The following is a 41,990-nucleotide window of genomic DNA, read 5'->3' as shown; positions in this document are numbered from 1 at the left end:
AACAGTTATACGATCTAACGAGATAACTGTTATACGATCTAACGAGATAACAGTTATACGATCTAACGAGATAACTGTTATCCCGTATAACAAGATAAATATCTAGAATTCTCTATCTGTGCCTGTGTTCAAAATACGATAGCAAATAAATATATCGGTACAGGAAAATGCTCTCCCGCACCGATATGTATATCCCCATCGTTAAAAGATAAGGTAGTTACTTTCCCGATCTCACCATTTGACCACAGAAAATATGACCAAAGCTGTGACCCAGTTGGAATGAACCAATAGGTTACCGTTAGCTTGAACGAATTCATTTCGAGGTTCTAGAAATCGATATCATCAATTTGTACCTTGTGAATTCTCATTAATGCGAGAAGTTGTTGTGAAACTTCATCTTGCATTGGGGATTCTTTATCATATTCTTGAAGCGTCTTATGTCTAACCTTTTCCGTGAAACAACTCATTCCAAGTATGAGAAAGGCACGTTGGATAGAGGAAGAATCATCTTTGATTTTAAGACCATATTCTTTTCTGGCTAAGTACGCAAAATCCTTAGCCATTTCATCAAGTGCATCTTTCATTTCATTTGATACTCGACATCCAATATAAACTTTTGGCCCCTTGAATATAGATGCTTCAACATCCTTTTCTTTTTTAATTACGTCATTCTTTGGTTTAGCTTTGCCTTTGGCCTTGGGCTTAGTCACATTTTCAATAGCAAGTGGATTATCCAAATCGGGTATTGTTTGAATGATATTCTGTTCTTCAGCTTTAAACATATCATCCGTTTTCTCATCAATTAGATCGATGGGAATCGCATGGGCTTTTATTTCATCTTCCATTGGAGGAGCCTCTGACTGTGCTGCTACTGGATCGCCGGAAGAAGAATTTGCTGACTTAGGAGCCGCGAACATATTCTTTAACCGTTTGCTTCTATCAATTGGCACCTTCTCAACACCTCCTCCGTAAGAGCCCGATACGCCTTAGCACTTCTGGAATTCGGCGCATAAAGGGGTACTGGTATTCCAAATCCAAGAGACTCTTTAATTTTTGTGTCCGTGGGTATTTCAGATCCAAATAAGATTCCTGGAGTATTAGTGTTAAAGTTCTGTTTAAAATCTTTATAGATATTTGTTTGAGGATTCGATTTAGTTAAAAATGTACCGAGATGCTTTAGCTTAGGATTAACTTCTTTAATCTGTACTAGTGTTTCCATAAAGTCATTATAGCTTCGCATCTCTCCGTGGCCAGGTTCCAAAGGCACGATTATGTAGTCAAGGGCGAATATTGCGGACCAGTTCCAGAAATCCAGTCCAGGGGGAGAGTCTATGATTATAAAGTCAAACTTATCTTTAATTTTGTTCAATTCTTCACTAAGAAGTAACTTTTTATTTGGCTTATTATAGTGTGCTGCGCTAAACTCTTCACATGTAATATTAGCCCCAATAAGCCAAAGGCTACCTCCTGCCTTAGAATCGAATATAGTTTTGACGAGTGCTTTTCCAATAGGTATTGGATCAAAGTCCTCGACGACTTTTTCGTAATCAAGGACATTAGCCATTGTAAATTCCAATTCTAGATTGTCCCCACCTAGACCCATAGTAGAATGACCTTGTTGATCTAAATCAATTACTAACACTCTATAGCCCATCTCACATAAAACGGAAGCTATATTGACACAACTAGTAGATTTGGTGGCACCACCTTTTTGTGAAAGAGGAGCAATGACTCGGCATTTTGGTTTTAGTTTAAAAGAATTACGTTCTTTCTTATTTCTAAATATGTTTAACCCGGCCATCCTTTTGCCTCCTTCTTTTCCTTTTCAGTAATGTGAAGGATATAATTTTCAACATCAGTCCGAGGAATGCGCCATGAACTACCCACCCTAAAAGCATTGGGGAAATAACCTTTATTACACCAACGAGTGACAGTATTGCTATTTACCTTAACCTTTTTAGCAATCTCGCTAATTTTCATAACATCTTCAAGATCTAAAGGACTCATCTTCTTCTCCAATTTCTACACCTCCTCAAAATAGATTATATATCTCATTTACTACATATACAATATATTGTACAATGAATGTATGGAATTATAGCAGTGTGTTATATTGTTATACGGTCTAACCATATAACGGTCTAACAATTATTTGACGAAGGAAATAGAACAATGGTAGTCTATAGGAGCAATATCCATTAACATAGTAAAAATGGATATTGCTAATTAATATTACATTATTTTCATCTATTATTTATAATTAAAAAAAGGCCTCGGCTACTCTGTAAGCATGCTGGGCTCTGCATCTAATGCAAGGTTTCTTCCTGAAAAAACTCTATGATTAGATATCATGGAGTGGATTGAGGCATAAACAAAGCTTGGCATTAGCCAAGCTTTTGATTTAAAAATTTTATTATAAAATTAAATAAAAAAAGAAAAAAGCCCTTCGCCAAAAGGACCTTTTTCAAAAAACATCCGCAAAAGCTTTGAACGGACTTGCGGAGAAAATTAGCTGAGTAATCTCTCAGGTATGTCCTGATTATACCATCAGGTATATATTTTTGACAAGTCTAAGAGGACTTACTTTCCTGTTATTAAGCTATTTTTTTCTGGAGGTTTAAGGGTTTAAACGTGTTCTGCGTTTAAATCCTTAATTTTTCTTGGAAGGGGATAGTGTTTTGTTAGCTGAAGTTTTTGGTGCTGTTTTACCAGAATCGAGTACATGTGAAATTAGGAATTTACATAAAGATCTTGGTATTGTTTTTACTGCTGATGAAAAGAGCAACGCTATAATTTCCTGGACTCTTTCGGATCTGCTGAGTAAAGATAATACTTACATAACATTGGCCACCTTCTTTGGCCGTCGGAGAAAGAGAAGATATATCCGTCATGTCTTGGGTTTCGTGGTCGACTTTGATACTCCTGAAGATACAACCGTTGAGGATATTTTGGATCTTTATCACAAGGCTAATTTACCGTTACCTGAACTTATTATTGCTACTGCAACGAAAGGTCATTATCAGGCGTTTAATCTGTTTCCAGAACCTTTGCGTTGTAAGAATGAGATTTTACAAGATAGAATTTATCGTATTCATAAATTGATGGCCAATGTGCTTGGGGCCGATCCTCATGCCGTTGGTGCTGAACGTTGGGTGCGGCGGCCTAACATTAATAATATAGTTTATCAAGATTTTTCCAGTTCTACGTCTTGGGCGGAACTTGAAACGTGGTATGAGGCAAATAAACCTCTTAAGAAGCCTGAAGATTATCTTCGTAAGGTTATTTATATTGGCACGATTTTAAGCACTCCTGGCGGGCAACGTATTCAGGAGTCGTTAGCCGTTGGTCCAAATAGATCAAACGATTTTAAAGGAAATCGTGATGAGTGGTGTTATGGACTTGGTTTGTGCTTATGGGATGCAGGTATTCCCACTAGTGAAATCAAAACAAAACTATTTAATTGGAACCAAGCCCTTGAAGTTCCATTACCGGATTTTCAAGTTGAAAAGATATACCGTTCTGTTTTAAAGGGAGAACATCATGCTTCACCTTATGCTATAGAAGCCCTTACGGGACTTTCTGCACGTATTAAGGGCTATTATCACTTACCGAAAAGACGTGATCGTAGAATCCGGGATCATTTGTCGGAGGTTCGCGAAGATATTATTACTGATCTTCTATCTTGCGGGGTTGTTACAGGGTCTCAGAAGGCCTGGGCTGCACGTCTAGGCTTGGCTTATCGTACACTTAAGCTTCTTTTAACTAAGTTAAAGGAAGAGGGTATTTTAGATGCCAATACTGGTCGTGGTCGCTATGCTCAATCATCCTATAGTCTTTCTCTCGCATATTTAGAATCAATCAATACGAAATCTTATTTAGAGGCTGCTGCCGGTGCAGAGGGTATATCTTTTACGGGTCTTCTAAAGGGGCATACCGCCATATCACCCTTACAGGGTGTGGCGGCTCTCTTGGCGGAACGCCCGTTCTTTATTGTGGTGGACAGGCTTTTCCCGAATGATTCTTGATACTGCTTTCTTCTTTGTCTGATAGTTGGGGTCTGGCGGAGTTTTGCGTAGCAACATGACGGCAGACCCGTAGGTAACTGCGTTATAAGCTTGCTTAGCTTTATTAAAAAAACTTTTCAAGAGTCTACACACAAGTTCTTTTACAGTAAATCGAGTTAAGTGATTAATCTATGCGCGATAATTCCATGTTTGTGATGATTAAGGTGTTAGACTTTACCCCTATGATGGACATGAGCCTAACTAGCCTCAGACTATGGCTTCTGATTAGCAGAGAGAATGCAATGCGTATCGTTCAGACCCTTGCTGATCGATACGGAAAACGGGGTTCGATGTGTTGAAAATGAAGTTCGAACGTCGAAAACCGAGGACAATACCAGAGACTGCGTCAGAGATTGATAATTTATAAATACGCGGAAAAAAGCTTTGGAGATTATTCTTGAAAGTGTAAATGACCAAATTTACAACGCCTGTACCTATAGAGTCTAAGATATATTTCAAGAGATAGGCAGGAAGGGGTATTTCAGGCGTTAGAATTAACAATTAGGTGTCACTCTACCAACAAGTAGACAAGCCTTGTTATAATGCATTTCTAGCTCTTGTAGGAAAGTGTTATAACATCTCGAACTTCAGATCGTCGAGAGTGACAGGCTGTTAAGAACCTAAATTTGATTTAATCCATGCATTTTTCGGATGTGTAGCTTTTGTGTATTGGCCAAAAGGGATTAATTTATTTGTGATTTTTTCGAAAGTAATATTATCGAGCGATCCTTCTTTAGTCTCGAACTTCCTAAAAAATCTCTCAATGGCAAACTGAGAGACTATAGAAGGAAAATATCCTACTATTTTTTGTCTTTCTGCTTTGGGATTAAGAGCATAAAAGAATTTTAAAGTCCTAGACAAAGGAATTGGAAATTTTAAATCTGGAACATAACCCCGATTAAGAAAGTATTGATTAGCTGTGATTATGCGTTTTTTCTCTTCATATGCAGAAAGATATGGAATTTTTATATAAGGTAGAGCTGCGCGATCCAAGACATGGTAAGCACTAGTTTTTAGTGCATAAAAATAAACATCCTGTTCACTAGATTGACCCAAATCATATTTATATTCAATAACCAATTTTTCACGAACAGCTTTTTTCAAAAAGGACAGACCTAGTTTTTCTTTATAGTCTTGTATATATAGCTCGAACAACATTTCTGTACTAAGGAGCATATAACGGCCAATAATTTCCAGTATTCTTCCGATGTGTTTAACTTGGAGCTGGTTGAGTTCTTCAAGGACTAGTGTGTCTACCTCGTACCAGGGTATTGTTTGTTCGTTTTTCATTGCTTCACATCCTCAATAGTTTATCTCAAATAAACGTTTGTAATTGAATCACGGTAATGGCCTAGTTCATGGGAAACCTCTTTTCTAGCCTGATACGCTGCATTTTCGTGACTTAGGCCTTTGCTTAAACATTCAGCGCATAGTTCTTCGTATCGTTCCTGAGCATATGCGTGTCTGAGGCCATGCCAACTGATGTTTTCACAGTTTAGCTTGAAACCTTGGCTTTCACAGTATGCTTTTTGACTCTCATAGTTTGCAGAATACTTCTGTCGAAAGTCCTCTTCAAACTTTTTTCGATGATTAGAAATCCAGTTCTGAAGGCTTTCTTTCTTGTGGCGAACTCCACCTTTTTCAGAGCTCGCTAGTACTCTGTCACTATATCTATCCCGTCCGGATCCTATGGCATAATTTATTGCAGCATTGAGGCTTTTAACTTGGTGAGCAGTTCGAACTAAAATAATACGCACAACGCCGCCTTTTCCTTTGACAATGAGCTCATCACTAATGAGGGCATTTTTTAATTGTGAAACTCTTAGAGAAGATAATTCATTGATTCTAAGTCCAAAATTACGTGACAAATCGATACCGGCCGTTACATCTAGTCGACCCATTGCGGATGAAATAGCTTTAGCTTTTTCGATTTCTATATCTGTCCAGGCGCGATCCACTATGCCAACTTCTACCGGAGGGATATTAACTCCTGATTTCTTCAGTTCGGAATTTGTAGGAAGTATAAAGCGTGATTCACTCAATTCATGGAAAAATCGAATCCCAGATAAATCTGTGGTAATTGTTTTTCCTGAATAGCCATCTGTAACCATTTTTGCTACGTATGACTCAAAGTGTTTTGGTTTAACATTTTTGAACTTTTGGAGACGAAATTCTTCAGCAATGAAACCACAAAAACGTTCTGTTGCATCTTCGTATCGATGTCGTGTTTCTATTGAGTGGGAATTAGTGCGGTTCATTAGCTTGTTGACCTGACATATAAGATTTAATTTAAGGTTCATAGTTTTATCACTCATTTTTTTATCAACTCCATTTTAAAAAATTGTAAGGCAAAGCTAGGGCCGTTACCTTCTTTACGTGCGTTTCTTGGATTTTCTAATTATGCACGTGCTGCAGGTGTTCCCTTAAAGTCGCTTCTGGCAAAGCGTAGAGGTTTTTTTGTATTAACTTCCGTCGTCCCCGTCTCTATTTTGGTTAATACGAAAGAAAGAAGAAAAGTATCCTGAAATCGGTGAGCACCATTCCGTATTCCTTCCAAAAAGAAGGTGTGGATTTCTCCACAACGGACTGCCTATGCCCTTTGAAAAGGGTGCCGAAAGCCATCAGCAATGGCGATTGGCGAGACAGCGAGTTTCACTTTTAGCGACATAACGCCAGGCAGAAACTTGTAAAAACGGATGCCTTGAGATAAAAAAATAAATGTTTTTGTTCCCGTTCAAAGGCGAGATCGCCAGGGAGGAATCAAACGGATCGTTCGAATCAGATGGAAAATTATATTGACCCCAATTAGAGCAGATAGCTCAGGGGAGGATATTGTGAGCAGATCGCTCACTTAAGGAAGAAGAAAGTACGAACTTCACTTGTTCGCCAAACCTTTGAGTAAGCAAAAGTGCTTATTTAAGACGTTTATCTTCTGTTAAGAAAAGAACGTAAACCTAAAAAAGAGCACAAAAAAACTGCGTTTAGCTAAAAACACAGAGTTTGCACTCTTCCTTTTTTACTCAGTCTTTACCAAATTTAAAATATAACCCTTTCGGGCATGCTTCTCCTAGGTAATCTAATCTACCCAAGATTCCTAATAAAAGTAACCTTTCCCTCTATCAGCAGAGCGAAAGAAATTAATTCACCAATCCTTATCATAAAGAATCAGTGATGGCAAAGCCAAAAAAAAACGAGGTAATTATATAATTAATATTAACCTATAGAAGTACCGAAAGCAATATAAAAAAGAAACTTAGAAGCTGATGAAATTGCGTTAGTGCCACATTCCACTTTTGTTTAAGTGTGCGTCCATATTCTCTTGTTAGGGGTTCCCCTAGAATTGCAGTAGAAAAGTTAAACTTCACCTAAGGAATCTAATTTCAAATTGATTTAGAAATGTACGAAAAGGGACTGGGTTATAGCTCAGTCCCTTTTAAGTTTAGGAAACTGTCTTTTAAATATGCTTTGCATACCTTTATACTCCTGAATGCGCGCAAGAATATTTAAAGTCTCGTTTGGCCATATCATGTTGTTGATTTGTAGTTTATAACTTTCAAGGGACATCATAATCATATTAATCCGCCTTTTTAATAACATATTGGCATAGGTAGTTCTATAAAAAGAGTGCCTTATTGACGTTTGTTTTGATTTCCAGAGCATTCACTCTTACTAGAGAAAGTACCATCGTACTAAAGATCGGAGACAGTTACAACTAAGGTTGGGTTAAAGTCAAATATAACGGAAAAGTTTTAGGTTGTAGCTTGATTAATCCGATAGAGTTGATAGTTTTTATACCTCGAATAAGTTTTAAAGGCCTTAGAAGCTAATTCTAAGGCCTAACCTCTTTTCCTTGGGTCCTATAACTCACACTATGACAAGTTGAAGTCGGGATGGTTTCGATGAGTTAACCTATTAACTAGTCGATAAGTCTACCGATCTACCCGTCAATTAGTTAACTAATCTACTAGTTGATAAGTCTACTGAAATAGATACCTTCCTCTACCTGCACATAATTGCGTCTAAAGCGGGATTGTTGAACATAAACAAAATGTAATTACCGTAAGTGATGAGGTGCAAAAGAGTTTGGATATTTCAGTAATACCTATTTTTGAAAATTTATCAAAAGAACAGGTCGTTAAAATTCAGGAGAAAGCAATTCAGCGTACTTACCCTAAAAAAAGTTTCTTGTTTGAAGAAGGTCAACCAACCGATGGTGTTTATTTCATTTTATCCGGCCATATCAAAATAGTTAAACTCCATAAGGATGGACGAGAAAAAACACTTGCCATACTTAAGACTGGTAATATTTTAGGAGAAATGACTTTATTTCAAAATGAGTTTAGGACAGCAACTGCTGTAGCTTTGGAGAAAAGTACTGTTATTGCAATTAAAAAGAGTGATTTTCTGATACTACTGTATGATATTCCTCAGTTGAGTATTGAATTGATATCGATTCTTTCCCAAAGGTTGGCTGATACTAATAGGCAAATACAGGATTTAATGTTTCTAAATGCACGTAGTAAGGTAATAAATAACCTTATACAAATGACAAAAATCTATGGCAAAAAACAAAAGGATGCTACTGAGATATCCTTGAAACTTACTCACGAAGAGCTTAGTAATTTAGTTGGGATCACAAGAGAAAATGTTACAAAGACCTTAAATGAACTACAGGACTTAAAGATAATAGAGATTGTTCAAAAGCAGATCCGAATACTAGATCTAAACAAACTAAAAAAAGAGATTCTATGAGGGTGGTTCTCAAAGATATTGAGGATCTCTTTTTTTGTGTTGCTCAATACAGAATTGGGAGGTTCTAACATGGTATAACTTAATCAAGATAAAACAATTTGAGGGGGAAAATTAAAATGATCAAAATGTTAACAAAGAAAGTATTGAGTGTTATACTGATCAGCTGTTTCAGCATAGGCCTCCTAATGAATCCCATTGTAGCTCAGGCTGCTACTTCGAAAGCAACTAAGGCAACTACTCTAAAAGCAACAGCAAGAGGGCGAAGCGATGGTCCTTATGCTTATAAAAATATGTATGGATTCAAAGCGGGCACCTACACTTATTATAATTCAGAGCAATGTTTAAATTTAGCTAAATATTTTGGCTTGCAAGCAACAATAACAAGTGGACTTGGAACAAAAATGGCAGCTTCAAATCTTAATTGGCAAGGGGAAGGAGTAAGCGCTATTTTAATAGCAAGAGGGTCTTTTACTGGATTATATGTAGCCAAATTTTATGAGGCAGCATCTAAAAATGGCGCAATTGTTTATACTACGGCGGGTAATGCTTTAGTTAAAATAGATTTGCAATAGAAAGTCACCCAAGGGATCTAACTTCAAGAACGTTGTCCAGGGGTAAGCCGCCAACCATTCCTTATGCCTTATATGCTGTCAATGTGACAAAGACCCCCTGTGTCACATTCGGTAAATCTAAGAAACCCGCAAGGTCTTATCCCATGCGGGTTTCTTAGATTGTTATAGTAATTTAAGTCTTGTTTCAATGTGTCATAACATTTATCTCATTTAGTTTATGACATATTATCGATCTGGGTCATAACCACATTATCATTACCTGTTTCGCAGCGACTTCTTTATAATCATAAGCCCCAATATCAATAAAAAACCAGTATCATTACTAACGAATAGATTAAGGACATTATTACCCATAAAGCAATTAAATCGTTCCCAGTTAAATAAGTATCTCGGATCTACCCAGCCATTTGTTGTTTATTTCGTGAGGGTGCTTTACGTAATCAAGAAGTAAAATAAAGGTAGTTTATTTCTAGTTGAAGAATATATTCTATATGTACGGGAATAGCTGGGGTATATGCTAGCATGTCGAAAGAATAAGTCCGTTAATTATACCGAGAACTATTTCTCTTGCTATTTTACTCACCTCACTGCGGCATTCTCAATTAACTAAGAATCATACTTTTTAATCAAAAAGGGTTATTTTTCAGAGACCAATTTTTTCGAGAACGTTAGAAAGCACATGATGTAAAAATATTTATGTGGCGCTTTCAAAATTACAATATTAGGTGCTTCGTTTCAGGATTACATTTTTGTTCAGTTGTATTCCATAACATTTATATGAGAGATTGTTTAATGAGGAATAATCGCTACGATTCCCATTATGAGAGGGTTTTTTATAAACCATGATATGATAAAACAGTAACACCATATCATGATATTATACTAGTAAATATGTGATAGCTTTGATACCAAAAAAGAAGTTTACATCCGAATTCAAAGAACACAAGATTAGGGCTTAATATCGTTTTATTATTCACAGGGGGTCAAGATTTGACCTTAGCTTTGTCCATTTATTGTTATCCGGACAAAAAGAAAACGTCTAAACCAAGGAAACAAGAAACAACGGCTATCATACTTAGAAAAGTATTGCGTCTCTTTCAGCCTTATGTCATAGTGTCCATTATCGGCCCTCAATGATCTTAGTGTAGTTTTACACTTGTATATATTTCAGGGGGTTAAATTTCGACCCCCTGTGGATTAACCTCTTAATCCGTCCATCTGGGATTCTAGAGATTTTTTTTGCTACCTATCGTTAAATTTATTCTATTATCGTAGAATGGAGTAACAACGATTTATTCGCTGGGGGTGGTTATACTGACAATTCACTTCAATAAAACCGGATTCAGATCCGACAGTAGTTCAATTGGACGACAAAGCATTTTTACAGAAAGATTTCAGTCTATTATTAGGCAAGAGGTTGAAAGGGCTCGATATAATCCAGAGGAAGATCCATTTTTGCAAGAACACAAGCGCAAGGTTCGAAATATTCTCGGAAAGCATTTTTGGCAATAACAGGGTTAGTGCATGTTTTGGATAGTCAGATCTAATATAAGATAAATATAGATTCTAAGCCTATTATTCAGGTCGTAGCTCGTCTAATCCGATAGAGTGGGTATCTCAATATCTCGATATCTCGAACAAGCTTTAAAAGCTTAGAAGCGCCTTCTAAGTCTTAACTTTTTTCATTTTCTTTCATTCTTAAAATTGCCCAAGAAAAAGGTTTAACCATAGACCTAGAATTATTATTATGCGTAGCATGTCTCTTGCAAAAGAGGCAACGGGACACAGTCCTTGGCGGTCTTTAATGGTGAATTCCCTTTGAGTCCTATAAAGAACGTTATGACAATAGCACCAGCATCAAAGGACGCTGGTGCTATTGTTTGTTGAACTCGTAAAATCTCCGTGTTACTGACGTGTTTAGTACACTTTAATTTGGTGCTTTTTTAATGCATGATATAACAATCCGGTAAAGCTTTCTGTAACGAAGATAAATCTTCAGAACTTATTTTAGTATTCTTTAGATCCAGTAGTCTTAAATTTGTCAGTTCTTCTAAAGATTTTAGATCATTTAATGAGCCTCCATACTCCAGGTCCATTAACTTTGGTATTTTCTTTAAGGATGATAGGTCTTTTATTCGATCAGAATTAATTTCAAGTGAAACAAGGCCTGTTAAATTCTCGATTCCAGACAAATCTGTACAACCTTTATCAATGGAAAAATCTAGAATTTTACTCACCTCGCTTTTATAAATATCTGCTGTTGGCTTATAGATAAGCGTTCGGATTGCTTTTTCTAAAACCGGATCTTTAAACGTTACAATTGTGTTATCGGAAGTATTTGAATCTGTTTCTGCAACTAATTCAGGATCTGGGGGCATATTTCCTATATTTACTGCTGCCTTAACTCCAGTTGCTTTATCCTCTAAAGAAACAACAATAGTTTTATCTGCGGCATATACATTATAGAACAGGCTAAGCGCTCGATCGGCCGGTTTTAAAGTGACCATTGAATTAACGGATGAGCTTGCGAATAATTCAGAAGCTGGGATCTTCCTTGTAATATCTTTACCTTCTTTATTTAATATTTGATATTGCAGTTGTACATTGTTATTAAACCCTATTTTATCGGTGGGCAAAAAGGATATTTGCGCGATCGTCAGATCTTCTTTGTCGCTGTCAGCAATAGTGCTTGACTCAGGACTTACTAGGTTTAAGGACGCTGAGATCCCGATTCCTTTTTTGTGCATCAAGCTGACGAGGATTTGTTGATTACTATCTAAAAAGTCATTAGTGATAGTACCAGTGCCAGTTGCCGGGTCTAAACTTATGTCAGCCTTGACGGAACCAATAGAGGCCGTTGCCTCTAGGTCTGTGGCGGGGATTGCATTAGTAATATCAGAATAAAAGTGATCCAATATTTTGTAATGGAAAGTTGCTGTGTTTTCTCCTGTTTTCACTAAGTCAGATGAAGCAAAATTAATACTGGATATTGCTGAAGGTGTCGTGCTTTCAAGTGGCTCAGAAACTGGGTCTAATCCCAAGGTGCTCAACACGGCAGTAACCCCTGTGGCTTTATTTCTAAGTATGATCTGGGTAAGTTGATCGGTATTTAAAGTATTAAAAGTAAGAGTACCAGTCCCAGTAGCAGGATCTAGTGTTACATTTGAACCTTGAGTAGAAAATGCTTCGATCTCAGAGGCCGGGACTTTTGGCGTTATATCATCAAGAAAATTGATGAGACTGTATTTGAAAGTGGCAGAATTAGATCCGGTCTTAGTCAAAGAATCCGTTAGAAAATGAATTTCATCAACCATTTTAAGATCTTCTGCATCGGAATTGCCGATAACAAAAGTTTTACTATCCCCACTGCTATATCTAGGCGTTATGCCAACTACAATGTATTTGTCCGATTCAGAAAAATCATAGGTCAATGTACAGGTCCCGGTTTTTGGATCCAAGCTTGCAACGGCTCTTCCGCCTCCTCCATTTTCCCAACCATTTTTTGAAATTCTCGCGTCAACAAACAGATCAGCAACAGGAAACTCAGAAGTTATGTCTTTGCCTTTTTTATCAAATAATTTGTAGTGGAAGGTGCCTGTAGTTGGGCTAGTCATTTCTAATCGATCTCCAATAATTTCAGTAGAGTTAACTGGAGGCTCTGGCCAACCCGGGACTAGTGGCGAAGCAAAAACATTGGTGGCAGAGACTAATAAAAATAATAATGCAATAACAAAAGAGTTCCAAATAGTTCTATGGGACATATCAACAAACTCACCTTTCTAGTTAATTTTATATTTAGTCAACACTAACATTTAACTAAGTCCTCGAATAACTAGCCTTTATACTTCCCAATCCAGAAGTATTTCCGATTAGGTTCATATACTTTTATTCTACATTTCTTCGTCATATTACCACGAATATCCTCCTGAGTCCTATAACTAAGGTTATGACAATTGGCTAATTCTAAACCTTTGAACAAAATAATCCCCACCAAACAAAATAAGGTGGGGATTATAAAATCATCACTAAACTAAATTATCATTATTCATTTAAGATTTTTTCATTTCAAGATGCTTTCAGAACCATCTGGAACAACAACCGATCCACCAATGTAATAAACAGTTTGCACATCATTGTAACATGCTTTATAAGCACTAGAAAATGTATAATAATAATTATTACTTGGTAATTTATAAACTATTGGGCTATAAGTGATTGCCGCTAATGGACCAGTACTTATAGCATCGATATAATTAAGCCCAGTAGTTATCAGAACACTATTAGTAGCATATGGATGTGAAACAAACTTACTTGCAAATAGAGAGTTATTTGTTGCAGAAGCAGAATCACCATTAAGTTTTGATTCTGATAATTTATCACTGAAACTTAAACCATATGTTTCAATAGCTTTATCGTTCGTAGAAAGACCATAGCTACTCATACAAAATGGATGAAACTTATAGCCATATATATTGTATAGTGTAGTCACGATATTCTTATAATATTGTGATCTTGTTGAATAAGGATCATTTTCATCACCATTTTCATCAGTTAAGATTATTGGATTTATCTTATTCGTATTATCTTGTTCAATAGTATCAACTGTTACAGTTAATCCAACAAAAACATCATAACCATCAATGAATTTTGGATTAGCACCCCATAAGTCTTGTGGTATTTTTGCTAATATTAGTCGATTTGTATCAAATCTATTAACTCCTGCAATTCTTTCAACAGATATACCCATACCACTTAACGTAGACAATACATTATCTGATATTACTCCAGTACCACCGATTACATAAACTTTTTTTGTGTTCATTTCAATAATTCTTGCCTGTGTTGATGGAGTCAGAAATTCTTTATCAGTTAATAGAATAGGTGCATTTACATATACTGCAAACGGAGTAACCGAAACGCTATCAGCATAGCCATAAGCAGTACATAAAATAACTGAATCTACTGGTTTTTTAGCCTTAGCTACAAATTCTTTTGATACTTCAATGGCGGTGTCAAATCTTGTCTGCCCACCTATTCTCTTGGTTGTGTACTGCTCCAAAAGAGCATTGGCTGTAGTTGCGGGTAAGACTGTTGATAATAATACTATGATTGAAATAAATAGAATTTTGACCTTTTGAAATTTCATTTTAGTTGTTCCCCTCCAATTTTTTATTACTGGCACATTGGAGCATAAATTCTCCACAACTGGATAATTCTCCTTTATTTTACTGATTGAGTCCGATAATCCACACTATGTAAAGTTGGCCAAAACCTAATTCCCCATTTTCGCCCGAATTTTACCTCAAAAAACCCTGGTCAGTACCGATTGGAACAAGGGGAGCTTACTACACATTTTGAGAAGAATGCGTAGTAACGGCCACAAGCTGTTATACATATATTTGATTAAAATCGAAGAATATTCCTGAGGTCATAATAAAAAACGAATATGCATGTAGCAGCAAAATAGAATTGTAGAATAGGGCTGTTACACAATGAACATTTCTGTTCATTGTGTAACAGCCCCTTACTCGTCTTTTCCTATTTGCTTAATACTTAACCACTTATCTGCCCATTTCTGTAGCTCGTCAACGACGGGTAGTAGCTCCTTACCCTTTTCCGATAAACAGTATTCAATCCGTACAGGCATATCAGGATAGACATCACGAGTAACAATACCGACCGATTCGAGTTCTTTCAAACGTTCTGTTAATACCTTACTACTTACATTCGGTATCATTTCAGTCATTTCTTTAAACCGCTTTGGTCCCGTTAGCAAGATCCGAACAATGAGACCTGTCCATCGTTTGCCAATGATTTCGTTTGCAGCTTCGAATTTTGGACACAAATGGAAATCTTCCATTCTTCAGCCCCCTTCTTCCTGTTTCCGATATTTTATATCTTAACATATCAATCTACTTGACGAAAGTATGTTACATATAGTATTATAGTTACATAAAGTAATTAATATAGTTTAAGTAGACTATTTACTAATTAAGTTATAGTTACCAAAAGAACTTATTATTAAGGAGATGTTTTTCAATGTTGAATGCTGGTTTGTTGCTCATTCGTCTTGTCTTTGGTCTATCTTTTGCTCGTCACGGTACGGAGAAACTCTTTGGTTGGTTTGGTGGACACGGGATTAAAGGAAATGCGGCTTTCTTTGAATCTATTGGGATAAAACCCGGAGTACCTATGGCTTATCTCGCTGGACTCGGCGAATTACTTGGAGGCCTATTCTTGGCAGCGGGTATCTTACTTCCAATTGCTGCAATTCTCATCGTTGGACCTATGATTATGGCTATCATTACAGTTACAGGCAAAAATGGCTTCTCGATTACAGCTAATGGTTATGAATATAACTTGGCAATCATTGCAGTGGCTATCGGAATCTTTTTAACTGGTCCTGGAGCATATGTTCTTTTCTAATCTTATAATGTAAAAAAATAATCCGGAAATTTAAGAATTTGATTTTAAGACTACGCCGACAGGAAACGGAATTTTTATAGCGATAGCTGATACGCCATTGTGTAGTCAAAGGTTCAAAACCGCAAAAGCACGGTTCCCCTTTATTTTTGGGGACCGTGCTTTTAAGCGAATCGGATATAGTATGCTAATAGTTTTGGTTCGCACTCAAATACAATAGGAGTGAAAGTTCGTCAGGTATACTCATATTCACCCTCTCATACAAGTTCGCATTTTTCTACAAATGTGCATTAACAAGTTATTCGCCTAGCAACAAGTAATTTCCCTTTATTTTGCTTCTTGGGTCCCATAACCCGCACTATGTAAAGTTGGCCAATTTTCGCCCGGATTTTTCCTAGTATGTACCCCTTAAGGTTTGAAGTGAAAATAGATTCTAAACTCATTATTTAGGTCGTAGCTCGGCTAATCCGATAGAGTGAGTCTTCATACATCAGACTAACTTTAAAAGCCTTAGAAGTGCCTTCTAGGGCTTACCCATTTCCTTAGGTCCTATAACTGAGATTATGATAATAGCACCAGGCATTCTATCACTAGATAAATAGAGTATTTGTAAGCTATTTAAAGGTGAATAGCTTACACGCGAGAAGGATTTTTCCCTTATATATAGAATATTCTAAATATTAAATATATAAGGGAAAGAGATGTACGAAGTGGGTAAAATTCTTGTAGTAGATGACCAATTGGGTGTGCGACGCCTTCTCTTTGAAATTTTTCGGGAGGATCAACATGAAGTTGAAATGGCAGCGAATGGAACGGAAGCACTTAAGTTGTTTATTGCCTTTGAGCCAGATCTCATATTGATGGACATGAAAATGCCTGGAATGAACGGCATAGAAACATTAAAACAAATTCGCACCTTAGACCGTCAAGTGGCTGTGATTATGATGACAGCCTATGGGGATAATCCTCAGAATATGGAATATTCAAAGGACCTCGGGATTCTCTATTATATGGATAAGCCCTTTGATTTGTTTGAGCTGAGAGAACGAGTGGGAGAGATATCAAATAGTTCAGAAATTGATGAGATGAAGGTAATTGATATCCAAGTTACGAGATTAAGTTCGGGCTGAATACGCCCAAATAATTTTGTGTAAGAACCTTTATATATGATTTATAGATAAGATGAGTCCGATAAGTAACACTATAACAAGTAACTTAAAGTCCATTTCTCATTTTGGTCAAATTTAGTTAACTATAATTCAGCATTTTTTCAATAGCTCTTCCATTAATTACGAGACGGGCCCAAGCCCCAAATACAAACAAGCACTGAACCAAAAAGTCCAGTGCTTAATCCAATAATTCTATTATTTTAATTTTAAGTTGAGGCAACTCGTTCTGCACCACATTCCAAACAATCTTTAGGCTAATCCCCATGTAGTCATGTATTAACACATCGCGTAGTCCTGCCATTTGTCTCCATGGAATCTCCTGGTGTTGTTCTTTGATTCCTTGTGATACTCTTTTTGTAGCTTCTCCGACAATTTCAAGATTTCTAATAACCGCATCCTGGATGAGGTCTGACCTCATGAATTCTTCTCTACCGGAGCTGGTATATGTTTCAATCTTAACGATGCACTCTAGAATGTTCTGAAGAAACACCTTGTCATCTTTCATATGGGTCTAGCCTCCTGTAGTATCTTGTCCCTTAATGTCCAATGTACAGAATCAGGAGTGACCACATCAATCTTTCTGCCTAAAATCTCTTCTAAATCATATTTCAATGAGATAAGGTCAAAAAGAGAACAATCATCTCCACACTCAACCAAAAAATCTATGTCGCTTTTCTCGTTCTCCTCTTCTCTGAGTACAGAGCCAAATAGTTTAACATTAAAAATTTTGTACTGAGACGCCATACTGACAATCTGATCACGCTTACCAAGGATATCGTTAATAGCTGGCACTAAAATCACCTCAGAAATATTATACCGTATTTTCCCATTATAGTGAACCTGCGGTCTACCGTGACTACGACAGCCCAAAGAAGCGAGTATATTCCTTTGCTTCCTATAAAAAAGGTTATGACAACCCGGATTTTAAAGGGAGGTCAAATTTTGAAGGTCATCTATAAAATTACGTATCCTAACGGAAAAATCTACATTGGTAAAGATTTAACTGATACTATTAACTACTTTGGTAGTGCTAATAGTAAGTTAATTGAAAAAGATTTTACAAGGGAAGAACGAAAAGATTTTACAATACGAAAAGAAATATTGTGGGAATCAGCAACAGCTACTGATAAAGAAGTCAATCTAAAAGAGGTTGAGTACATAAAGTACTATAAATCAAATAATCCGTCTATTGGTTATAATCAGTGGCCAAAATTCAAATAAACAACTATTAGGGGTAGTACTAGCGAAGCTGTCACCAGGGGCAAAGTAGTAGTCGATCCTGCATGGAGTCCCATAATTCATGTTACGTTAAGTAACAGCCCCCCCCTTTTGAACGAGGGAGTTTTCTATCATTTAACTCCTAAATAAATAAAACCTTCGCACTTTGGGAGGGTAGCGAATCACCCAACATCGTTTAAAGCGGCTATTGTTTGAAGGAACGGAAAAGTAATTTAGCTCAGACTTATAGATTCGGTATAGAATTGGTAGTTGTCCCTGCCATTATTTTTTACATAATACAAAGATTCATCGGATTTCTTTATTAGATCATCAATGTCTTTACCATCTTCAGGATACATCGCTATTCCTATGCTGGCTGTAAGATTGAGTTTATGCTCACCAATCTTAAATGGCTGTTGAAAACCATTTAAGATCTTTTGTGTGACTTTGATGGCATCGTCTTTATGGTCCAAATCCCACAACAGCAACACAAATTCGTCTCCCCCAAAGCGTGCAACAGTATCAATCTTGCGTAAAAAACCAGTTAGCCGGATAGCCGCTTCAATCAACACCTTATCTCCAGCATCATGACCTAGCTTATCATTAATTGTCTTAAACTTATCGAGATCAAGTGATACTATTGCCAATTTCTTGTTTTTGCGTTGTGAATTTGCCACTGCTATATCAAATCGGTCATATAATAACGTTCTATTAGCCAAGCCCGTTAATGCATCATGGGTAGCCATAACTTGCAAACGCTGCTTAATTTGACTGAGTTCTGTAATGTCACTTATGCTTGCTAAGATGCATTTTTCGTTGTTAATCATGATTGTGTTAGCCGAAAAGAGCCCTGTCATCAAATTACCTAACTTTTTTCGAAATTGAAATTCGGCCCCTTGAACCTTGTTACCCTTCGATAATTGCTTGACCAGGGCTACGCGGTCTTCACCCCTGACCAAAAGATTCAAATCAATGAGTGTCTTTCCAATGACCTCAGAGTATTGGTATCCAAAGATGTTCACAAAACCGTCATTGACTTCAATGATGGCTCCATCGGATGATTTTGTTAGAATAATTGCATATGGGGATGAATGAAATGCCATAGTGAACTTTTCCTCTTGGGCTTGGACTTCTCCAAGCAAACGACTGTTCACCATTAATATCATACTGATTGTAAAACAGACGTTAGTCATTATATACAGTGTGACTGACAATGAGTCTACAATGCCAGATTTAAAGAAATCGCTGGTCTGTAATGGAGAAATAACAAGCAGAATCATTCTGGCTAAGCTGACTACAACGTAAAAACCTAGGATTATACCAGTAATACGGGCTACTTGACGCAGATCTGGAGCTATTCTCCGTAACAAGAGCCAACAAGTTTGAAAGTCAATAATCACTATCATCGCAGACAGAATAATTTTTCGCATTGAAATGTTTGGATGAATTAAGCAATAATAAGTAGTCAAGAAAACATAAACTGTCAGCAGTATATAATTATGGATTTGGATGCCTTTTTTTCCAGTAAAACGTTCCATTCCGATTAAAAGAATTACTGACCCTGCTAGAAGCAAAGTATTTGAAAGCACAATAGAAATAAAATCCGCGGCCACACCGCGCAGAATAATCAAAGCTACTCCGACTGCCTGCAAAGTCATATTAACCAGCCAAAAGGATATACCAAAAAAGCGTTTTCGGTATTGATGCCATATAATCGCAATAGCTCCTGCATTAATAATGTTAATGACGAAATTCAGGAGTATGAGTGTCTTCATATCAATAATCATAGTACTTAAAAACGAACTGAAATAATCAGGCTATGATCCAATGCAGTTCCAACCTTTCTTTTTCAAAATACAAATTACTTACTAAACTTATACAATTGGCAGTTTAATATAACATTCGACGTTCAATGTCAAATCTTTTTTGGGTCCTATAATGGTCACTATGACAAGTTAAATTTGTTTGACTTCTTCATATTCGCTCAAATTTGACCATGAGACACGATTTACCTGTTTTCGCTTCCTTCGCATTTGCACCATTTGAGCGTGTTTTTGTTCTAAAGGCCAAAGTCCATTTTTCTCTCACTGACGCCATTTTACTGGGGTGTCTGTTTCAGGGTTTTCTCTTTCGTGTACTTGGGCCACGGACAGAATTTACCTCTTTGGATGTGGCAACCCCAGCCCTTTAAAAATGTCCGCCATAACAGGATCGCTATATGGATCATATCTGAAATCCTTGGCAGCTTCCTGCCCAAGTCTAGTGGCAAATTCTCGCGTAAGCCTTCTTTTCTTTTCTTTCTTATTCTCGAAATTAAGTATGGTCAAAGATAATCAGCTCCTTTGTATCGAGTCACGTGATCGAACCTCAGTCACCAGTTTATAGAAGGTATTTCTTTTAAGGCATAATAGTTCCATTGCCTTATTAGCCGTTAATTCTCTATTCTTCCATCTTGTATATATTTCCTGCCAATTGTCCGGCTTCTCAATTCTCTTCCTTCCCTTGTAAGCCCCCTTAGCCTTAGCAATCGCAATCCCTTCACGCTGCCGTTCAAGCATATTGGCTCTCTCAAATTCGTTAATAGCCCCGATCATGGTGAGCATTAATTTACCCGTGCTTGTATTAGTATCTAAGTTTTCTTTCAAGGATTTTAACTTAACACCTTTTTCGTCCAAATCTTTAACAATATTAAGGAGATCCTGCGTACTCCTGGCTAACCTTGAGAAATCTTTAATAAATATCGTGTCACCTTCACGGGCGAACTCGATCATTTCTAAAAGCTTGGGCCTTTTTGTATCCTTGGCGCTTACTTTTTCAATGAAGTATTTTTTTATGTTCTCTTTCTCCATTGCTTTGAGTTGTCGTTCCTCGTTTTGGTCAACCGACGAGACACGAATATAAGCTATGTTCACAGCTGCTTCACCCCCACTGCAATTATATCATTATGTTTGTTTGATGTTTATACATTGATAAATAATTGTTTATAAATGTATAAACAATTTCAAACGGACACTCGTGCTATCGTTTTTACAAGCACTCTACTTGTTTATTTAGACCATGCCTAGACAAACAAGTAAGGCGTTTGCGGAGAGTGGGCAACCCACACTTATAGAAAAGAATTGAAAGTAGAAGCACATCGGAAACAACTAGGATATCATGTATATCCCAGTTGTTTATCCTTTGTCACAAGAGGAACGATCCGTTCGCTATTCTGGTAGATCTTTACCTCAACTTTGTAATCTTTCGCAGTCCTTTGGGAATCTTCTCTTTGTGTGGGTGCAATATCAATTATTAGACCCCTTGTAAGGCTTAAAGATACACGGTATAGGTTCATTCAAGATCACTACTAAATTACTTACATAAAATGGTACTTTATTAACTCTGCATGTTATATATTTAAGGTAAAACATGGTTAGTTTACAAGACCTAGTATCCAATGGTGCTTAGCCGTGGTCCTAGAAATAGAATTTAATTTGGTGATATTTCAGTTGCAATACTATACTTGCATTTGTTGCCTTAAGCCTAGTTTTAAGAGTCGTTTGAGTGATCTACTAGAGGCCTTGGCAGACGGAATTTCCAGTTTGAGCTGTTTATATTATTTAATTGAAAGAAGGTAAGAAAGATAAAAGAGTTTTTATCGAAGAAAATGGGCATGGGTAGATACCCGGATAAAACGATAGCAGAACTTTTTGCCAGTAACCGACCGTATTTTGATCAAGTTCTATATAAAAACGTAAAATTTCGGCATGATTACGCCCAGGCTTTTCAGCGGTGGGCTAATGAACAGATAGATTTAGACGGAAATAATGGGAAGCTTAGTTTGAACCGAGTCTTAATGGCAGTTGAAGCAATAGGACAAGACAGAACTAGGGAATTATTCTTGAAGTTGATCAAAGCCCTAAATGAGGAATGGCCGAACCGGAAGCTCCCAGAAGATCTTGACTACAAAACTACATTGGGTAGCGGTGGCTATTTTGAACGGCTCGAAGGTTACGGTCCACAGCAAAAACAAGTCCAGCTATTTTGGAAACGGATCGCATTGCCTGAATTATGGGAGGAATGAAATAAAAACTGAAAGGGTGATTTTGTTGGAAACTAATATTGAAGTTGAGACTGAAGAAGATACTAGAGCGAGGGAAAGAGATTATATCGTCAAGTGGATGAAAGGCCTTACTACTGAGATGGAAAGTATATCTGAGCAGAAGGCATTTATGGCTAAGTTGAATGCTATTTGTACTTATCACAGTATAACTCTGGAGGAGTTAATGCAACAGGACAGTTAGAAGACACCGTAACGAAAGATCGATGTATGAAATAATTTATATTATGAAGACAATATAAATAAGAATTCTGGTGAAGCAGTTTGACAGAAAATTGGATTATTATTTCCTTCATTGGGGTTTTTCTAGCATCGACTTTTCAGGCAATAACAGGCTTTGGTATCGCAGTGATGCTTGTACCTCTATTTTTACACTTTCATCCAGTTCAGATCAGTGCGGTATATGGGCTGGTCATGACGGCGGTTTCATGTTTTTTAATGACTGCCGCCACAAAGCAGTATGTCCGTCTTGATTTGATAAAAAATATGTTTGTCGCAAGTATCCCCGGGATTTTCTTGGGCCTGTTAATCATCCAAGTTGGCAATGAAGTATTCCTGAAGAAATCAATCGGAGTGATAACACTTATCTCAGCAGTAGCATTGCTGTTTGATCTAAAGAAGCCATTAAAAGAAGAAAAATGGGCAGCCCTAGTTATAGGTCTAATAAGCGGTGCTTTGAGTAGCAGCTTTGGGATGCCTGGTCCCCCCGTGACTCTTTTTGGTGTAAACCAGGGTTATGAAAAAAATGTATTCAGGGCAAGTCTAAGTACATATTTTTTTCTTGTTAGCCTAGCTAGCCTTGCTCTGATTCAGATCAGATTTCATTACCATGCATCACTCTATCTTGGCTCCTTTAGATATATAGTACCACTCCTTGCAGGTTTTTTAATTGGCAACAATTTGTTTAAATTTATTCCAACTGTCCTGATATATAAGGCTGCGCTAATACTAACTGCTGCTATTGGTTGTTCTATATTGATATAAATGAACAAAAGGGCAATCTTGATTAATCTATGTAAATCGGATGTGATGCATTCCATTCCGAAAATCTAATCAACGTGAAGAAATGTAGCATAGTCGATTAAGTATAGAGTTTTGGGGGTACCGCATCTGCCGATATTTGGGGGATTAGCTCATAAATACAGTTTGAATAAAGGAGAACTGTATCTCAGAATCCTCTTTGGAAGGGAGGTTTGCAATTGCATGAATTAGCGCTAATCCAGGATCTGCTTGATAATGTTCGTGCACATGCTAAACGAAATGGTGTAAGCAAGGTTACCAAAATAAATCTTATAGTAGGAAAATTGTCAGGGGCACTGCCCCATGCTTTGGAATTCGGTTTCAATGTTATAAAGAAGGGGACTGAATTAGAAGGGGCTATATTAGTCATAGCTGAAACAGATCCGATTATGCAATGTCATTCTTGCGAACATAAATATACTTCCACTGAATTAGTATTTGCATGCGAGCAATGTGGCGGTAATGATATCGAAATTATTGAGGGAAAGGATATCATATTAGAAAAATTTGAAGGCATGGAAGGGGAAAATGCAAATGGTTAAGGTCATAATAGCCGAAAAATTATTAAAGGCAAACGAAGAAATAGCTGCGGTTAATAGGCGTCTTCTTGAGGGAAAGGGAGTTGTTATGGTTAATTTGATAGGTGGACCAGGCGCTGGTAAAACAACTCTTTTAGAAAAGACCCTCCCTCTTCTGACGGATAAATTTTGTGTTGCAGTTATAGAAGGAGATATTTACACTACCTATGACGCTGAAAGAATAGCTAAGACAGGCGTGGAGGTGGTACAAATTAATACTCATGGAGCATGCCACCTTGATGCGAAAATGATTGGGGATGCATTAAATCAACTGCCGCTTGACGAGTTAGATCTTATAATTATAGAAAATGTGGGGAATCTCGTTTGCCCAGCCGAGTTTGATTTGGGGGATGATTATAAGATTACTATATCGAGCGTTACTGAGGGCATGGACAAGCCGGCCAAGTATCCCCTGGCATTCCGTGAGGCTTATGGAGTTGTTATCACTAAAACCGATCTGCTTCCTTATACTGTTTTTAATCTCGGGTCATATGTTGAAGAACTATTTAAAATAAATGGCAATTTAAAAATATTTCCAGTATCTGCTCTAAAGGATGAGGGTATAGAAGATTGGAGCCAATTAATAGGTAGGATGATTTGGAGAAAAAGGAGAAATTTAACTGTAATATAATATTGATTAAATATGTTGAATTACCAGTAGAACAGATCTTACGAGTTGTATATTACGGATTTGGGGGTGAAGTTCGTGGCAAACTCCGTGGGTCGCACAGTTTTCAGAATCGAAGGGATTGTTCAGGGGGTGGGATTTCGGCCGTTCGTTTATCGACTGGCGAAGTCACATCGTTTGAGTGGGAGAGTATGGAACGCAGGAGAAGGTGTGGTTGTTGAGGTGGAAGGCCTGAAGGAGGAAATGCGGCAGTTTGCCATCGAGGTTGTTGAGGAAGTTCCGACACTGGCTCTGATAACTAAGATTCAAAAAAATGAGCTTAACCCAAAAGGTTATTCAAATTTCGAAATTATTCAGAGTATGGGTCTGTCGAAAGGTAAAGTCATGGTTCCGCCGGATATCACAATCTGTAACGAATGCAAAGAAAACATAAATGACTCAGCTAGTCGCCATTATCGTTATCCTTTTACAAATTGTACCAACTGCGGCCCGCGATTTACCATTGTCAGGCAGTTGCCTTATGACAGGGAAAAAACATCGATGAAAATCTTTAAAATGTGTACGGATTGTGCGGTTGAGTACATTGATCCTCTTGACCGTCGGTTTCACGCCCAACCGGTAGCGTGTCCCGCCTGTGGCCCGCAGGTTGAGTTGGTTGATCGGCATGGTCAAAAGGTTTCAGGGAATTGGTTGGAAGCTTGCCAGGGGTTATTGAAGGAGGGATCTATAATCGCTCTGAAAAGCCTCGGCGGGTTTCATCTTGCCTGTGATGCACAGAATGAACAGGCCGTGAGGAGATTAAGGCACCTAAAGAAAAGGCCGCATAAGCCCCTGGCCGTTATGTGCCGTAATTTGGAAACAACTGCTGAGTATTGCAGGTTAAGTGCTGCGGAGGTCTCCTTGCTTTCCTCGCCTGCATCGCCAATAGTTATTTTAAAGAAAAATAATGGATATTCCCTTCCACGGGAGCTTTCGCCGGGGCATGACACCCTGGGGGTAATGCTGCCGTATACCCCCTTGCATATCTTGCTATTGGACCAGGGACCGCCGGTGTTGGTAATGACCAGTGGCAATTACAGCGATATGCCACTATGTGTTGAGAACCGGGAGGCTTTAGAAAATTTGGGTTTTATTGCTGACTATTTTTTGTGGCACAACCGATCGATTGTCAACCGGTGTGACGACTCTGTAGCAAGTGTAGTGGCCGGTAAAACTCAGTATTACCGACGTTCCAGAGGGTATGTTCCGATGCCCCTCAATGTTCCAGTTGACGATACAAAATCGTTGGCAATTTTGGGCATGGGTAGTGATAAGAAGAACACCTTTTGTCTTTTAAAGGGCAAGCAAGCTTTCGTGAGCCAGCATATCGGTGACCTTGGTACTCTTGAAGGAGAACAAAATTACACAGACAGTTTGCAAAATTTTAAAGCCCTAATAAATGCTGAACCACAGTTAGTGGTCTTTGATCTTCACCCTGAATACCGATCTTCTGGGTTAGCCCGAAAGGCTGAGGGAGTTGCTCACATAGCCGTCCAACATCATCACGCCCACCTAGCTTCGTGTATGGCCGATAATTATCTAAATGAGCAGGTAATCGGAGTAATCCTGGACGGTACGGGCTACGGTACGGATGGTTACTCCTGGGGCTTTGAAATTTTGAGGGGCGATTATATTAATTTTGAGCGTGAATTTCATTTAGATTATATTCAGCTTCCAGGGGGAGACAACGCCGTGCAAAATCCTTGGAAGACTGCAGTGTCTTACCTTTTAAAGTATGGCGGCGAAAAGGGACATTTATTAGCAAAAGATATTTTCAAGGAAAAGGTAAAGGAAATTGAGGTTATCAGGAAGGCTGTTAAAACTGGTTTGAACTCCCCCCAGGCAGGTAGTTGCGGGAGGCTTTTTGACGCGATTTCAGCTTTACTGGGCATCTGCCATACGATCAGTTATGAAGGTCAGGCAGCTGTAGAACTGAGTAATCTTGTATCGTGGCCAGACAGTGATAAAGAAGCCGAATTTTTGGCAAAATCACACTCTCCCTACCCGTTTGAGATTAGAGAAGGAATAATTGATCCAGGTCTAATGGTTATAAAAGTGATCGAGGATATCAAAAAAGGTGTTCCCGTGAACACAGTTGCTAGGCATTTTCACGACACTGTAATCGCAATGGTAGTAGAATCGGTAAAGCTGGTTGGAAATCGGGGAGGTCCTAACAAGGTGGTTTTCAGTGGCGGTAGTTGGCAAAACCATTATCTCCAAATCATGACCCAATATCTTTTAGTTAAACAAGGTTACGAGGTGTTTAGTCATCGTAATGTCCCGACAAATGATGGTGGACTGTCCTTAGGGCAGGCAATGATCGGTTATTGGAGGTGTAGGGAAAATGTGTCTGGGTGTACCAGTGAAGGTATTATTGGTAGATAGGAATGACAACGTGGCGATAGTAGATAACTCTGGGGTTGAACTTCGTGTAAACATTTCTCTACTTTCCGAAGTGAGTGTGGGTGAATACGTAATGATCCATGCCGGTTTTGCAATTGGAAAGGTTGATCTCGCCGAAGCCCGCGAAAGCCTCAAAGTATGGAAGGAGTTTATAGAGTATGTCAGTACTTATGAGTCTTAAGGATACGGGTTTGGTCGAAGCGGCTGTTGAAAAGGTTCTTGAGCTGGCGTTTAAGGTCACTAGCCGGTTGGGGAAACGCCCTGTTTTTATGGAGGTCTGCGGTACCCATACTGTTTCCATTTCTAGAAGCGGTTTGCGCGGGTTGCTCAAAGAAGTGCTTGAGTTGAAGAGCGGCCCCGGCTGCCCAGTTTGCGTTACCTGCCAGGAAGATATCGACAAAGCCATCGAAATAGCTCGCTTAAATGGAGTAACCATTGCTACTTTTGGTGATATGTTGAGGGTTCCTGGCAGCGTCTCGTCATTGGAGATTGAAAGGGCAACCGGAGCAGACATACGGATCATGTACTCTCCTTTGGAGGCTGTAACTCTGGCCCAAAAGCACCCGGACAGACAGGTTGTCTTGCTGGGTGTTGGTTTTGAAACTACTACACCCCTCGTGGCTTTAAGTATAAAAGAAGCTATGGCCCACGGTGTAAAAAATTTTTCGGTGCTTAGTTTGCATAAAACAGTGCCGCAGGTTTTGAAAGTATTGCTGGAAGACCGGGAATGCACCTTTGACGGGTTGCTTTTGCCAGGCCACGTTTGCGCTATAACTGGCCGTCGCCCTTTTGATTTTATCGCCCAGGATTACGGCGTTCCTGCTGCTGTTACAGGGTTTGAACCTTTTGATATTCTGGCGGGTCTAGAAATATTGTTGGGGCAGGTATTTTTAGGGCAGCCCTTAGTGGCTAACGCTTACAAACGTCTCGTTACCGAAGACGGTAACGAATTGGCACTAACTGCAGTTAAAGAATGCTTCGAACCTGTTGATGCAGTATGGCGGGGCTTAGGCAAAATACCTTCAAGCGGCCTAGGGTTAACCACCCCGTATGAGCTTTTTGATGCAGCTCTCCGTTATCCAGTGGAGCCCCCGCCCTCACGGAATGTACTCGAATGCCGTTGTGGAGACTTACTGAAAGGTAGGATCTCGCCCCCTCAGTGTCCTTTATTTAAAAATACATGTACCCCTTGCCACCCGGTAGGCCCTTGTATGGTTTCTTCCGAGGGGGCCTGTGCAGCCTATTACCAGTACGACGATAATTAGGAGGTGTGGCATGAACAGGGTGATGGAAAAATATGATGCCCAGGGGAAAAGGATTTTATTATCCCATGGTGACGGGGGAGCTTTAACCAAAGAATTAATTAATGAAATATTTTTTAGAAACCTTAAAAACGATATCCTGGAAAAGGAAGGAGATGCAGCCTGCCTGCCGGTTTTGGATGGTGCCCCAGCCATGACTACCGATTCTTTTGTGGTCAACCCAGTCTTTTTTCCCGGCGGAGATATCGGCAAATTGGCGGTGTGTGGCACGGTAAACGATCTAGCCGTAAGTGGAGCCGTACCCAAGTACCTGACGACAGGGTTTATGCTCGAGGAAGGTTTCCCAATAGACCAGTTAGAGCAAATAGTCCACTCTATGTCGGTGGCAGCAAAGGAAGCCGGAGTAATGGTGGTAGCCGGCGATACCAAAGTTGTTGAAAGGGGCCACCTGGACGGTATCTTTATTAATACAACGGGGTTAGGCGTCTTGCCGCCCTGGGCTAACCTTGGTTATCATAGAATCTCGCCTGGTGACAAGATTCTGATCAATGGGGGCATCGGGGAGCACGGTGTGGCCGTGATGGCAAAGAGAGAGGGCTTTGATTTTAGTGTTAAGAGTGATTGTGCCGCGCTTGGTAACATAATCGGATTATTGTTAAAGAAATTTAAGGGAGTTAAGTTTATGCGCGACCCTACTAGAGGAGGGGTTGCAACTGCCCTTAAAGAAATAGCACTGTCTTGTGGTCATGACTTTTACCTTAATGAAAATTCCCTACCGATAGACAACGAAGTCAGGTCAATATGTGACCTTTTGGGGCTTGATCCGCTTTATCTTGCAAATGAGGGTAAGTTTTTGATAGTTGTAGACTCCGAGGAGTGTGAACAGATAATGAACGAGCTCTGTGAACACCCCCTAGGTAGGCAGTCCTGCTGTATTGGAGAAGTGCGGGCGGGAAAGGGAAACTTGTTACTGAAAACCGCCATTGGGGGGACAAGGCGCTTGGAGTTATTCGCGGGTGCAGTTTTGCCAAGGATATGTTAGTAGATGGATCTATGGTAATGCTTCTAACCACCGAGTGCTTGATCTTAGACATTCAGCCTAAGGTGGGTGGAGCCCCTGGAATGGAAATGATGTAAAAAGCACCTGAAAACTTGTGTACCTGGCGTTGACATCCATAAAGATAAATTTGGCAAATGAAAAAAAGAGGTTTTCATAAGTACAGGAACTTATGAAAACCTCTTTTTTGATAAAACTTAGAAAGTTGGCATAAGATTCAAAGAGATGATTCAATCAATTTATGTACAACTTTATATCTCTAGTAATTGAGTTGAGAAATTAGGAGAGATCCTGGAAAGTTAAACAAAGAAAAATTAATTATTACAATGAGAGGACATTTATTATTGCCGATTTCAGTACAAACATTATGCAAAAAATTACATTTTAGGATATAACAGAACACTTGTAATTAATAGGATGAAGTTAAAATTTGAATAAATAACTAATTAGTGTATAATGATGGGACTTTAGTAATTATTTGGGGGGTGAAGGCTTTGCTGGAAAATGCAGATATACCTTATCAAGACCCTGGTGACAGTTATAATGCAGGGCAAATTGAAGTGCTCGAAGGATTGGACCCTGTTCGTAAACGTCCTGGAATGTATATTGGTAATACGAGCACCCGAGGCCTCCATCAGCTTGTTTATGAGATCGTTGATAACAGCATTGACGAAGCGTTAGCCGGTATTTGCGATTTAATTGATGTATTTATTCATACAGACAGTAGCATTACTGTAATAGATAATGGGCGGGGAATTCCAGTAGATATACATTCTAAAACTGGGAAACCCGCTGTCGAGGTGGCTCTGACGGTATTACACGCTGGTGGGAAATTTGGCGGGAGCGAGAGCGCTTATAAAGTGTCAGGTGGACTTCACGGAGTAGGTTTAAGTGTCGTGAATGCTTTGGCAAAATGGTTAATTGTGGAGGTCTCAAAAGGGGGCCATGTATATCATCAGGAATATTCACAAGGAAAACCTACTACAGAACTGGCGAATATAGGGATAACTGATAAAAATGGAACAAGAATATCCTATGCCCCGGATCCGGAAATTTTCGAAGATACCGTTTATGACTTTGATATTCTGGCACATCGTCTTAGAGAGCTGTCTTTTTTAAATAAAAGCGTGAAGATCAACCTAACGGATGAGCGAACAAATGTCAAAGAAACGTTTTTACATACGGGTGGTATTCAGGATTTTGTGATTTATCTCAACAAAAGCAAAGACTGTTTGCACCAACCAATATTTATTGAAACAACCAAAGGTCAGGTACAAGTTGAAGTCTGTATTCAGTACAATGACAGTTACGCCGAAAATTTGTTTTCCTATGCTAATAATATTAATACCCAAGAAGGGGGAACTCATGAGGCAGGTTTTAAGGCTGCTTTAACACGGGTGGTAAATGATTATGCCCGTAAAAGTAATATGCTAAAAGCCACTGATTCCAATCTATCTGGAGATGACATCCGCGAAGGATTGACCGCCGTAATTTCAGTTAAAGTGCCCGACCCACAGTTTGAAGGGCAAACGAAAACAAAACTTGGAAACAGTGAAGTCAGGGGTATCGTGGACTCCGCAACAGGGGAAGGATTAAGTACTTTCCTTGAAGAAAATCCAACAATTGCCAGGGAATTTATTAATAAATCTGTCCAAGCCGCACGAGCGCGCGATGCTGCTCGTAAAGCAAGGGAGTTGACCCGTCGTAAAAGCGCGCTAGAGGGAACCTCTCTGCCGGGCAAACTAGCGGATTGCTCTTGGAAAGAACCGGATTTGTGCGAAATGTATCTGGTTGAGGGAGATAGTGCAGGTGGTTCGGCAAAACAGGGTAGGGATCGACGGTTCCAAGCAATTTTGCCTTTACGTGGTAAAATTTTAAATGTTGAAAAGGCGAGACTCGATAAAATTTTGGGAAATGCTGAAATTCGGGCCATGATTACTGCAATGGGAACCGGTATTTCCGATGAATTTGATATAGGAAAAGCGCGTTATCATAAGCTGATTATTATGACAGACGCTGACGTAGATGGTGCTCATATTCGGACACTCTTATTAACCTTCTTCTATCGCTATATGCGGCCATTAATTGAAAATCATTTTATTTATATCGCTCAGCCCCCTCTTTTTAAGGTGAAAAAAGGAAGAGATATTCAATATGCCTATACAGATAAGGAACTTGCTAAGATTCTGGAGAAGATAGGAAGAGAAAAAGTTGAAATTCAACGCTACAAAGGTTTAGGAGAAATGAATCCAGAGCAGTTGTGGGAAACCACGATGGATCCAACAAAGCGAACGGTCTTACAAGTGACTATGGAAGATGCCATGAGAACTGAAGAAATGTTTACGGTTTTGATGGGAGACAAAGTCGAACCACGCCGAGACTTTATTAATCGTTATGCTAAAGATGTACGTAATCTAGATGCTTAAAAGAGTGTCCATTCATATCAAGTCGTCGCGTATCAGCGTTGGGTGATAATGATAACTCTTTGCTTTAACCGCCATTTCGCACCTGCAAGTATCGTCCCGATTTGTTGGGATAGAAACCGGAGTGTGCACCTAGCGAAGTAGGCTGCGTTTCCCAGAGTCCCCCAAGTGTCCAAAGGTCTTTTGCTTCAACAAGGTATTATCCTATAGGGCCCTTCTCTCATCCCTTTTTCGGTTGCATCCTATGAGCTGGGTCTTCAATGGATGTAGAACCTTGCCGTCGTAATACCGGAGTATCATTCTATTGATGAAAGAATCCATATCACAGTTGTATTTAACTTTCTGCGAAATTTTGACTTTCCCTAATATAAGAATGGCTCTCCTTCGATAGGGGGGCCATTCTTACATTGCAGTATTCGTTTAATCCTTAACCTAAATATTTGCTTGCACACTGTTTGTTCCGACCCTCTATTCTTTGTATAATATTAGCCACCGCGGCTTTTCACTCTAGGCAGACAACGTAGTTCGTTACCTCCCTTTGTTCCGAGGTCAGTCTCCGAATTCGGTCACTAAGTAACAGGAGGCTCTTCATTAGATATTCAGTCTTGACGGATGTTTCCCTGTTGTAGGGGTTCTCTACGTACCTTCCCTTCACCACCAGGGCAAAAGGTATTTTTATCCTGCCATTGACGGATCATCATGTACAAGCTTAGTACCAATATAGATCCTACTATTATAGGAAAGCCCCATAGAACCAAAGGCGAGGTCTTATGAACCACTGTAGCAATAGCCGTGTAACCAGGTATCATCCAAGTGAAAACATGGGCCTGTATCATTGCAATTGCACCGATGATAATCGTAAAGACAACCGATACCCACACAACACGGCGAATAATATCACCTTCAGCTCCTGGAATATTTACCGATGCCGTTACTATCGCGAGGTCCTGAGGCGCACAAGATTTGCCCATTACACCGCCGGAGCTCAGAGTGCTGGCGGCCAGTAAAGAGCTGTGCCCGGAATGATCAGCGGAAACAACAACCATTTGACCAAATAAGGCATTTGATGCAGCATCCGTACCGGTAAGAAAGACCCCTAGCAGACCAAGTATTGCGGTACTCATCGGGAGCCAAAAACCGGTTGTAGCGAAGGCCATGCCCATGGTATAGGTCATAGCTGAGTAGTTCATTACTTGTGAAATACCAAGAATGAACATGATTGTTGCATATGCCGAAGCTAACTGCACGACAGTTGTTTTAAAGGACTTTGCTGCACGACGGAAACCTATCCCGGTAACCAGAATGGTAATAAGCCCTACAAAAAAGACCAGTGTACCACCAACTGTCAGCAAGGGCCAAGGACCCCAGATTGCGTTATATTTTTCGATGTTTATAGTTGCGGGAGGTACCTTTGAAACCATTTGGTGCAGATTTGGCCACAGTATCTTAACAGTACTGACTTTTACACCAAATGCCTTTATCGTGGATGAGGTGTTCACAATGCTAATAAAAGCAATCATTAAAATATATGGAGACCATGCTCGCAAGGTTTTCGACAAAGGCATTTTTTGGCCTTCGAATCTGGCCGGTGTATCCGGGTCATCATTTGGTAACAACCATAATTTTTCCGGTCTCCAGAAACGGCAGATGATCATGGTAATACCTATTGCTGAAAGTGCTCCAGCAATATCAACGACAAATGGACCAACGGTGTTTGACACTATAAAAGCTGTTACTCCGTAAGAAAGTCCAGCAATTAGCGGAACCCACCAAATTTTTATAAACCCTTTCCAACCGGCAAAGAAACACACCAGAACACAGGCAAAAAGGGCAGTCGTTATTGGGGTTTGCCTTCCAATCATACTCGACAGCGAATTTAGATCAAGACCTGTTACAGATTGAAGCACTACTAGCGGGGTACCCTGAGTGCCATATGCACAGGGAGTTGTGTCAGCTAATAAACAAAGAACCGCCGCTGTCATCGGAGGAAAGCCGACACCAACCATCATAGCTGAAGTAATTGCAATAGGAGCACCGAAAGCCGATATACCTTCAAGTAACGTACCAAAGCCAAAAATGAGAAGAATAACTTGAATTCGACGGTCATTAGTAACATAACCCAATGACTTTTTAATTACCTCGAATTGTCCGCTGTCTACAAGCATATTGTAAACCCAGACTGCGCAGGTTAACGTCCATAAGATTGGCATTAGCGCTAGCATAAATCCATATAATGTTGCATTTGATGCTATACCTATTGGCATATCCCAGACAAAAATTGATAAAATCAACGCAACGATCAGACCCAAACCACACGAAAAGGGAGACGTTCTTTTGAAAACGGCCAGACTAAGAAACATTATAACGAGAGGAAGCACTGCAACAAGTGCGGAACCAGTAAGACTATTAGCTACAGGGGTATATTGCTGAGTCCATTGTATAGATTGCCCGAAAAATCCTCCAGGTAAAAAAGCAGTAATTATAAAAAATAAAGCAAATCCAGCTAATGCAATCTTTCCTTTCTGTTGTTTTGGATTATTTTGTAGCGTTCCAACTTTCATATGGGTCTTGACCCCCTTTAAATTCAGTTGAATTTAAGTAATGGGTAGTAGTCGGTTAGCTCAGTCTGTGATATAGAGCAAGGGAAACATCTTTCATAATGGAAGAGCTATAGAATTGACATTAATACTAGGGCAGGGACTACTCAAATGTAATCGGGAATTCGTGAATATATTCCCTAATGAAGACGCACAGAATTTTTGGCACGACTGCCTGGAATGTAAGAAAGTTTCAACTACGTGGAACGGAGGTCATGGCGTTTGGCGTGTTACACTGCTTGAGCCACCGTACTTTAATTTCGACAGTGTTCATCGAATTCTTGTTCATCGGTACACCGTGGTCTTGTTTTCAAACAGGAAGTTGTTGCCATTAAACCAATAATTGAGATAGATGCAGTTAAATGGCTAAGATATAGGTGGTTATTTTTTAATTTAAATGGAGTTACCAATCACCCCCTGTTTTAAATTTTTTGTTATTTATGGGTTATGCCACATCCAAAGAAATTAGAATTATCAACATTAATTCAGCATGCTTTTAGCAATCACAAATAAGGGGATATCTTTAAGCATCTACTCAAAATTAACTGAATAGGATTACTTATATACCTGGTAATGGATGGTTTGAATTAAATAGAACTACCAATGGTTCCATAATGTCCCTTAAATATTCCTAAACATCAATATGTAGCTGCTTCTTCGGCAAAATACATGGCCCCTTCTTCCCTCGTGAAGAGTAACCGACATCTTTTTATCAAAGATTCCATTCACAAGTCTCTTCTCTGCTTATTTGATAGCAAAAAAGGAGCCTCAAAAATAGCATGAAGCATAGCTTTCATACTATTCTTGGGGCTCCTTTTGTAGTCGTCAGAAAGGTGAATTATTATTACTGTTTCTGAGTCTAGCTTCCAATTCAGGAATTTTGGTTTGCTAAATTAGAGGCTCATCCAAATAGGTAATTTGATCTTACTTGTTGCAAAGTCGTGGTTCAAATCTTTAAAAGGTTAATAAGTGCATTTATACCTTCATTGCAAGATTTTATTATGCTTCCCTCATTTATGCGATTACCGCCTACAAAGTTTCTGCTTTATATCGTTGAAAGGTTGACCGGGGAGAAAATAATATCTCTAAGGTCGTGTTTAATTCTAGGATATTACAGTCTGTTCGGATAATTTAACTTTTATTTTTGAACTCTTAACCTGCCTAACTTACCATGCTGACGACAGCTTCAGCAGTTATTAAAACAGCATGAGCTACGGAATCCGATAGGCCCTGGCATATTTCCTCAGGTATTGACTCAACCTGACAGCCCAAAAACCGTACATCGACACTTTTGCTATCCCGGAGTTTTTTTAAGATATCAAGGGAAGGAAACTGATGTACGGAAAAATCATCCCTCTTGTTTAAAGGGATTTCTTCCAGATCAATTTCCTTTACCGTCCCAGGCTTCAAGCCCAGGTCTATGGCGTCGATCAAGATAACTTGTTTCGGACCGCGCTCCCCCAAAAGTGCGTCCAGTAGAAGATCTCCAGCACTGGTTCCCGCATCAATCACTTCTACACCGTCGGGAAGCTGGTACTTCGCTTTTAAACATTCAATAACGCCGGGGCCAAAACCATCATCTCCAAACAATAAATTCCCGCATCCTACTACTAAAATCTGTCCCGTACGCATTGTTAACTATCTCCTTCTTACTAGTTATAAAGTGTCTTTAATACTTTACCCCGTGCATCCACTATTTCGAGTCTTACGGACAGGCTACCGTCAACCTTGTGCGTTGCGCAGCTAAAGCACGGGTCATAAGCTCGAATAGCCATCTCAATCTTATTAAGATCTTCTTCGCTGCATTTTCCATCTGCAAGGACGAGACGCGCCGCTCTAAAAGCCGAAATATTAATAGCCGCATTGTTATGGGTAGTACCTACAATAAGGTTCACCTTGGTCAGACACCCGTTGGAATCAGTCTCATAGTCGTGAATTAAAGTTCCTCGTGGCGCTTCAACCACGCCTACACCACGACCGGCACGCGGTTCTGCTTTCTCGCGTACATGCGTTCCAGTAATCCCTTCGTCCTCAAGCAGTTCGACCGCCCGTTCTGCTGCAAATAAAGCTTCAATGAGCCTGGCCCAGTGATAAAGGAAAGTGTGGTGTGCTACTCCGCCTACTTCTGCTCGGAACTCGATCAGTTCCTTTTGCGCAAGAGGTGTAGGAATGTAATCGCAAACATTTAGTCTTGCCAACGAGTTAGTGCGGTAAACACCTAATGGATGGTCAGGATTCATCGATAAACTGCCCGCTGATAAATCATATGGAAACTTCATGTAGGTCCAATCTTCAGAGTGTTCTCCGATATAATTTAAATAGTCAACGGGCTCGAATTCCACGCGGCTACCATTTGTCCTTTGCAAACGCAGTTTCCCATCATAAAAGTTCAAATCGCCGTTTTTTCCCACCATACCCAGGTAGCCGGTCTCCATAGGTTTTGACAGTTTTAATTCTGGTAAAAGCTTAGCAAAAACGTTATTCTTTGCAAAATCAAGAGCAAATCGGGTGAAGTCAAGACACTCTCCAGCCATTGCCCTTAATTCTTTTCTTTGTTCCTCGTTTATCGTCCGGCTAAACCCACCCGGCACTGCCGCATCGGGGTGTATCGCTTTTCCAGCTATGATTTCAGTCATTTTTTGGGCGGCATGCCTGACCTTAACAACCTTTTGGACTAGTGCTGGGTGTTTTTGAGCAAGGCCCATGACATTTCTAAGCAGGTAATCTGTACCCGGCTCAGTCAAGAAATCGGCTCCAGCTAGAAAGAAGAAGTGTAGTAGGTGACTGTGGATAAAATGGGCAGAATATGCCAACTCCCGGATCTTTTTTGCCGTTTCTGGAATCTGCACTCCATAAACCGCATCTGCGGCTTTAGCCGAGGCCAAATGGTGCGCCCATGGACATACCCCACATATCCTTGTCACAATGCGCGGCATTTCCTCAACTGGACGCCCTATGCAGAATTTCTCAAAACCTCTCAGTTCGACTACCTGTACCCTTGTATCGGTAACTTTTCCAGCATCATCAAGAATAACTGTAACCCGGGCATGTCCTTCGATGCGAGAGACTGGCTGTATGATAATCTCTTTTCCCAAGTTCTACACCCCCTTAGCGAATCGGTCGCAAATTGTTGTGAGCCCCCGTAAACCAGTTAAAAGCTGCTCGCCGGTCGTTAACATCCCTTAACGTGTACCCATAACTAGATAGTGAACCAAGCAGTTCAGCACGTGGGTTGTCTCCAATTCTCTTGGGACCCATGCATCCCCGGCAAGGCATATCTACTTTAAGGCACTTGGCCCCACAACCGCTTCTGGTAGCTGCCCCCATGCAAAAATAACCCTGCTCAAAAACGCACCGGTCATTGATTGGCAGAGGCTCAAGTGGTCGGATCATTTCAGGAAACGCTAAACCGTTGTCAGCGGAGACAGTTCGTTTTTCCTTGGTTTTCGGGCACTCGTTGCAGACTGTGTCAATAGGCAATTCAAACTTCCTACCCTCGAGAACCGCCGTAAGAGCTGAAGCAAACATTTCGGGAGAAGGCGGACATCCTGGGATAAAAATATCAACCTGCATAACCTCGTTCAGGGCAGTAACCTTGTTAGTAAAGGCCGGTAATTTCATAAGCTTACTATCTTCCTCTATGAACTCAGGAGGATAAATACCTTCTTTTAACACGTCTAGAGGTATGACATTGGCCATGGCGGGAATCCCACCCATACAAGCACAAGTTCCGTTTGCAATAACTATGTCGCATTTTTCCCGCACTGCTCTGGCAACCTCTAAATTTTCCTCATTACGGATGCTACCTGAAAGAATGCCTATATCAGCCTTGGGAATGTTAATTTCACGACTACCATTCTCGGCACTAAAATATTTGTGGTCCATTAGCAATGGCGCGTGAACTATGCTGATCTTTTCCAGAACTTTCAAAAGGTCCTCGCCGAGGTCGAGGATCGAAACCTCACAGCCGTCACAGGCCGACAGCATCTCCATTACAACTTTAGGTCTCAAATTCGTCACCTCCCACTCGTTCTAACCAGCTAAAATTATCTTTTTCAAGAGTTGTAGGGGTAAGTACCCCCTTTTCCAAACGGGGGTACTTACCTGTAACGTTTACAATTAGCGAATCAGGTACGGGACGGTCTCAAGTTCAATGGCATCTAATTGGCACATAAATTTGCAGACATCGCAGTACCAACAGTCATCACGATAAGCCATGTATGGGAAACCTTGGTTATCAAGGCGCAACACGTCGCGTGGGCAGAACTCAACACAGTTGCCGCACCCATCGCATTTAGACTTATCAACTTTAACCCACTCATACTTTTTGCAATCACAGCCACTCATCTACTAGTCCTCCTTTTTGACAAACATTCTCTTGGGTATATCCATTCCTTCCCGGTCAACCTTTTCAACGATCCAGGGGTCATTAAAATCGTTAGGGGGATGGGTAAACCCTTTTCCAAGGTCATGCTTCATCTCCGGATAGTCGTACTCCAGCCTGTTCGGGTAATCCCACTTGTATTTCTGAACATCCTTGCTCGATAACTCCATTTCATTGGTGTCGAGATTCTTTTTGACGACGCAATACTTCCCGTCCCATTTTGGATCACGAGCAGGATAGGCCAGGCGATAGTGGCTAAGACCCCAGCGACTTTCGGTACGAAACAGGGAAGCCTTAGTCGCCATTTCGGCGCAGTCGATGATGCTTTGAACTTCAGTGGCCTTAATCATATCGTGGTAATCTCGAACCTTGATGTTGGGAACGTCTTCACGACGCATCCGTTCTATCCACCAGAGCATCTTTTGCATAAGTGGATCGCTCTTGGGCGGTGTAATATACTGACTAATTTTGGTTCTAATTTTGGTTTCTACCTGATCAACAGGCAGTCCATCAGGACGATCAAGTGGTGCTCTGATTTCCTTCCAAAGGTTGTCAACGTCTACTTTGAGCTTGGGAGCTTTTGCAGTTGCAGCATATTCTGCTGCTGCTCGGCCGGCAATCCCTCCAAATACAAAGGCACCTGGTAGGTATTGCTGTGGTACAGCAGCACAGTCACCTGCAGCAAACAAGCCCTTGACCGTGGTCTCGGTGTTTTTATTTACGAAAATACCTGACATGCTGTGGCCACTGCACAGGGTGATTTCTTCCATACCCTGTTCTACTGAATCCCAACACCGGTAGTTCTCATTCCGCTGTTTATGGAACTGCCCCCGCACCGTACGCTCTGTGCCCCACAGAATTTTTTCCAAACCCTGAATGGTTTCCTCTGGGAGATGGTCCAACTTAAGGTAAACTGGACCACGACCTTCCATAAATTCCTTCCAAACCGCTAGGAACATATCGCCTGACCAATAACCGTGACTCCAGTATTTTTCACCTAAAGCATTGATGCCATATCCACCGCGTGGAATAACCACATAACCGCAGGCCGGGCCGTTAAAATCTTTCATCAGTAGATTAGTTTGGAAACATTCCATATTAACTAGTTCGGCCCCGGCATGGTAGGCAAGAGAAAATCCTTCGCCAGTATTGCCAGGAAATTCATAAATGCCACTTAGATATCCATCACGTGGCATTCCGAACTTGCCAACGCAACCGGAGGTGATAATCACTGCTGGGGCACTGATAAGATAGTGCTGTCCAGTTCTAATATTAAATGCAAAAACACCTGTGACCTTGCCGTCTTCCGTAAAAAGACGCACTACTGGAGTCCGGTCGAGGACGGTGCAGCCCAATTTTCTGACCTCACGAGCAAGAGCTCGTTTGATGTCTTCTCCATCCATCGCCAGGTAAAGTGGCTTGTTCGTAGGATGCAAATAATTACACTTGTAATTACCATTCTCATCTACTGGGAATAGGTCGCCGGGTTCTCGACCGGTATAGTCCTCTAAGTCTTTAATAACACCATAGGTGCCTTGCCCCAGGGTATAAGCTAAATCTTGGTCTAAAATACCTTCTGATACCTTGGTCAGTGCTTCAACAACATCCTCAGGAGTCCCATAACCTGGCACCGAAACAATATTTAATGCATCCATTCCACGACCGATAGCACCAGAGGTTTCAATGGGTCCTTTGTCTAAAACAACCACTCTGGCCTTTGGGTTTGCATTTTTTGCCTTAATTGCTGCAAAAGTTCCTGCACTTCCTCCACCAAGGACTACTACATCAGCTTCAATTCTTCTTATTGCCACAATTCATCCTCCTTTTCAAATGGAATTTACATAATAATGCAAGGGAAACATCTTTCATAATGGAAGATCTGTAAAGTTGCATGGGGCAAGATATAACTACCCCAAACATATTGGGAATTCGTGAATATATTCCCTAACGACAGTGTGCGTGTGGCCTTTTTGGCAGGATTGTGCTCATGAGGAATTTATCTGTTCGGCATGCAAAGAAGCTTTGACTACATGGAACAGAAGTCGTTGACGTCTGGCGTGATACAACAAACTGCCTGAACCCAGAATAAGTAAGATATGAGTTCTGTAATTTTCTGGTGATCCTACACATGTCTCTATACAAGGTGTTCACCAGGGAGCAGTAACTAGAATCCTAATTGGAATAATTTGTGTTCTGGTTTCAATTGGCGCACTTCTCGAAGCTACGGTCTTGTTTTACATTAGAATTTTTGAACAGGGCCCTATCTTTTCGAGAATTGTACAGTGTGGTCAAGGAATTATCACGCTTGCACGTGTTGAAGGGTAAGTTCTTTGGTGTACCACCTCCAACGGCAATGACCTGAAAAAGGAATAAGCCTTGGCCTATCTTATTCCTCTCGTACTTCGGATATTCTACAATGTCTTATATTGATCCTATATTTATTTTTATCAGGGGAGACGATATGGAGGATCATAAGGCCACTTTAATGACTTAAAACCAAAATCATACCGGCCTATATATTCTGACCTATCCTATGTCATCCTCATAAAAGGAAAAGAAGCAGCCTCGAAAGACTCCTTCTTTTCCTTTTAGATAATTGACGTATAAATTATCGATGCAAGTTGGTAAATTCCATTTTTGCTTTCTGAGGCCCTTTGGGAGGGTAGAAGGGGTAATCATACCAACCCATAGAATCTGAACGACCATAGGCCATCCTGAGGGGAGCTTTTTCGGGGAAAGGATAAAAGCAGCCTTCAATTGACCTCCTTTTATCCTTTTAGGTTATTATTGACGTATGCAGTTATCGACGTAAGTTGGTGAAATTTGTTTGTTCATGTTTAAAAACCCTCTAAAAAGCGTAGATTTTATCAAAACTAACTTATACATTTTGATCAATTTTAGGCCTTCCTAAGGGAGGTGTCTTCCGGGGAAATATTGACGCTACCGTCTGCTGTTGCCCACGGCCATAACTAGTTTTCTGCAAGATATTTCGTGTTATTTTTCATGAACTCGGCTTTTTGTAAATTAATTAGAAAAGTTTTAATTGATTCAGTTCATTCTCCCCGATAACTGGAGTACTAAGACAAAGATACCGCATGTCAACGGTTAATACTTTATATGCCTGGAGAGCTTGTCTTGCGCTAGTGTAAAGATTGTCGATTACCAGCTTCTAAAGCAAATTATCTTGTCAGACGGTATAATTGTTTATACGATCTAACGAAATAACAGTTATACGATCTAACGAAATAACAGTTATACGATCTAACGAAATAACAGTTATACGATCTAACGAAATAACAGTT

At 39.9% G+C, this 41,990-nt stretch carries 37 protein-coding genes; 18 read left to right on the top strand and 19 right to left on the bottom strand.

What is annotated here, in order from left to right; all coding sequences use genetic code 11:
- Window positions 1-326: 326 nt before the first annotated feature.
- Genes E4K68_RS19045 through E4K68_RS19035 form a run of 3 tightly spaced genes read right to left on the bottom strand, consistent with a single transcriptional unit; the run spans window position 327 to window position 2,019 of the window.
- The gene (locus E4K68_RS19045; RefSeq protein WP_135380497.1) at window positions 327-950 is read right to left on the bottom strand and encodes a hypothetical protein; all 624 of its coding nucleotides are present in this window, start codon (window positions 948-950) and stop codon (window positions 327-329) included.
- Window positions 923-1,801, bottom strand: a complete 879-nt coding sequence (locus E4K68_RS19040; protein ID WP_135380495.1) for a ParA family protein — start codon at window positions 1,799-1,801, stop codon at window positions 923-925. The genes E4K68_RS19045 and E4K68_RS19040 overlap by 28 nt, the downstream gene beginning before the upstream one ends.
- Window positions 1,789-2,019 carry a helix-turn-helix domain-containing protein gene (locus E4K68_RS19035; protein ID WP_243450453.1) on the bottom strand — a complete coding sequence of 77 codons (231 nt, stop codon included), beginning with the start codon at window positions 2,017-2,019 and terminating at the stop codon, window positions 1,789-1,791. Before E4K68_RS19035 ends, E4K68_RS19040 begins: the two co-directional genes overlap by 13 nt.
- Window positions 2,020-2,678: 659 nt before the next feature.
- On the opposite strand from E4K68_RS19035, the gene E4K68_RS19030 reads away from it, so the two are divergent.
- Complete coding sequence (locus E4K68_RS19030) at window positions 2,679-4,025, top strand: primase C-terminal domain-containing protein (protein WP_135380493.1); 1,347 nt, start codon at window positions 2,679-2,681, stop codon at window positions 4,023-4,025.
- A 170-nt stretch (window positions 4,026-4,195) separates the two neighbouring features.
- A complete protein-coding gene (locus tag E4K68_RS20515) occupies window positions 4,196-4,363 on the top strand; it encodes a hypothetical protein (RefSeq protein WP_158291474.1) in 168 nt (55 codons plus the stop codon).
- 313 nt (window positions 4,364-4,676) lie between these two features.
- Here the strand turns inward: E4K68_RS20515 and E4K68_RS19025 are convergent, their stop codons facing one another.
- Together E4K68_RS19025 and E4K68_RS19020 are read right to left on the bottom strand one after the other, a co-directional pair.
- Window positions 4,677-5,354, bottom strand: a complete 678-nt coding sequence (locus tag E4K68_RS19025; protein WP_135380492.1) for a hypothetical protein — start codon at window positions 5,352-5,354, stop codon at window positions 4,677-4,679.
- Window positions 5,355-5,374: 20 nt separating this feature from the next.
- Complete coding sequence (locus tag E4K68_RS19020) at window positions 5,375-6,379, bottom strand: site-specific integrase (RefSeq protein WP_135380491.1); 1,005 nt, start codon at window positions 6,377-6,379, stop codon at window positions 5,375-5,377.
- A 1,768-nt stretch (window positions 6,380-8,147) separates the two neighbouring features.
- On the opposite strand from E4K68_RS19020, the gene E4K68_RS19015 reads away from it, so the two are divergent.
- Window positions 8,148-8,816: a Crp/Fnr family transcriptional regulator gene (locus E4K68_RS19015; protein WP_135380490.1), complete on the top strand. Its 669-nt coding sequence runs from the start codon at window positions 8,148-8,150 to the stop codon at window positions 8,814-8,816.
- A 116-nt stretch (window positions 8,817-8,932) separates the two neighbouring features.
- Window positions 8,933-9,388, top strand: a complete 456-nt coding sequence (locus E4K68_RS19010) for a hypothetical protein (protein WP_135380489.1) — start codon at window positions 8,933-8,935, stop codon at window positions 9,386-9,388.
- Window positions 9,389-11,331: 1,943 nt separating this feature from the next.
- Here the strand turns inward: E4K68_RS19010 and E4K68_RS19005 are convergent.
- From E4K68_RS19005 to E4K68_RS18995, 3 genes are all read right to left on the bottom strand, one after another.
- Window positions 11,332-13,149, bottom strand: coding sequence for a hypothetical protein (locus tag E4K68_RS19005; protein WP_135380488.1), 1,818 nt, complete (start codon window positions 13,147-13,149; stop codon window positions 11,332-11,334).
- Window positions 13,150-13,448: 299 nt separating this feature from the next.
- Window positions 13,449-14,534: a cell wall-binding repeat-containing protein gene (locus E4K68_RS19000; RefSeq protein ID WP_135380487.1), complete on the bottom strand. Its 1,086-nt coding sequence runs from the start codon at window positions 14,532-14,534 to the stop codon at window positions 13,449-13,451.
- A gap of 378 nt (window positions 14,535-14,912) precedes the next feature.
- Window positions 14,913-15,248, bottom strand: coding sequence for a helix-turn-helix domain-containing protein (locus tag E4K68_RS18995; protein ID WP_135380486.1), 336 nt, complete (start codon window positions 15,246-15,248; stop codon window positions 14,913-14,915).
- A 179-nt stretch (window positions 15,249-15,427) separates the two neighbouring features.
- Between E4K68_RS18995 and E4K68_RS18990 the strand changes: the two genes are divergently transcribed.
- On the top strand, window positions 15,428-15,814 hold the full coding sequence (locus tag E4K68_RS18990; protein ID WP_135380485.1) for a DoxX family protein: 387 nt from the start codon (window positions 15,428-15,430) through the stop codon (window positions 15,812-15,814).
- A 698-nt stretch (window positions 15,815-16,512) separates the two neighbouring features.
- Window positions 16,513-16,941, top strand: coding sequence for a response regulator (locus E4K68_RS18985; RefSeq protein ID WP_199241834.1), 429 nt, complete (start codon window positions 16,513-16,515; stop codon window positions 16,939-16,941).
- 217 nt (window positions 16,942-17,158) lie between these two features.
- On the opposite strand, the gene E4K68_RS18980 is transcribed toward E4K68_RS18985, so the two are convergent.
- Window positions 17,159-17,485 (bottom strand): DUF86 domain-containing protein, encoded by a 327-nt coding sequence (locus E4K68_RS18980; RefSeq protein WP_135380483.1) that lies wholly within the window; start codon window positions 17,483-17,485, stop codon window positions 17,159-17,161.
- Window positions 17,482-17,772 carry a nucleotidyltransferase family protein gene (locus tag E4K68_RS18975; protein ID WP_135380482.1) on the bottom strand — a complete coding sequence of 97 codons (291 nt, stop codon included), beginning with the start codon at window positions 17,770-17,772 and terminating at the stop codon, window positions 17,482-17,484. Before E4K68_RS18975 ends, E4K68_RS18980 begins: the two co-directional genes overlap by 4 nt.
- 150 nt (window positions 17,773-17,922) lie before the next feature.
- On the opposite strand from E4K68_RS18975, the gene E4K68_RS18970 reads away from it, so the two are divergent.
- Window positions 17,923-18,201: a GIY-YIG nuclease family protein gene (locus tag E4K68_RS18970; protein ID WP_135380481.1), complete on the top strand. Its 279-nt coding sequence runs from the start codon at window positions 17,923-17,925 to the stop codon at window positions 18,199-18,201.
- A 230-nt stretch (window positions 18,202-18,431) separates the two neighbouring features.
- Here E4K68_RS18970 and E4K68_RS18965 read toward each other — a convergent pair whose 3' ends face one another.
- From E4K68_RS18965 to E4K68_RS18960, 3 genes are all read right to left on the bottom strand, one after another.
- Window positions 18,432-19,985, bottom strand: coding sequence for a sensor domain-containing diguanylate cyclase (locus E4K68_RS18965; protein WP_135380480.1), 1,554 nt, complete (start codon window positions 19,983-19,985; stop codon window positions 18,432-18,434).
- Between the two features lie 369 nt (window positions 19,986-20,354).
- Window positions 20,355-20,525, bottom strand: coding sequence for a hypothetical protein (locus E4K68_RS20510; RefSeq protein ID WP_158291473.1), 171 nt, complete (start codon window positions 20,523-20,525; stop codon window positions 20,355-20,357).
- 6 nt (window positions 20,526-20,531) lie between these two features.
- Window positions 20,532-21,110 (bottom strand): recombinase family protein, encoded by a 579-nt coding sequence (locus E4K68_RS18960; RefSeq protein ID WP_135380479.1) that lies wholly within the window; start codon window positions 21,108-21,110, stop codon window positions 20,532-20,534.
- A gap of 734 nt (window positions 21,111-21,844) precedes the next feature.
- Between E4K68_RS18960 and E4K68_RS18955 the strand changes: the two genes are divergently transcribed.
- The 10 genes from E4K68_RS18955 (at window position 21,845) to gyrB (ending at window position 31,710) form a co-directional block, all read left to right on the top strand.
- Window positions 21,845-22,261 (top strand): hypothetical protein, encoded by a 417-nt coding sequence (locus tag E4K68_RS18955; protein ID WP_206751218.1) that lies wholly within the window; start codon window positions 21,845-21,847, stop codon window positions 22,259-22,261.
- Between the two features lie 22 nt (window positions 22,262-22,283).
- Window positions 22,284-22,481 carry a hypothetical protein gene (locus tag E4K68_RS18950; protein ID WP_135380477.1) on the top strand — a complete coding sequence of 66 codons (198 nt, stop codon included), beginning with the start codon at window positions 22,284-22,286 and terminating at the stop codon, window positions 22,479-22,481.
- Between the two features lie 80 nt (window positions 22,482-22,561).
- Window positions 22,562-23,281 (top strand): sulfite exporter TauE/SafE family protein, encoded by a 720-nt coding sequence (locus tag E4K68_RS18945; protein WP_135380476.1) that lies wholly within the window; start codon window positions 22,562-22,564, stop codon window positions 23,279-23,281.
- A gap of 215 nt (window positions 23,282-23,496) precedes the next feature.
- Window positions 23,497-23,859, top strand: coding sequence for a hydrogenase maturation nickel metallochaperone HypA (gene hypA, locus E4K68_RS18940; RefSeq protein WP_158291472.1), 363 nt, complete (start codon window positions 23,497-23,499; stop codon window positions 23,857-23,859).
- Entirely contained in the window at window positions 23,852-24,526 is a 675-nt protein-coding gene (gene hypB, locus E4K68_RS18935; protein WP_199241833.1) for a hydrogenase nickel incorporation protein HypB, read from the top strand. Before hypA ends, hypB begins: the two co-directional genes overlap by 8 nt.
- A 75-nt stretch (window positions 24,527-24,601) precedes the next feature.
- Window positions 24,602-26,947, top strand: a complete 2,346-nt coding sequence (hypF, locus tag E4K68_RS18930) for a carbamoyltransferase HypF (protein ID WP_243450452.1) — start codon at window positions 24,602-24,604, stop codon at window positions 26,945-26,947.
- On the top strand, window positions 26,907-27,146 hold the full coding sequence (locus E4K68_RS18925) for a HypC/HybG/HupF family hydrogenase formation chaperone (RefSeq protein WP_135380474.1): 240 nt from the start codon (window positions 26,907-26,909) through the stop codon (window positions 27,144-27,146). The genes hypF and E4K68_RS18925 overlap by 41 nt, the downstream gene beginning before the upstream one ends.
- Entirely contained in the window at window positions 27,124-28,230 is a 1,107-nt protein-coding gene (gene hypD / locus E4K68_RS18920) for a hydrogenase formation protein HypD (protein ID WP_135380473.1), read from the top strand. The genes E4K68_RS18925 and hypD overlap by 23 nt, the downstream gene beginning before the upstream one ends.
- Before the next feature lie 10 nt (window positions 28,231-28,240).
- Window positions 28,241-29,269, top strand: a complete 1,029-nt coding sequence (gene hypE, locus E4K68_RS18915; RefSeq protein ID WP_243450451.1) for a hydrogenase expression/formation protein HypE — start codon at window positions 28,241-28,243, stop codon at window positions 29,267-29,269.
- A gap of 509 nt (window positions 29,270-29,778) precedes the next feature.
- Window positions 29,779-31,710 (top strand): DNA topoisomerase (ATP-hydrolyzing) subunit B, encoded by a 1,932-nt coding sequence (gene gyrB, locus E4K68_RS18910; RefSeq protein WP_135380472.1) that lies wholly within the window; start codon window positions 29,779-29,781, stop codon window positions 31,708-31,710.
- 596 nt (window positions 31,711-32,306) lie between these two features.
- On the opposite strand, the gene E4K68_RS18905 is transcribed toward gyrB, so the two are convergent.
- On the bottom strand, window positions 32,307-34,268 hold the full coding sequence (locus E4K68_RS18905; RefSeq protein ID WP_135380471.1) for an L-lactate permease: 1,962 nt from the start codon (window positions 34,266-34,268) through the stop codon (window positions 32,307-32,309).
- A 179-nt stretch (window positions 34,269-34,447) separates the two neighbouring features.
- Here E4K68_RS18905 and E4K68_RS20505 point away from each other — a divergent pair, with 179 nt between their 5' ends.
- Window positions 34,448-34,639 (top strand): hypothetical protein, encoded by a 192-nt coding sequence (locus E4K68_RS20505; RefSeq protein WP_158291471.1) that lies wholly within the window; start codon window positions 34,448-34,450, stop codon window positions 34,637-34,639.
- A gap of 826 nt (window positions 34,640-35,465) precedes the next feature.
- Here the strand turns inward: E4K68_RS20505 and E4K68_RS18900 are convergent.
- From E4K68_RS18900 to E4K68_RS18880, 5 genes are all read right to left on the bottom strand, one after another.
- Entirely contained in the window at window positions 35,466-35,936 is a 471-nt protein-coding gene (locus tag E4K68_RS18900; RefSeq protein ID WP_135380470.1) for a hydrogenase maturation protease, read from the bottom strand.
- A gap of 20 nt (window positions 35,937-35,956) precedes the next feature.
- Window positions 35,957-37,399: a Ni/Fe hydrogenase subunit alpha gene (locus tag E4K68_RS18895; RefSeq protein ID WP_135380469.1), complete on the bottom strand. Its 1,443-nt coding sequence runs from the start codon at window positions 37,397-37,399 to the stop codon at window positions 35,957-35,959.
- Between the two features lie 13 nt (window positions 37,400-37,412).
- Window positions 37,413-38,315: a methyl viologen-reducing hydrogenase gene (locus E4K68_RS18890; protein ID WP_135380468.1), complete on the bottom strand. Its 903-nt coding sequence runs from the start codon at window positions 38,313-38,315 to the stop codon at window positions 37,413-37,415.
- Between the two features lie 108 nt (window positions 38,316-38,423).
- Window positions 38,424-38,651 (bottom strand): ferredoxin family protein, encoded by a 228-nt coding sequence (locus tag E4K68_RS18885; protein WP_135380467.1) that lies wholly within the window; start codon window positions 38,649-38,651, stop codon window positions 38,424-38,426.
- Window positions 38,652-38,654: 3 nt separating this feature from the next.
- Window positions 38,655-40,499: a fumarate reductase/succinate dehydrogenase flavoprotein subunit gene (locus tag E4K68_RS18880; RefSeq protein WP_135380466.1), complete on the bottom strand. Its 1,845-nt coding sequence runs from the start codon at window positions 40,497-40,499 to the stop codon at window positions 38,655-38,657.
- Window positions 40,500-41,990 lie beyond the last annotated feature (1,491 nt).

It is taken from the genome of Desulfosporosinus sp. Sb-LF, assembly GCF_004766055.1.
Taxonomy (GTDB): Bacteria; Bacillota; Desulfitobacteriia; order Desulfitobacteriales; family Desulfitobacteriaceae; genus Desulfosporosinus.
Note: the sequence above shows the minus strand (reverse complement) of the source record. Positions and strands in the feature narration are given on the sequence as shown.

Excerpts from the sequence above, each read along its gene's own strand:
- E4K68_RS18980 (WP_135380483.1), bottom strand. The coding sequence starts at position 17,485 with ATGAAAGATGACAAGGTGTTTCTTCAGAACATTCTAGAGTGCATCGTT.
- E4K68_RS19005 (WP_135380488.1), bottom strand. The coding sequence starts at position 13,149 with ATGTCCCATAGAACTATTTGGAACTCTTTTGTTATTGCATTATTATTT.
- E4K68_RS19000 (WP_135380487.1), bottom strand. The coding sequence starts at position 14,534 with ATGAAATTTCAAAAGGTCAAAATTCTATTTATTTCAATCATAGTATTA.
- E4K68_RS18905 (WP_135380471.1), bottom strand. The coding sequence starts at position 34,268 with ATGAAAGTTGGAACGCTACAAAATAATCCAAAACAACAGAAAGGAAAG.
- E4K68_RS19010 (WP_135380489.1), top strand. The coding sequence starts at position 8,933 with ATGATCAAAATGTTAACAAAGAAAGTATTGAGTGTTATACTGATCAGC.
- E4K68_RS18965 (WP_135380480.1), bottom strand. The coding sequence starts at position 19,985 with ATGATTATTGATATGAAGACACTCATACTCCTGAATTTCGTCATTAAC.
- hypB (WP_199241833.1), top strand. The coding sequence starts at position 23,852 with ATGGTTAAGGTCATAATAGCCGAAAAATTATTAAAGGCAAACGAAGAA.
- E4K68_RS18995 (WP_135380486.1), bottom strand. The coding sequence starts at position 15,248 with ATGGAAGATTTCCATTTGTGTCCAAAATTCGAAGCTGCAAACGAAATC.
- E4K68_RS18925 (WP_135380474.1), top strand. The coding sequence starts at position 26,907 with ATGTGTCTGGGTGTACCAGTGAAGGTATTATTGGTAGATAGGAATGAC.
- E4K68_RS18985 (WP_199241834.1), top strand. The coding sequence starts at position 16,513 with ATGTACGAAGTGGGTAAAATTCTTGTAGTAGATGACCAATTGGGTGTG.
- E4K68_RS19040 (WP_135380495.1), bottom strand. The coding sequence starts at position 1,801 with ATGGCCGGGTTAAACATATTTAGAAATAAGAAAGAACGTAATTCTTTT.
- E4K68_RS20515 (WP_158291474.1), top strand. The coding sequence starts at position 4,196 with ATGCGCGATAATTCCATGTTTGTGATGATTAAGGTGTTAGACTTTACC.
- E4K68_RS19025 (WP_135380492.1), bottom strand. The coding sequence starts at position 5,354 with ATGAAAAACGAACAAACAATACCCTGGTACGAGGTAGACACACTAGTC.
- E4K68_RS20505 (WP_158291471.1), top strand. The coding sequence starts at position 34,448 with ATGAAGACGCACAGAATTTTTGGCACGACTGCCTGGAATGTAAGAAAG.
- hypD (WP_135380473.1), top strand. The coding sequence starts at position 27,124 with ATGTCAGTACTTATGAGTCTTAAGGATACGGGTTTGGTCGAAGCGGCT.
- E4K68_RS18955 (WP_206751218.1), top strand. The coding sequence starts at position 21,845 with ATGGGCATGGGTAGATACCCGGATAAAACGATAGCAGAACTTTTTGCC.
- hypE (WP_243450451.1), top strand. The coding sequence starts at position 28,241 with ATGAACAGGGTGATGGAAAAATATGATGCCCAGGGGAAAAGGATTTTA.
- E4K68_RS18990 (WP_135380485.1), top strand. The coding sequence starts at position 15,428 with ATGTTGAATGCTGGTTTGTTGCTCATTCGTCTTGTCTTTGGTCTATCT.
- E4K68_RS19020 (WP_135380491.1), bottom strand. The coding sequence starts at position 6,379 with ATGAGTGATAAAACTATGAACCTTAAATTAAATCTTATATGTCAGGTC.
- E4K68_RS18900 (WP_135380470.1), bottom strand. The coding sequence starts at position 35,936 with ATGCGTACGGGACAGATTTTAGTAGTAGGATGCGGGAATTTATTGTTT.
- E4K68_RS18885 (WP_135380467.1), bottom strand. The coding sequence starts at position 38,651 with ATGAGTGGCTGTGATTGCAAAAAGTATGAGTGGGTTAAAGTTGATAAG.